General features: G+C 61.0%; 52 protein-coding genes, 1 tRNA gene and 2 pseudogenes. 21 read left to right on the top strand and 34 right to left on the bottom strand.

All coding sequences use genetic code 11. The features are described from left to right. Positions 1–217 precede the first annotated feature (217 nt). A pseudogene (locus NDI72_RS14155) lies at positions 218–1,057 on the bottom strand (IS3 family transposase); the annotation flags it as partial. 64 nt (positions 1,058–1,121) lie between these two features. On the opposite strand from NDI72_RS14155, the gene NDI72_RS14160 reads away from it, so the two are divergent. Then, a complete protein-coding gene (locus tag NDI72_RS14160) occupies positions 1,122–2,174 on the top strand; it encodes an IS110 family RNA-guided transposase (protein WP_283800764.1) in 1,053 nt (350 codons plus the stop codon). Positions 2,175–2,412: 238 nt separating this feature from the next. Here the strand turns inward: NDI72_RS14160 and NDI72_RS14165 are convergent. Then, positions 2,413–2,676: pseudogene (locus NDI72_RS14165) on the bottom strand (transposase); the annotation flags it as partial. A gap of 295 nt (positions 2,677–2,971) precedes the next feature. Between NDI72_RS14165 and NDI72_RS14170 the strand changes: the two are divergent. Then, positions 2,972–3,604 (top strand): hypothetical protein, encoded by a 633-nt coding sequence (locus tag NDI72_RS14170; RefSeq protein ID WP_283800765.1) that lies wholly within the window; start codon positions 2,972–2,974, stop codon positions 3,602–3,604. Positions 3,605–3,670: 66 nt separating this feature from the next. Here the strand turns inward: NDI72_RS14170 and NDI72_RS14175 are convergent, their stop codons facing one another. Together NDI72_RS14175 and NDI72_RS14180 are read right to left on the bottom strand one after the other, a co-directional pair. Next, entirely contained in the window at positions 3,671–4,372 is a 702-nt protein-coding gene (locus tag NDI72_RS14175; RefSeq protein WP_283800766.1) for a retropepsin-like aspartic protease family protein, read from the bottom strand. 2 nt (positions 4,373–4,374) lie between these two features. After that, positions 4,375–4,599 (bottom strand): DUF1289 domain-containing protein, encoded by a 225-nt coding sequence (locus NDI72_RS14180; protein WP_206546393.1) that lies wholly within the window; start codon positions 4,597–4,599, stop codon positions 4,375–4,377. Between the two features lie 143 nt (positions 4,600–4,742). On the opposite strand from NDI72_RS14180, the gene NDI72_RS14185 reads away from it, so the two are divergent. Next, complete coding sequence (locus NDI72_RS14185) at positions 4,743–5,711, top strand: nicotinate-nucleotide--dimethylbenzimidazole phosphoribosyltransferase (protein ID WP_283800767.1); 969 nt, start codon at positions 4,743–4,745, stop codon at positions 5,709–5,711. A 14-nt stretch (positions 5,712–5,725) separates the two neighbouring features. On the opposite strand, the gene NDI72_RS14190 is transcribed toward NDI72_RS14185, so the two are convergent. Further along, positions 5,726–7,267: a sensor histidine kinase gene (locus NDI72_RS14190; protein ID WP_283800834.1), complete on the bottom strand. Its 1,542-nt coding sequence runs from the start codon at positions 7,265–7,267 to the stop codon at positions 5,726–5,728. Between the two features lie 68 nt (positions 7,268–7,335). Here NDI72_RS14190 and NDI72_RS14195 point away from each other — a divergent pair, with 68 nt between their 5' ends. The 4 genes from NDI72_RS14195 (at position 7,336) to NDI72_RS14210 (ending at position 9,789) form a co-directional block, all read left to right on the top strand. Beyond that, positions 7,336–7,962 (top strand): thermonuclease family protein, encoded by a 627-nt coding sequence (locus tag NDI72_RS14195; protein ID WP_283800768.1) that lies wholly within the window; start codon positions 7,336–7,338, stop codon positions 7,960–7,962. Further along, positions 7,949–8,560, top strand: a complete 612-nt coding sequence (locus tag NDI72_RS14200) for a glutathione S-transferase (RefSeq protein ID WP_206546326.1) — start codon at positions 7,949–7,951, stop codon at positions 8,558–8,560. The genes NDI72_RS14195 and NDI72_RS14200 overlap by 14 nt, the downstream gene beginning before the upstream one ends. 2 nt (positions 8,561–8,562) lie before the next feature. Beyond that, positions 8,563–9,195, top strand: a complete 633-nt coding sequence (locus tag NDI72_RS14205) for a uracil-DNA glycosylase family protein (RefSeq protein ID WP_244974844.1) — start codon at positions 8,563–8,565, stop codon at positions 9,193–9,195. 99 nt (positions 9,196–9,294) lie between these two features. Then, complete coding sequence (locus tag NDI72_RS14210; protein WP_113155415.1) at positions 9,295–9,789, top strand: Lrp/AsnC family transcriptional regulator; 495 nt, start codon at positions 9,295–9,297, stop codon at positions 9,787–9,789. Here the strand turns inward: NDI72_RS14210 and NDI72_RS14215 are convergent. The 10 genes from NDI72_RS14215 to moaA form a co-directional block, all read right to left on the bottom strand. Beyond that, entirely contained in the window at positions 9,744–10,334 is a 591-nt protein-coding gene (locus NDI72_RS14215) for a DUF3299 domain-containing protein (protein WP_283800769.1), read from the bottom strand. The two genes, NDI72_RS14210 and NDI72_RS14215, sit on opposite strands and share 46 nt — an antisense overlap. Positions 10,335–10,343: 9 nt before the next feature. Beyond that, positions 10,344–11,234, bottom strand: a complete 891-nt coding sequence (locus NDI72_RS14220; protein ID WP_224873420.1) for an NAD(P)-dependent oxidoreductase — start codon at positions 11,232–11,234, stop codon at positions 10,344–10,346. A gap of 24 nt (positions 11,235–11,258) precedes the next feature. Further along, a complete protein-coding gene (locus NDI72_RS14225) occupies positions 11,259–12,083 on the bottom strand; it encodes an ABC transporter permease (protein ID WP_113155412.1) in 825 nt (274 codons plus the stop codon). After that, positions 12,080–12,793 carry an ABC transporter permease gene (locus NDI72_RS14230; RefSeq protein ID WP_113155411.1) on the bottom strand — a complete coding sequence of 238 codons (714 nt, stop codon included), beginning with the start codon at positions 12,791–12,793 and terminating at the stop codon, positions 12,080–12,082. The genes NDI72_RS14225 and NDI72_RS14230 overlap by 4 nt, the downstream gene beginning before the upstream one ends. Positions 12,794–12,962: 169 nt before the next feature. Further along, on the bottom strand, positions 12,963–13,748 hold the full coding sequence (locus NDI72_RS14235; protein ID WP_113155410.1) for an ABC transporter substrate-binding protein: 786 nt from the start codon (positions 13,746–13,748) through the stop codon (positions 12,963–12,965). A gap of 404 nt (positions 13,749–14,152) precedes the next feature. Continuing rightward, a complete protein-coding gene (mobB, locus tag NDI72_RS14240) occupies positions 14,153–14,671 on the bottom strand; it encodes a molybdopterin-guanine dinucleotide biosynthesis protein B (protein WP_206552354.1) in 519 nt (172 codons plus the stop codon). Next, positions 14,668–15,297, bottom strand: coding sequence for a molybdenum cofactor guanylyltransferase MobA (gene mobA / locus NDI72_RS14245; RefSeq protein ID WP_222473910.1), 630 nt, complete (start codon positions 15,295–15,297; stop codon positions 14,668–14,670). Before mobA ends, mobB begins: the two co-directional genes overlap by 4 nt. Before the next feature lie 9 nt (positions 15,298–15,306). Then, positions 15,307–16,512, bottom strand: coding sequence for a multidrug effflux MFS transporter (locus tag NDI72_RS14250; RefSeq protein WP_113155408.1), 1,206 nt, complete (start codon positions 16,510–16,512; stop codon positions 15,307–15,309). Between the two features lie 100 nt (positions 16,513–16,612). Continuing rightward, positions 16,613–17,533, bottom strand: a complete 921-nt coding sequence (locus NDI72_RS14255) for a DMT family transporter (RefSeq protein WP_113155407.1) — start codon at positions 17,531–17,533, stop codon at positions 16,613–16,615. A gap of 417 nt (positions 17,534–17,950) precedes the next feature. After that, positions 17,951–18,955, bottom strand: a complete 1,005-nt coding sequence (moaA, locus tag NDI72_RS14260; RefSeq protein ID WP_206547454.1) for a GTP 3',8-cyclase MoaA — start codon at positions 18,953–18,955, stop codon at positions 17,951–17,953. 178 nt (positions 18,956–19,133) lie between these two features. On the opposite strand from moaA, the gene NDI72_RS14265 reads away from it, so the two are divergent. Both NDI72_RS14265 and NDI72_RS14270 read left to right on the top strand, forming a co-directional pair. Further along, the gene (locus tag NDI72_RS14265) at positions 19,134–19,487 is read left to right on the top strand and encodes a gamma-butyrobetaine hydroxylase family protein (RefSeq protein ID WP_283800770.1); all 354 of its coding nucleotides are present in this window, start codon (positions 19,134–19,136) and stop codon (positions 19,485–19,487) included. A 40-nt stretch (positions 19,488–19,527) separates the two neighbouring features. Beyond that, positions 19,528–20,121, top strand: a complete 594-nt coding sequence (locus tag NDI72_RS14270) for a pyridoxamine 5'-phosphate oxidase family protein (protein ID WP_206552781.1) — start codon at positions 19,528–19,530, stop codon at positions 20,119–20,121. 23 nt (positions 20,122–20,144) lie between these two features. Here the strand turns inward: NDI72_RS14270 and NDI72_RS14275 are convergent, their stop codons facing one another. Both NDI72_RS14275 and NDI72_RS14280 read right to left on the bottom strand, forming a co-directional pair. After that, positions 20,145–20,495: a VOC family protein gene (locus NDI72_RS14275; RefSeq protein ID WP_283800771.1), complete on the bottom strand. Its 351-nt coding sequence runs from the start codon at positions 20,493–20,495 to the stop codon at positions 20,145–20,147. 72 nt (positions 20,496–20,567) lie between these two features. Then, a complete protein-coding gene (locus NDI72_RS14280) occupies positions 20,568–21,770 on the bottom strand; it encodes an MFS transporter (protein ID WP_283800772.1) in 1,203 nt (400 codons plus the stop codon). Between the two features lie 136 nt (positions 21,771–21,906). On the opposite strand from NDI72_RS14280, the gene NDI72_RS14285 reads away from it, so the two are divergent. Then, complete coding sequence (locus NDI72_RS14285) at positions 21,907–22,734, top strand: AraC family transcriptional regulator (RefSeq protein ID WP_283800773.1); 828 nt, start codon at positions 21,907–21,909, stop codon at positions 22,732–22,734. Between the two features lie 118 nt (positions 22,735–22,852). Here the strand turns inward: NDI72_RS14285 and NDI72_RS14290 are convergent, their stop codons facing one another. After that, positions 22,853–23,305: a MarR family winged helix-turn-helix transcriptional regulator gene (locus NDI72_RS14290; RefSeq protein ID WP_113155403.1), complete on the bottom strand. Its 453-nt coding sequence runs from the start codon at positions 23,303–23,305 to the stop codon at positions 22,853–22,855. Between the two features lie 48 nt (positions 23,306–23,353). Here NDI72_RS14290 and NDI72_RS14295 point away from each other — a divergent pair, with 48 nt between their 5' ends. Together NDI72_RS14295 and NDI72_RS14300 are read left to right on the top strand one after the other, a co-directional pair. Continuing rightward, the gene (locus NDI72_RS14295) at positions 23,354–24,307 is read left to right on the top strand and encodes an alpha/beta fold hydrolase (protein WP_283800774.1); all 954 of its coding nucleotides are present in this window, start codon (positions 23,354–23,356) and stop codon (positions 24,305–24,307) included. A 190-nt stretch (positions 24,308–24,497) separates the two neighbouring features. Then, positions 24,498–26,381 (top strand): L,D-transpeptidase family protein, encoded by a 1,884-nt coding sequence (locus NDI72_RS14300; RefSeq protein WP_283800775.1) that lies wholly within the window; start codon positions 24,498–24,500, stop codon positions 26,379–26,381. Positions 26,382–26,490: 109 nt separating this feature from the next. Here the strand turns inward: NDI72_RS14300 and NDI72_RS14305 are convergent, their stop codons facing one another. The 12 genes from NDI72_RS14305 to NDI72_RS14360 all read right to left on the bottom strand — a co-directional run bounded on the left by NDI72_RS14305 (position 26,491) and on the right by NDI72_RS14360 (position 42,145). Continuing rightward, on the bottom strand, positions 26,491–27,945 hold the full coding sequence (locus tag NDI72_RS14305; RefSeq protein ID WP_113155400.1) for a TrkH family potassium uptake protein: 1,455 nt from the start codon (positions 27,943–27,945) through the stop codon (positions 26,491–26,493). A 133-nt stretch (positions 27,946–28,078) separates the two neighbouring features. After that, on the bottom strand, positions 28,079–28,879 hold the full coding sequence (locus NDI72_RS14310) for a methyltransferase, TIGR04325 family (protein WP_283800776.1): 801 nt from the start codon (positions 28,877–28,879) through the stop codon (positions 28,079–28,081). A gap of 139 nt (positions 28,880–29,018) precedes the next feature. After that, positions 29,019–29,513 carry a hypothetical protein gene (locus NDI72_RS14315; protein ID WP_113156324.1) on the bottom strand — a complete coding sequence of 165 codons (495 nt, stop codon included), beginning with the start codon at positions 29,511–29,513 and terminating at the stop codon, positions 29,019–29,021. A gap of 87 nt (positions 29,514–29,600) precedes the next feature. Then, the gene (locus NDI72_RS14320; protein ID WP_206547459.1) at positions 29,601–30,944 is read right to left on the bottom strand and encodes an HlyD family type I secretion periplasmic adaptor subunit; all 1,344 of its coding nucleotides are present in this window, start codon (positions 30,942–30,944) and stop codon (positions 29,601–29,603) included. Between the two features lie 14 nt (positions 30,945–30,958). Continuing rightward, positions 30,959–33,103, bottom strand: a complete 2,145-nt coding sequence (locus NDI72_RS14325; RefSeq protein ID WP_283800777.1) for a type I secretion system permease/ATPase — start codon at positions 33,101–33,103, stop codon at positions 30,959–30,961. Positions 33,104–33,123: 20 nt separating this feature from the next. Further along, complete coding sequence (locus NDI72_RS14330) at positions 33,124–35,097, bottom strand: type I secretion protein (RefSeq protein WP_283800778.1); 1,974 nt, start codon at positions 35,095–35,097, stop codon at positions 33,124–33,126. Between the two features lie 169 nt (positions 35,098–35,266). Then, positions 35,267–37,069: a hypothetical protein gene (locus NDI72_RS14335; RefSeq protein ID WP_283800779.1), complete on the bottom strand. Its 1,803-nt coding sequence runs from the start codon at positions 37,067–37,069 to the stop codon at positions 35,267–35,269. A gap of 471 nt (positions 37,070–37,540) precedes the next feature. Then, positions 37,541–38,026, bottom strand: a complete 486-nt coding sequence (locus NDI72_RS14340; protein ID WP_113155395.1) for a hypothetical protein — start codon at positions 38,024–38,026, stop codon at positions 37,541–37,543. Positions 38,027–38,140: 114 nt separating this feature from the next. Beyond that, positions 38,141–38,344, bottom strand: coding sequence for a hypothetical protein (locus NDI72_RS14345; protein WP_113155394.1), 204 nt, complete (start codon positions 38,342–38,344; stop codon positions 38,141–38,143). Between the two features lie 221 nt (positions 38,345–38,565). Then, positions 38,566–38,772, bottom strand: coding sequence for a hypothetical protein (locus tag NDI72_RS14350; RefSeq protein ID WP_113156323.1), 207 nt, complete (start codon positions 38,770–38,772; stop codon positions 38,566–38,568). Positions 38,773–39,034: 262 nt separating this feature from the next. After that, entirely contained in the window at positions 39,035–40,423 is a 1,389-nt protein-coding gene (locus NDI72_RS14355; RefSeq protein ID WP_283800780.1) for a GGDEF domain-containing protein, read from the bottom strand. Between the two features lie 243 nt (positions 40,424–40,666). Further along, positions 40,667–42,145: a pyridoxal phosphate-dependent decarboxylase family protein gene (locus NDI72_RS14360; protein ID WP_283800781.1), complete on the bottom strand. Its 1,479-nt coding sequence runs from the start codon at positions 42,143–42,145 to the stop codon at positions 40,667–40,669. A 510-nt stretch (positions 42,146–42,655) separates the two neighbouring features. Here NDI72_RS14360 and NDI72_RS14365 point away from each other — a divergent pair. The 5 genes from NDI72_RS14365 (at position 42,656) to NDI72_RS14380 (ending at position 49,509) form a co-directional block, all read left to right on the top strand. After that, entirely contained in the window at positions 42,656–43,918 is a 1,263-nt protein-coding gene (locus NDI72_RS14365; RefSeq protein ID WP_283800782.1) for a site-specific integrase, read from the top strand. Between the two features lie 240 nt (positions 43,919–44,158). Further along, positions 44,159–44,383 carry a helix-turn-helix transcriptional regulator gene (locus tag NDI72_RS22075; protein ID WP_206995090.1) on the top strand — a complete coding sequence of 75 codons (225 nt, stop codon included), beginning with the start codon at positions 44,159–44,161 and terminating at the stop codon, positions 44,381–44,383. 437 nt (positions 44,384–44,820) lie between these two features. Further along, positions 44,821–45,216: a hypothetical protein gene (locus NDI72_RS14370; RefSeq protein WP_283800783.1), complete on the top strand. Its 396-nt coding sequence runs from the start codon at positions 44,821–44,823 to the stop codon at positions 45,214–45,216. Positions 45,217–45,645: 429 nt separating this feature from the next. Further along, positions 45,646–48,315 (top strand): DUF3987 domain-containing protein, encoded by a 2,670-nt coding sequence (locus NDI72_RS14375; RefSeq protein WP_283800784.1) that lies wholly within the window; start codon positions 45,646–45,648, stop codon positions 48,313–48,315. A 408-nt stretch (positions 48,316–48,723) separates the two neighbouring features. Continuing rightward, entirely contained in the window at positions 48,724–49,509 is a 786-nt protein-coding gene (locus NDI72_RS14380; RefSeq protein ID WP_283800835.1) for an HGGxSTG domain-containing protein, read from the top strand. Positions 49,510–49,558: 49 nt separating this feature from the next. On the opposite strand, the gene NDI72_RS22080 is transcribed toward NDI72_RS14380, so the two are convergent. The 3 genes from NDI72_RS22080 to NDI72_RS14390 form a co-directional block, all read right to left on the bottom strand. Next, positions 49,559–49,828 (bottom strand): helix-turn-helix domain-containing protein, encoded by a 270-nt coding sequence (locus NDI72_RS22080; protein WP_502888408.1) that lies wholly within the window; start codon positions 49,826–49,828, stop codon positions 49,559–49,561. A 20-nt stretch (positions 49,829–49,848) separates the two neighbouring features. Then, complete coding sequence (locus tag NDI72_RS14385) at positions 49,849–50,418, bottom strand: recombinase family protein (RefSeq protein ID WP_283800785.1); 570 nt, start codon at positions 50,416–50,418, stop codon at positions 49,849–49,851. A gap of 144 nt (positions 50,419–50,562) precedes the next feature. Beyond that, positions 50,563–50,859: a hypothetical protein gene (locus NDI72_RS14390; RefSeq protein ID WP_283800786.1), complete on the bottom strand. Its 297-nt coding sequence runs from the start codon at positions 50,857–50,859 to the stop codon at positions 50,563–50,565. Positions 50,860–51,131: 272 nt separating this feature from the next. On the opposite strand from NDI72_RS14390, the gene NDI72_RS14395 reads away from it, so the two are divergent. From NDI72_RS14395 to NDI72_RS14410, 4 genes are read left to right on the top strand one after another with little or no spacing between them, the layout of a single operon-like run. Next, positions 51,132–51,596 (top strand): hypothetical protein, encoded by a 465-nt coding sequence (locus tag NDI72_RS14395; RefSeq protein ID WP_283800787.1) that lies wholly within the window; start codon positions 51,132–51,134, stop codon positions 51,594–51,596. After that, entirely contained in the window at positions 51,593–52,066 is a 474-nt protein-coding gene (locus NDI72_RS14400; RefSeq protein ID WP_283800788.1) for a hypothetical protein, read from the top strand. The genes NDI72_RS14395 and NDI72_RS14400 overlap by 4 nt, the downstream gene beginning before the upstream one ends. Positions 52,067–52,077: 11 nt before the next feature. Further along, entirely contained in the window at positions 52,078–53,610 is a 1,533-nt protein-coding gene (locus NDI72_RS14405) for a hypothetical protein (protein WP_283800789.1), read from the top strand. Next, positions 53,610–56,192 carry a hypothetical protein gene (locus tag NDI72_RS14410; protein WP_283800790.1) on the top strand — a complete coding sequence of 861 codons (2,583 nt, stop codon included), beginning with the start codon at positions 53,610–53,612 and terminating at the stop codon, positions 56,190–56,192. The genes NDI72_RS14405 and NDI72_RS14410 overlap by 1 nt, the downstream gene beginning before the upstream one ends. A 539-nt stretch (positions 56,193–56,731) precedes the next feature. Here the strand turns inward: NDI72_RS14410 and NDI72_RS14415 are convergent. Further along, positions 56,732–56,806: transfer RNA gene (locus NDI72_RS14415), tRNA-Val, on the bottom strand. Positions 56,807–56,952 lie beyond the last annotated feature (146 nt).

Here is a 56,952-nt window from a genome sequence, read left to right on the forward strand (position 1 = left end):
AGAAAATCCGTTGAGCGCTCCATGGAGAAAATCCCTGCCAAACTAAACCGCGCAGGGACTCGCAGATCATACCCTCACAAGGAAGGTGGGGTCAGAACACCGGTTACACACGATACGAAAAGCACGACGAGAACTATCTCGCTCTCATCAAACTCGCCTGACCTGAGACCCTAGTTCCCTCCAGTTTTCGGGAGAGTCTTGAGTTTTTAGTCTGACCTTATGCGGCCCGTTTTTCCGGAGCCATTTTTATGGCGAACTCTTTGGGCGTGATGTTGCCCAATGAGGAATGTGGCCTGTTCCGGTTGTAATCCTCCTTCCATGCGGTGATCTCGGCGCGGGCATGAGCAAGTTTCGAGAATAGGGTTTCATTCAGGCACTCGTCGCGGAAGCTGCCGTTAAAGCTTTCCACGAGACCATTCTGCATTGGCTTGCCCGGTGCGATGTAGTGCCATTTGACGTGGGTCTCCTGACACCATTTGAGGATGGCCGTGCTGGTCATTTCCGTGCCGTTGTCGGAAACAATCGTTCGGGGCTTGCCTCTTCTTATGAGGATTGCATCCAGCTCCCTGCTGAGCCGGCGACCCGACAGTGATGTATCCGCGACCAATGCCAGACACTCACGCGTGAAGTCATCCACGACTGCCAGCACACGGAACCTGCGTCCATCGGTGAAGGCGTCGCTGACAAAGTCCAGGCTCCACCGTTCGTTGGCTCGTGATGGCAATGCCAATGGACGCCTGGTGCCCAGGGCGCGCTTACGACCACCCCGCTTGCGCACCGTTAGCTTCTCTTCCCGGTAGAGCCGTCTGAGCTTCTTCAGATTCATGATCAGTCCTTGCCGTTCCAGCATGACGTGGATGCGCCGGTAGCCGAAACGGCGGCGTTCGGAAGCTACCGTCTTCATGGCCTCCCGGATATGTGCGTCATCAGGCCGGATGCTACGGTATCGCACACTCGACCGGTCAACCGACAACACAGAACACGCCCGACGCTGGCTCACCCCATGCTCTGAACAGGCATGAGCCACCGCATCCCGCTTCGCATCGGGCGTCACCATTAATGGGATGGTCCGCCTCGTCCTCCTGCCGCATCATGAGGCCGTCAAACCAAAGGAGGTTGCTATGCCTAAACGCAATGCGCCGCGTCCCGCAGCGGTCTATGGGATTGATCTTGGTAAGAACATCTTCCACGTCGTCGCGTTAGGGAGCGACGGCACGGTTGTTCAGCGGGTTAGGTTCCGACGGGACACGTTGCTTCAATTCTTCCAGCGGGCAGCACCGGCGATTGTAGGGATGGAATCCTGCGCAGGGTCTCAGTGGGTCGCGAGGAAGATCCAGACGCTCGGTCACAAGGTTCGGCTGATCCCGGCCCTATTTGTGAAGCCTTACGTAAAGTCGAACAAGAGTGACATCATCGACGCGGAGGCAATCGCCGAGGCCGCCACGCGACCAACGATGCGATTTGCTGCACTCAAGACTGAGGAGCAGGCCGACCTTCAAGCCTTGCACCGGGTGCGTGACCAAATGATCGGCACGCGAACCCGCCTGATCAACCAGATGCGCGCTTTTTGCCTCGAATACGGTGTCGCGCTACGTCAAGGTGCAGGTCTGTTCAAGCTCGACCTGCCCGAGGCTCTTAAGGATCCAGCTAACGATCTTTCTCCCGCAATGCGCAAACTGCTCAGCGAACTGTTTGCCGACCTGCATCAGTTGGAAACGCGGATTGCTGATGTGACACGCGAGATCGAAGCGATCGCTGATCGAGAGGATGCTGCACGACGGCTGATGACAATCCCCGGAATCGGAGCTCTCGGTGCGACAGCACTGCTTGCTGCTGTTGGAAACGGTAGACAGTTCCAGAAAGCTCGTGATCTGGCCGCATGGCTGGGCCTTGTGCCGCGAGAATACTCGACGGGAGGGAAGCAAAAGCTCCTCGGCATCAGCAAGCGAGGTAATCGATACGTCCGTAAACTGCTGGTCCATGGTGCGCGATCCTGCTTCAGACACCTCGACCGAACAAAGGATCGACTGGGAAGCTGGCTGGATGGTCTCCAAGCCCGAATGCACCTGAACAAAGCCATTGTCGCACTTGCCGCAAAAATGGCCCGGATCGTCTGGGTCGTCCTGACCAAGCCGGGAGCACTCTACGAGCGCAGAGATCCTGTATTCGCCTGATGCTCCTGGTTCGATTGCAAGGCTCGGGAATAGTGATGACGAAACAGTGGATCAACATGCCGTAAGCCCTGTGCAAAAAAGCGGGCTTCGTGCCCGAACCATTTATTGGGAACGGCGTGTGCGGATCTCATCATGGCCTGGCTGCAACCGCAGTCCGCTCGCGAGAGGCCGGATACATTTATGCAACTGGAATCGTCGCTCACGATGTCGCGTACCCTTGCACGGACGAGGCGGACCATACATTTTTTGAAGCGACATCCTTCAAAAGGGCAACATCCAGCATGGTCTCCGCCAACAGCTTCTTCAGCTTGGCATTCTCATCTTCCAGAGCCTTCAGCTTGCGGGCGTCGGAAACATCCATGCCACCATATTTGGCCTTGTATTTGTAGAAGGTCGCACTGCTGATCCCGTGGTTGCGGCAAACCTCAGCAGTCGGCAGACCAGCCTCCTGCTCCTTCAATATCCCGATAATCTGTTCTTCAGTGAACCGTGAACGCTTCATCCGTCCGTCTCCTTATCGTGACGGACCCTACCAAATCTTGGAGGAAGTTCAGGGTCTCAGGTCACAGTGAACATCGTCGTCATGACGCCTCCCGGGGTCACCTTCGTACTAGGAACGGCCATGCGATGGTGCCTCGATTGACACGGTCGTTGCGGGCCGGAAGCTCACTTTCGAGAAAGTTGTCATTACAAGGGACGAGGCCGTCGAGATTACGCTTGATCTTGCGGTTACAGCAGCCGCCTAGCCTGACGAATATGTGAACCGGACGTGGGTTGAAGACCCTGAGGGTAATCGAATGTCGCGTGTTGCCTCGGCCGTTGTTGAAGTCATGGCTGATCCGCTGTTTGATTGTGGCGACATCATCGGCAAGGTGTTCGATGACAAGAACCGCAACGGGTATCAGGACGATGGGGAGCGCGGTCTTGCCGGTGTTCGGGTTGCCACGGTGAAAGGGCTTTTGGTGACGGCGGATGCGGAAGGTCGCTTCCACATCGCCTGTGCGGATCTGCCCGATCGCCGTATAGGCTCGAACTATATTCTGAAGCTCGACACGCGTTCCCTGCCTTCCGGCTATCGTCTCACGACGGAGAATCCGCGTGTCGTCCGCCTGACTGCCGGCAAGGCCTCCAAGTTCCTGTTCGGTGCTTCCGTTGGTCGTGTTGTGCGGCTTGATCTGAGCGACGCGGCCTTTGACGAGGGTGTGGTGGCTCTGCGTCCTGAATGGCAGGCTGGCCTTGCCCGGATGGTCGAGCTGCTCGACAAGGAACCGTCGGTTCTAAGGCTGGTCTATACGGAAAATGGAGAAGGCAGGCGTCTGGCCCAAAAGCGTCTCAAGGTGATGCGCAAGGACATTGCCAGGGAATGGCGGAGGGTCGGCGCCCGCTATCGGCTGGAAGTCGAAGCCAAAGTCCTGTCGGGTTCTCGCTGATAAACCAGATCTCCTCCGGCGATTTGCTGGAGGAGGTCCGTGATGGGGCGGACCTTAAACGGCCTGTCAGTCCTGCAGGACGATCCGGTCGCCGCGCAGTTCGAAGCCGGAAAGGGTGTTGATGAAACTCATGCCCAGAAGGCTCTGCCCAAGGCGGCCGGGCTGGGCGATGTAGACCGGCACATCGCTGCGCGCGATTGCGCCTATGCGCACTTCCTGCGCCCGGGCGCGGGCGACCATGGCGGTGCCGTTGGCGGTCGCGACCGGGATCTGAAAACGCAGTGTGGACGGGTCGAAACCGGCCCGTTTCGCATCATCGTCGGACAGAACGATGCTGCTCGCACCTGTGTCGATGAGCATGCGCAGAGCCTGTCCGTTCACATCGGCGATCACCTCGAAATGCCCGTTGGCCGAGCGCTCCACCATGACCCGGGCATTGCCCTCGCTGCTGACCATGGAGACGGGGCTGCCGGGGATGAGGCCGGCCGTGACGCGGCTTGCGACATCCTGAAGCTCGTAGCGATACTGATAGACGGCGATGAGTGCGAGAAGCAGGAACACCCAGAAGGCGAGGGAGCGTGCGGCTTCGCCAATCCGCATGCCCGATCCCAGAATGCCGACCAGCAGGACCGCGCCCCAGAGCCCGAGATAAAGCGTTGCGGCAAAGGTGGCGTTCTCCAGCCCGAGGACACGGCCGGAATCGTGATTGGCGATCAGCAGGATCAAACCGCCGCCAAGCAGCGCCATGACAATCCAGAAAAGCCGCATGGCTATTGCTCCTGTGCGCGCGTTCGTGCGAGCCGGCTCCGCCGGGTTTCGCGTCGTGGTTTGCGTTCTATCGTCTCAAGACGCGCTGGAAGTGCGTCCATGATTGCGCCGCGCTCCTCGTCCGACATGGCGATCCAGCCGGCGATCTCCTCGCGCGTGCGCCCGCAGCCGAAGCAAAGTCCCGATGTCAGGTCGATGGAGCATACGAGGATGCAGGGCGATTTCATGTCAGGCATGGTCTTTCCAGTGTTCTGCCAAGACATGGGGCATGGCGTCCTGTGGCGCAAGTCGCCGCGCCCGTCTATTCACCATTGCACCGGGCGGCTGTGGTGGGTATCTCGTTGCCGAAACCAATCGGGAACCAGATTTCATGTCCTTCTCCGGAATGCCTTTCGACGATGTGCGCTCGCTGCTCGAGCAGATCGAAGCGCCTGACGACAATGCCGCGACAGCCATGGCGCAGGCATTCGACCGGGCGGGTTATGCGGGTGAGGCGCTGGGACGTCTCAGGACGCTGGGTGTCTGGCTTGCGCGCACGCGCCGCCGTGTGCCGCCGTTGATCGGCAAATCCGGTGTCGCGCTCTATGCCGCGACGCATGGTTTTGCGACGGAAGATGCAGGCGATCCGCTTGCCGCGCAGCGTGCGCGCGTGGATGCCGTTGCTGCCGGTGCGGCTGCGGTTTCTCATCTCTGCGTGGCGAACGATCTTTCGCTGAACGTGTTCGACCTGGCGCTCGATCTGCCCGCGGACGACATCCGCAAGGGCGCATCTCTGGATGAACGCTCCTGCGCCGCGACCATCGCGTTCGGCATGGAGGCAACGGCCGAGGGCGTTGACCTGCTTTGCGTTGGTGCTGTTGGTGCGCAGGCGAGGGCGGCTGCATCCGCACTTCTCACGGCACTGTTCGAGGGCGGAGCCGATGTGGTCGATGGCGCTGACCGGGATATCGTCGCAGGCGCGCTTTCCTGCCATGCGGGGCAGCTTGCCGATCCCCTGGAGGCCTTGCGCCGGCTTGGCGGACGCGACATCGCGGCTCTGACCGGCGCCATTCTTGCTGCCCGCGCGCAGGGCATTCCTGTGGTGCTCGACGGTGTGCCGGCGCTTGCTGCCGCCGCCGTCCTTTACCGTTTGTCGCCGGACATGATCTCGCATTGCGTTCTGGCCGGCGCCGGCTCTTCGCTTGAGATATGGGCGGCTGAAAAGCTCGAACTTGAGCCGCTTCTCGACCTGGGGTTCTCGGGCGAAGAAGGCTGCGCCGGTGCGATTGCGGTCGGTCTCGTGAAGTCGGCTGCCGCTCTTGCCGGCGGCGTGGCTGAAGTCGCCAAGCGATTAGGATAAACTGTCAGGCAGCCTCAGGCGGCTCCGCCTGAGGCGCGTTTGCGCTCTCTTGGAACGGCTGGAAGCTCTTCCATCACCCGCGAGCGGGGGAAGGCGACAATGGCGTCCGTGCCCGAGCGCAGTCTCGAATTCAGCTCGAAGACCCCGTCATGCAGCGCTGTCAGCCCCTGTACGATGGGCAGGCCAAGGCCCGTGCCCTGTTCGGCGCTCTTTATGGCGATGGAGCCCTGACCGAAGGCAGAAAGAACGACGGCCAACTCGTCGTCGGGGATGCCGGGGCCATTGTCCTTGATTGCCAGATACTGCCCGCCACCGGCCGTCCAGCCGACGCGAATGCGCACTTCGCTTCCCGTGGGGCTGAATTTCACCGCATTGGCAAGCAGGTTGAGCGTGATCTGGCGGATGGCGCGCTCGTCGGCGAAAAGGCGTAAGAGCGTCGGTTCGACTTCCAGCCTGAGGCTGATGCCCTTGCCGCGCGCCTTCATCTCCATCAGTCGGCAGCAGTCTTCCACGATGGGGCCGAGAAGGAGCGGTTCCTCGTTCAGCCGGTACCGTCCCGCCTCGATGCGCGAAAGATCGAGGATCTCGTTGATCAGGCTGAGCAGATGTTTGCCGGATGTGTGAATGTCGTTTGCGTAATCCCGGTAGGTGGGATTGTCGAGTGGACCGAGCACCTGGTTCGCCATGACCTCGGAAAAGCCGAGAATGGCGTTGAGCGGCGTTCTGAGCTCATGGCTCATGGATGCGAGAAAGCGCGACTTGGCGAGATTTGCCTCTTCGGCGCGCCGGCGCGCCTCATCCGACATGGATTTTGCGGTTTCCAGTTCTCCGATCAGCGCATTCTTTTCGCTCTCAAAGGCAAGCAGTCTCAGAGCCGCGCGATTGCGGTGATGCGCCACATAGGCGAGGAATGGCAGCGATGCGGCGAGAACCAGCGCCGTAACCATGCTCGCTGTGTCGGGCTCTGCGCTGACTGTGAAGGCGAAGAGGCAAACGGGCAGCGCGAAGGCCGCGACAAGCGCACCGCCAAGCGATGCGGTGACGATGGCCGTTCCCGCGATGACGAACAGAAGCACCGCGCCCTGAATGACGGCCGGGTCCGTCAATGCGCCTGCGGGGGCTGGTAAAATGGCGAAATAGGCCCATCCGAGGCCGCTGGCGAAATGCGCGGCATATAAGCGATAACGCGTGCGCGTGACCTCGATTTCGTTTTCCGGCAGCCGGTTGAGGCGATGCGCCAGGGCAAAGAGCGGCAGGTAGCAGGCGAGGCAGGCAAACGCCCAGGTGAAAATCCGCTGTGCGTCGAACCCCGCATAGAGACCGCCCACGCAGATTGAAACGATCAGCAGGGGCGGCTTGATGGCGTTGGAGAGGATGGCCCGCGCATGCAGTTTGAGCATGTCGCGGTTGAAATCGGGCGGGCCGAGATTTTGGGACAGCCGATCACGCGTGCGCCGCACGGCAAGCCCCACATTGCTGTTGCGATGCGGCTTGGTGCGGTCCACAATGAACTTGTCGGCGAACTTGTCGGCCGATTTTGACGCTTCCGGCACCATCACCTGTTTCGAATTCCCGCTATTCGCCACCCAGATTATTTGTGAATGATTAAGAGACCCTTCAGGAAATGAGTGGCCGTCGATACACGCGCCGCCGTGGTCGCAGGCGCATACGCCTTGCAGACCTTGCTCTGACCCTGCTGCTTCTGGGCGGGATTGCGCTTCTCGTTGACCGGCTTCAGTGGCTGAGCACCGAGACGCTCACTGGCGCCGTGATCGTCCATGACGGCGATACGCTCACCCTGTCCGGCGAACGTATCCGCCTCAAGGGTATTGATGCGCCGGAATACAACCAGTCCTGCACGCGCGATGGTCAAAACTATGCCTGCGGACGTGAGGCGCTTCGCGCCCTGCAGCGGCTGGTGGCGCGGGCGGAGGTGATTTGCGAGGGATATGAGCGCGATCGCTATGAGCGGCTTCTCGCCCGCTGTATGGTGGATGGAGAGGATATTGGCCATGCGCTCGTGGAGGCTGGCTGGGCGATGGCCTATGGCGATTACGATGCAGTCGAGGCGCAGGCGCGCCGCGCGCGCCGGGGCATCTGGGCCGGCGGCTTCGATGCGCCGCGGGACTGGCGCGCCGCGCATCAGGGCGAGGTTCCGTCGCAGGATGATGACCTGCTCGGCGGCCTCTGGGAACGTGTAAGACAGTGGTTTTCAGGCGAAGGACAGGGAACGCAAGTTGAAGCTTTATGACGGGGGCAGGGCGCCGAATCCACGGCGTGTGCGCATATTCCTGGCCGAGAAAGGCATTGAAGTGCCGATTGTCCCCGTGGACATGGGGGCGCTTGAGCACAAGTCGGAAACGCTGACGCGGCTGAACCCGCTGCAGCGCCTGCCGGTGCTGGAGCTTGATGATGGCACGGTTCTCACCGAGACGGTGGCGATCTGTCGGTATTTCGAGGCGCTGCACCCGGAGCCTGCCCTGTTCGGCAAGGGGGCGCTCGGCATGGCGCAGGTGGAGATGTGGCAGCGCCGCGTGGAAATGCACCTGTTCTTTCCCGTCGCACAGGCGTTTCGCCATCTGCACCCGGCCATGAAAGACTGGGAAGTGCCGCAGGTGGGCGAATGGGGTGAGGCGAACAAGCCCAAGGCGCTGGAATTTCTCACCTATCTCAATGCTGAACTCGCTGACCGGCCTTTCATCGCCGGTGATGATTACAGCATCGCCGACATTACCGGGCTCTCAAGCGTTGATTTCATGAAGCTGGCGCGGATTTCCATTCCCGATGGGCTCGATCATGTGATGCGCTGGTATCATACGGTGGCCGGAAGGCCGAGCGCGCAGGCCTGAGCATGGACATGCAGGACGGAGCGCTGGCAGCCCTTCTGGAGCAGGTCCGCGCCTGCCGTCTCTGCGTGGAAGATCCCGAGGGCAAACCCCTCCCGCATGAACCGCGCCCCGTGGTGGTGGGTTCCTCGACCGCGCGTGTTCTGATCGCGGGGCAGGCGCCGGGCACGCGGGTTCACGCGTCCGGCCTGCCATTCGATGATCGCTCGGGAGACCGGCTGCGGGACTGGCTTCAGGTGGACCGCCCGACATTCTACGATCCGTCGCGTTTTGCCATCGTCCCGATGGGGTTCTGTTTTCCGGGCCTTGATGCGAAAGGCGGAGATCTGCCGCCGCGCCGGGAATGCGCACCCGCCTGGCGTGGGCAGCTGATGGCGCTCATGCCGCAGATCGAACTCGTACTGGTGATCGGGCAATATGCGCAGGCCTGGCATCTGGGGGGCGAGCGTTCACGCACGCTGACAGAGACGGTTGGTGACTGGCGGCGGCTATTGGCGCTGCCTCGAAGCCCGCGCGTTCTGCCTCTGCCGCATCCCTCCTGGCGCAACACTGCCTGGCTCAGGAAGAATCCCTGGTTCGAGCGCGATCTGCTGCCGGTTCTCCGGGAGGAAATCCATCGGCTTATCTCACCGGTTTGAGAATTCTGCGGTCGCAATATCGGTTTTGTGAGCAAAAAATTTCTTGTTGAGCGGTGTTGCTCCTGTCATTTTAGGAAATCATTTTCTCCGGAGTTTGTCATGGACCGCCTTGATCGCAAGATCCTGCGCCTCTTGCAGGAAAATTCGACCCTTGCTGTTGCCGATGTTGCAAAAAAGGTGGGCCTGTCGACGACGCCCTGCTGGCGGCGCATTCAGAAACTCGAGGAAGAGGGCGTCATTCGCCGGCGGGTGGCGGTGCTTGATCCGGAAAAGATCAACGCGCGGGTCAATGTCTTCGTCTCGATCCGCACCAACATGCACAGCCATGAATGGCTGAAGCGCTTTTCCGAAGTGATCCAGCAGTTTCCCGAAGTGGTCGAATTCTACCGCATGAGTGGCGATGTGGACTATCTGCTGCGCGTGGTCGTGCCGGACATTGCGGCCTATGACGCTTTCTACAAGAAGCTCATCGGCAAGATCGAGATCCGCGATGTCTCGTCCACCTTCGCCATGGAGCAGATCAAATACACGACCGAGCTGCCGCTGGATTATCTGGTGCTCGACAAGGATTCCGGCGGCTCTAACGGCGGCTGAGCGGAAAGTTCGGCACCTCTTGTGACCCGATGCCACGGATTGTCCTGTGACGGGTCGCGCCATGCAGGCGCGTTCCGGTTCGGGCTCACTTCGGCGCGGCGCATCGTGTAGCCGGATTCGATGATGGCCGCTCCGTCCAGAATGAAAAGCTGCGTCTTTTCCAGGCCGGGGCGCAGAGCGCCCGTGATCGTGACCGGCTCATAGTTGGAACTGAGCCGGTAGGGCTCTGATGGCACCACGCGGATGACCTGATTGGCCGGCGGCTGCTGCATGTGGCTGCAAGCGCCGCGCCGCGCGACCAGCATGAAGGCGTAGACCAGTTCGCCCTCGCGATCGGCCGGCAGGAGATAACCTGACAGCCTGATCGTTTCTCCGTCCAGACCCGTTGCAAGCGCGGGCCCATCAGGATTGCCGTGGGCGGGGGAGAGTTCCGGCCAGTCGATCTCTCGTGCCTCAACTGCGCTGGCGCTGGCCGGTGCGATGAAGGCCGGTGTCACGAGAAGGCTCAGGATCGCTGCATGAAACACCCGGAACCGGCCAGCCATCGCTCGCTCCTATTTTGACAGCCGGGCGAGGAGGGATGAAGTGTCCCAGCGATTGCCGCCCATCTTCTGCACGTCCTTGTAGAACTGGTCGACCAGCGCCGTGACCGGCAGGCTCGCCCCGTTGCGATTGGCTTCGGAGAGGCAGATGCCGAGATCCTTGCGCATCCAGTCGACCGCGAAGCCAAACTCATATGCGCCTTCGTTCATCGTCTTGTGACGGTTCTCCATCTGCCAGGAACCGGCAGCGCCCTTGGAGATCACATCGACGACTTTTTCGATATCGAGACCGGCTTTCTGGCCGAAATGAATGCCTTCGGCCAGCCCCTGAACGAGGCCTGCAATGCAGATCTGATTGATCATCTTGGTGAGCTGGCCGGAGCCGGCCGGGCCCATCAGGCCGACCATGCGCGCGAAGGAGGAGATGACCGGCTTCGCTTTCTCGAAGACGGCTTCGTCACCACCGCACATGACCGTAAGCACACCGTTTTCAGCACCGGCCTGACCGCCGGAGACCGGCGCATCGATGAAGCCAAACCCGCTCTTTTGTGCTGCCTCGGCCAGTTCGCGCGCCACTTCCGCCGACGCCGTGGTGTTGTCGATGAAGATGGCGCCTTCCTTCATGCTCTGGAAAGCGCCGTCTTCGCCGAGTGTCACCGAGCGAAGGTCATCGTCATTGCCGACGCAGGAAAACACGAAGTCCTTGCCTGCGGCGGCCTCACGGGGCGTCGGGGCGCTCGCGCCGCCATGCTCTTCAACCCATTTCCGGGCCTTGGCGGCCGTGCGGTTGTAGACCGTGACCGTATGACCGCCCTTGTTTTGAAGATGCGCGGCCATCGGATATCCCATGACCCCGAGCCCGATGAATGCGACGTCTGCCATTCGGAAATTCTCTCCCTTGATATGCGTGTGCTGGCGCAGGTTGCGCTAGCGCTTCAGATGCTTTGTGATGCGGAGTTCGATCCAGTCGATCGCGTTGCGCAGCACCTCGACAATGCCAAGATAGATGATGGCGGCCCAGATGTAAGTCTGGAAGTCGAAGGTGCGGGCATAGGCGCGCCGTGTCTCGCCCATCAGGTCGTAGACCGTGATGATGGCGACGATGGCCGAACCCTTGATCATGAGGATGATCTCATTGCCATAGGGCCTCAGCGCCACGATCAGGGCCTGGGGGATGATGATCTTGCGGAGCGTCTGGAGTTTTGAAAGCCCCAGAGCCGAAGCAGCCTCCCATTGTCCGCGCCCGACGCTTTCCACCGCGCCGCGCAGGATTTCCGCCTGATAGGCAGAGGTGTTGAGCGTGAAGGCAAAGGCCGCGCAGTACCAGGCCTCGCGGAAAAAGCCCCAGAGACCGATGGCCTGAAGTTCCGGGCGAAACGAACCGAGACCGTAATAGATCAGGAAGGTCTGCGCCAGAAGCGGCGTGCCGCGGAAGAAGTAGACATAGGCATAGGCCAGTCCGGCGATCAGCTTGTTCCGCGACATGCGCCCGAGCGCGATGGGAACGGAGAGCAGTGCGCCGCAGATGACCGAAACGGCGACGAGCTGGATCGTGACCCACAGGCCCGACAGGTAGCGCGGCGCATAGCGGGCGAAGATCTCGGGATCCCATGCATTGACCATGAAGATCAGCACGCCGAGCCCAAGTGCTGCCCAGATCGTGAGCAGAACGACGCCGATGATGCGGGCGCGCGTCCAGCCCTGTTTCACCTCCGGTGGCCGTTCCACCGCAATTGTGCCGTTCGCGCTCATCGCTGCACTCCATGGCGTTTCGTCCGTCTTTCGATCGCGCCAAGAGCGATGGAGGAAAGCATGGCGAGGACGAGATAGAGGAGGCAGGCAATGCCGTAGAACAGGAACGCCTCCTTGGTGACGCGGGCCGCGATGCCGGTCTGGCGCAGGATGTCGGTGAGGCCGATGACGGACACGAGTGCGGTGTCCTTGAGGAGGATCAGCCACAGATTGGACAGGCCAGGCAGGGCGAGGCGAATGAGCTGCGGCAGGATGACGAGCCGCATGGTCTGCCCGTTGGAAAGGCCGATTGCGTGACCGCCCTCATATTGCCCGTCCGGGATCGCCCGAAACGCCGCAAGGAAAACCTCGCTGGCATAGGAGGAGAACACAGCGCCCAGCGCGACCATGCCGGCCACGAAGGCGTTGATCTCGATATTGGCGTCCGGGTTGAACAAATGCACGAGCTTCTGCAGGCCGATCTGCGCGCCGTAGAAGACGAGAAACAGCGTCAGCAGTTCAGGAAGACCGCGGAAAATCGTCGTGTAGATGTTTGCTGCAAGCCGTAAGGCCTTGTCGTTCGAGCGCTTGCCCAGCGCGACGAAGAAGCCGATGGCGAGCCCCAGAGGTAAGGTGGCCAGCGCCAGGGTTACCGTCAACAGAACGCCTTTGGCGATATTGTCGCCCCAGCCCTCAGGGCCGAAACTCAAAAGGGTCCAAACCCCTTCCATCTCCCAAAATCCTTACTCGAACCGCCTGATCCTGCACCCCCATGCGGATTGGCGATTTCATTTCTGGTAACGGTGCCCTTAAGCAAACGCCGCCCGATACGCAACAGGCGGCCGAACCTTTCGGGTCCGGCCGCCTGCGGCTATGTCAATCGACACATGATGACTGCGCTCAATCGCCGTAGACGTCGAACGAGAAATACTGGTCGTTGATTTCCTTGTATTTTCCGTTTTCCCGAATGGCGGTGATGGCAGCGTTCAGCTTCTCGCGGAGCTCATCCTCGCCCTGACGCACGGCAATGCCGATGCCGGGGCCGTAGATGGCTTCATCCGGGGTAAGCGTGCCGAGCACCTTGCAGCAGGCGCCATCTTCGCTGTCGAGGAACTCCTGAAGCACGATCACGTCATCGATCACGGCGTCCAGACGACCGTTCACCATGTCGAGCTTGTATTCCTCGGCGGTCGGATAAACCTTCACGTCGCTGTCGCTGAAGGTCGTTTCGGCGAAAGTCGCATGGGTGGTTGCGCCCTGCGCGCCGATCACCTTGCCGGCCAGATCCTCCCTGGACGTGCCGGTGATGTCGGATTCCTTCGGCACAACGAGCGCCGGCGGCGTGTTGTAATACTTGTTGGAGAAGTCGACCTGCTTCTTGCGGTCCTCGGTGATCGACATGGAAGCGATGATGGCGTCGAACTTGCCGGCCTGAAGGGCGGGAATGATGCCGTCCCAATCCTGCGTCACGAACTCGCACTCCGCCTTCATCTCGGCGCAGAGCGCCTTGGCGATGTCTACGTCGAAGCCTTCCAGAGAGCCATCGGCGGTCAGGTTGTTGAAGGGAGGATAGGCGCCTTCGGTGCCGATCTTCAGCTTCATCGTGTCCTGGGCATGGGCCGAGCCAACTGCGAGCGCCAGAGCGGCTGCGGGCAGGGCGAGCGCGATACGCCGTGAAATAAGCATTCTAGTTCCTCTCATCTTATTATGTGCCGCCTTCCATTTTGACCGGGGCGGTGCATGAAGCCGGATATTCCCACCGATTTGCCGCAAATTGCAACCGTAAAGGTGATAGCTAAGAGGCAATGCAAGGAAGGCGCAGGAACCCAGGGTCAGAACCCATTAATATGACCGCAATGGCGTTCGATAGACCAAAAGATGCAAGGAAACGCCCGCAGAGCGGGGTCTTCCCCCGGTCAGGGGGGTGACGCAGCAGGTCGCCGGTCTATCGAGCGTCTTTCGGATCGGCCTGATTTGCACGGGCTACTTTGTCGCAAACCCTTGAAAGACGTGAAGTCTTCCTGCGGTCTTGCTTCGCGTATCCGCACAAATTAGGCCGACCATTGCGGCCATATTAATGGGTTCTGACCCTAGCCGCCGCCGCGCGCGATTCCCGTATGATTGACGATAAAATCGGCAATGGCGTCTACGTCATCAAGGTCGAAGACCGGCAATGCACCGCCTTCGGTTTCGTGGTCGGCCGCCACAGCAACGATTGCCGGGTCTGATGCCGCAAGAAAGGCCTTGTCGCCGGAAGCCCGCCGGCGGCATTCGAGCTTTGGGTGGCCGGCGCGCTTGAAGCCTTCGATGAGCACCAGATCGCAGGGAGAAAGCCGTGACAGCATCTCCTCCATTGTTGGCTCTTTTTCATCAGTGAGTTCATGGATCATCGCCCAGCGCCTGCCAGACACGATGGCGATTTCGCCTGCGCCCGCGCGGCGATGGCGGAACGAATCCGTTCCTTCGTGGTCAATGTCGAAATCGTGGTGCGCATGCTTCAGCGTTGCGATCCTGAAGCCGCGTTTCGTCAGCGTCTCAACGAGCGCGACGGTCAAAGTGGTCTTGCCGGAATTTTTCCAGCCGACAATGCCGAATACGGGCTGATTCACGACTTCTCTCTTCTGCTTCTTTCACGCGCCTGTTCAAGGTCATCGGGCGTGTTGACGTTGAAGAATGGATCGCCTTCGGCGCTTTGCGGGAAATCCACGATTGCCGCCTTCTGGATATCGCAGGCATAGGCGGCGACACGGCGGCTTCCGCCTTCGGCGATATGTCGGGCGAGATCGTCGGCGATGCACACAGGCCAGAGCCCGAAAACCGGATGCAGCCTTTCGCCTGAACGCGCAAGGGCCACCGTTTTGGCGCTCCCGCCGGCTTCGGCCAGCCGGTCCACCAGATCATCCGGGAAGAAGGGCGTGTCGGCTGCTGCCGTGACGATGTGGGTGGCGCCGGGCGCATTTTGCCGTGCCCATTGCAGGCCGGCGAGGATGCCGCCCAGAGGGCCGACGCGCTCTGGCAGCGGGTCGGAGACCACATCGAGCCCCAGTGTCGCAAAGCGTTCGGGATCGCCATTGGCGTTGAGCGCCAGCCGGTCGACCTGAGGGGAAAGCCGCGCGATCACCGTTTCCATCAGCGAGGTTTCCGCAAGCGCGAGCATGCCCTTGTCGCCGCCGCCCATGCGGCTGGCTTCGCCACCGGCAAGAATGATCCCGACAATGCCCTTGCTCATGCTCATATACCTGCCTCAAACATCTCCGACCTGCCGGGCAACGTAAATCACATAGAGCGATGTGACGATGCCGAGCGACGACGAGATCAGCATGACCCAGATGAGCGGGTAGGGGCCGGTATCGGGTGAAAGGAGAGCGCCGGCGAGAACGGAAAGGGCCGCGCCGCCGCCGATCTGCAACGCTCCGCCCAGTCCCGACGCCGAGCCGGCCAGATGCGGACGCACGCTGACAATGCCTGCATTGGCGTTCGGCATGGTCATGCCATTGCCGATGCCCACGAGGAATGAGGGGCCGAACAGCGACATTGGATGGTAGAAGCCGACAAGGAACAGCGCCAGAGCCAGCAGGAGGCCCAGCGAGGCGACAATGTTGCCGGCGAGCATCATCGGGTTGATGCCGATGCGCCGCGAATAGCGACCGGACATGAAGTTGCCGATCATGTAGCCGACCGAGATGAAGATGAAATACAGGCCGTATTGTGATGGCGTCAGACCCAGGATCTCGGTGGCCACATAGGGACCGCCGCCAAGAAACGCGAAGAACGCGCCGGACGCCATCCCCGCTGTGGCGGTGTAACCCCAGAAGCGACGGGCGCGGAACAGTTCGGGGTAGGTTTTCAGCTGTTTGGTGAGGCTGGTCGAACGGTTGTGATGGGTCTCGCCGAGGTCGAGATAGACCACCACGAAAGAGATAAGCCCAAAGCCCAGAATGAGATAGAAGGTGGACTTCCATCCATAGAGCTCATCCAGAAAGCCGCCGATAACGGGGCCGAGCATGGGGGCCAGCGTCATGCCCATGGTGATGTAGCCGATGCGGCTTGCCGCTTCGTCCGCGCCGACCGTGTCGCGCACGATGGCGCGCGACAGGACCATGCCGGCGGCGGCGAAGGCCTGCATCACCCGGCAGATCAGAAAAATGGTGATGTTGGGGGCCACAAGGGCGGCGATAGTCGCCAGGATGAAGATGACGAAAGAGGTGAGCATGACCGGCCGGCGGCCAAAGCGGTCGGAGGCGGGGCCGATGCCGAGCTGCAATATGGCGGTTGCGGCCAGGTAGAGCGAAACCGCAAGCTGGACGACCCTGTAATCAGCCTGAAAATACTCCGCCATTCCGGGCAGTGAGGGAAGGAAAAGGTTCATGGAGACAGCGGCGGTGGCGCTCGCGATCACCAGCGTGACGATATGGGGAGGGGTGGCAGAGCGGGGTAAATGCTTTTCCATAACGTCTTAAGAACCTTGATTTATCAGAGACTGTGACCGGAGATGCGGTGCACAGCCTCGTTGGCAATGGTCAGGCGCTTTTGTGACTGCCTGTTGCCCCTCATGTGCCCTCCGTGGCCATGCTGGGGGTTGTGCTTTCAGCGGCAGGTTTGACCCTGTCGATGATCTGTTCGCGATAGAGCGTGTAGAGGCCGGAACCGACAACCAGCCCTGCGCCGAGGATCATGGCCCAGTCCGGCCAGTCGCCGAAAAGGACGATGCCGAGCGCAATGGCCCAGAGCAGCGCCGTGTACCGGAAGGGCGCGATGAAGGAGAGTTCCCCCACGCGAAGCGAAACCACGATGAAATGATACCCGCAGACCACGCACAGCGTCGCGCCGACAAGGATTGCGAAATCCGCATTGCTCATCGGCGACCAGCCGCCATAGGGGACGACCAGAACAGCGCCGGCAAGCGTGACCGCTGCGGCGGTGGCGGTGGAGATCAGGGATGAGGGGATATCCTCGGGGATCTTGCGTGTTGTCAGGTCGCGCATGGTCGCGAAGGCAACTGCCGCCACGCCGTAGAGCGAATAGGCGTTGAAGGCGTCAAAGCCCGGCCTGATGATGATCAGGATACCGATAAAGCCCACGGCAATCGCGCTCCAGCGACGCCAGCCAACGGGCTCACTGAGAAAGAAGGCTGCGCCCATGGTGACGGTGAGTGGCAGCACCTGCATGACCGCTGTCAGGTTGGCGATGGGCATATGGGCAAGAGCCGACAGGAAGCAGATCGTTGCGCCTGTCTCGCCGGCAACCCGCAGCGCGACCATGGGGTGCAGGATGGCTCTGGGCTGCTGCAGCGCTTTCGTGCGCCACGCGAACAGAAGCATCAGCGCGGTCGCCATGACGCCGCGCACAAGCATGACCTGTCCCATGTTCATGACTTCGGCGACAAGCTTGGTCAAAGCATCATTGATGGTGAAGCCGGCAAGGGCCACACACATGAAAAGCGCACCGCGCGCATTCGGCGAAAAGGACACGACTACCCCGCGATGCAGGCACGTGGAAACACACCGCCCGCCGGGGCGGCGCTTCCACGTCGAAGGAGTTTCAACGGTTATGCGCGAAAGCGAATCTGCTCCCCGCACATCTCGTGTTGATGCTAAGTATACCTTATTGATTTGGCAATCGTTGAGGCCGCGAAAAACGCCCCGAATCCGGCCCTGGATCCATTCTGACGCACCCTGCGAGACACACGAAGATTTTCACAACGCGCTTGGTTCGGCTGGCTCACCATGAGGGAGGGCGCTGACTGCCAATCGCGTTGAAACGTCTTTGATCAAGATGCCTTGTCACGAACTGCTTCCCTCATGGTGAGCCAGCCGAACCATGCATCGCGCGAATACGATGGAGTATGCGAAAGACCGAAGAAGCGTTCCGCCTTTCGGTCCGGGACCTTAGCCGCCAGTAACGCTCATATGGCGCGAGACCGAGGGGCGGTTGGTGCGCCGGTCGATGATGAAGTCGTGCCCCTTGGGCTTGCGGGCGATGGCCCTGTCGATGGTTTCGGCAAGCAGGTCATTGCCTTCCGAAGCCCGCAGCGCATCGCGCAGATCGGCGGAATCGTCCTGACCCAGGCACATGTAGAGCATGCCCGTGCAGGTGATGCGCACGCGGTTGCAGCTTTCGCAGAAATTATGCGTCATCGGGGTGATGAAGCCGAGCTTGCCGCCCGTTTCCGCCACCTCGACATAGCGCGCCGGTCCGCTCGTCTTGAACGGAATGTCGGTCAGCGTGAACTGCTTCTCAAGCTGTGCGCGCAGGAGCGAAAGCGGAAGATACTGGTCGGTCCGGTCGCCGTCGATCTCGCCCATGGGCATGGTCTCGATCACGGTCATGTCCATGCCGCGTCCATGCGCCCAGCGCAGCATTTCGGGTATTTCGTCTTCGTTGAAGCCCTTGAGCGCGACGGTGTTTAGCTTGATCTTGAGGCCGGCGGCCTCCGCAGCCTCGATGCCACGCATCACCTTGTCGAGCTTGCCCCAGCGGGTGATGGCGTGAAACTTGTCCGCATCAAGCGTGTCGATGGAAACGTTGATACGCCGAACGCCACAATCGGCAAGCTCGGTGGCAAAACGCTCGAGCTGGGAGCCATTGCTGGTCAGCGTGAGTTCGTCAAGCGCGCCGGACTTCAGGTGGCGCGAAAGCTGGCGCACCAGATGCATGATGTTCTTGCGCACCAGCGGCTCGCCGCCGGTCAGCCGAAGCCGCCGCACGCCCTTTTCGATGAAGACGGTGCACAGCCGGTCGAGCTCTTCCAGGCTCAGAAGGTCGCGCTTGGGCAGAAACGTCATGTCTTCCGCCATGCAGTAGACGCACCGGAAGTCGCAGCGATCAGTAACCGAAACGCGCAGATAGTCGATGGCGCGGCCAAAGGGGTCGATCATGTTGCTCTGCGTCATAGGCTCGCTTCCGCTGGCGGTTCCGATCATGTTTCCACCCTTCTCATGTCGTGGATCGGGGCAGACAATTCAAGCGCCGTGACACTAGCACCGGGCCGTTCTCGTGGGCAATCCGCATCGCGGGGCTTTTCAGTTGAACCAAAGCTGAATAGGTCTGTTGGCCGAAAGGCGGTGCACAATGAGACCACCCAAGGAATTGCGTGTTTCCAGGGATCGTTCTTTGCTGACGGTTCTGTTTCCCGATGCCGAGCCGGCGGAGCTTTCCGCCGAGATGCTGCGGGTTCTTTCTCCATCCGCTGAAGTGCAGGGCCATTCGCCCGGGCAGCGTGTCACCGTTCCCGGCAAGCGGCATGTCACCATCAGCCGGGTTGAACCCGTGGGCAATTATGCGGTGCGGATCGTGTTCAGCGATGCGCATCAGAGCGGCATTTTCACATGGGTCTACCTCCATGAGCTCGCTGCGCAGAAAGACGCCAAATGGCAGGGGTATCTGGGTGAATTGGAGGAGAAGGGGTTGAGCCGTGACGCATGACGCTGCAACGCATGAGAATGAAGAACACATCATCGCCTCCATGGAGGCGCTTGAGGCGCTTTACGGAAAGCCGGGCGCGGCCTCGCTGACCAAGGTTACCGACCGTGTCATCCCCGAATATGCGCAGCTGATCGAAGCCTCGCCCTTTGTGGCGCTGGCGACCATCGGGCCGGAAGGCATTGACTGTTCTCCGCGCGGCGACAGGCCGGGTTTCGTGCGCATCCACGGTGACCGCACCCTGATGATGCCCGACCGGCGCGGCAACAACCGGACCGATTCCCTGCGCAACATCATCCGTGATGACCGCGTGGCTTTCCTCTTCCTCATTCCCGGATCGGGCACCACACTGCGCGTCAACGGGCGTGCGAAGCTCTCGGTCGATCCCGATCTGTGTGCATCCTTTGCGGTCGATGAGGCTGCCCCGCGTTCGGTCATCGTGCTTGCGGTTGACGAGATTTATTTTCAGTGCGCGCGGGCGATTGTCCGGTCCGGTCTGTGGAACGCTGAAAACCATGTCGATCCGCAGAGCCTGCCAACGGCCGGCCAGATCCTGCAGGCGACAAGCCGCGCTGAGATCGACGGCGAGGCTTATGATCGCGATTGGCCGGAGCGTGCGCGCCAGACCATGTGGTGACGCGCTGATTGGCGGGCCGTTGCCTATTTGTGGGTGAGGATGTTGATGAGCTTGCCGAAGGGGTCGCGCGTGTAGAAACGGCGCACACCCCAGGGCTCGTCGGCAGGTCCGTATTCTATCGGAAAGCCTGCCGCCTCGACCCGCCGCAGGGCTTCGTCGAGATCATCCACCTCGATCGACAGACCGGGCACGGGCGTGCCCGATCCACCTTCGGACATGACGCTGAGCTGAGCGCTCATCTGTTCGTCTGCGCCATGGGTGACGATCCAGCCCTGATCCATCAGCGTTTCCAGTCCCAGAACATCGCCATAAAAGCGGCGTGCCGCTTCAGGCCTGTCTGCGGCGATGTTGCTGACGATGCGCTTCACCCTCATGGCGTTTCTCCTCTTGAAGCTCCGTCAATGGTTTAGATCGTCCTTTGTGCGTCCGGATGGGCGCACGGCGATCTAGCCTGCCTTTTTGAGGTTCGGCAGGAACACGGTCAACAGGCCAAGCAGCGGCAGGTAGGAACAGATCTTGTAGACGAACTCGATGCCCTGACTGTCAGCGACGATGCCGAGCACCGCTGCGCCAAGCCCGCCGAGACCAAAGGCGAAGCCGAAGAACATGCCTGCGACCATGCCCACGCGACCGGGCAGAAGCTCCTGTGCGAAAACCACGATCTGCGGAAAGGCCGATGCGAGGATCAGGCCGATGGCCACGGTCAGGACCGGCGTCCAGAAGAAATTCGCATAGGGCAGGGCCAGCGTGAAGGGCAGCACACCGAGGATCGAGAACCAGATCACCGTCTTTGAGCCGATGCGGTCGCCGACCAGCCCGCCCAGAACCGTGCCGGCCGCAACGGACCCCAGGAAGACGAAGAGCAGGATCTGCGACTGCTGCACCGTCACACCGAACTTCTCGATGAGGAAGAAGGTGTAGTAGCTGGAAATGCCGGCCATATAGACATTCTTGGCGAAGACCAGCGAGACGAGAATGGCGAGCGACATGGCCACCTTGCCTTTTGGCAGAGTGAGCGTTTTTGCTGGCGCCGGACGAGAGGCCGCGCGCTGGCGATAGGCTGCGTACCAGGCGCTGACGCGCCACAGCACGATCATGCCGAGAAGGGCTGCGAGCGAGAACCAGGCAACACTGGTCTGGCCGCGCGGCACCACGATGAAGGCGGCAAGCAGTGGCCCAATGGCCGTTCCGGCATTGCCGCCCACCTGAAATACGGCCTGTGCAAGGCCGTAGCGCCCGCCAGATGCGAGGCGCGCCACACGCGAGGATTCCGGGTGAAAGATCGCTGATCCGAGGCCGACGAACATCGCGCCGACCAGAAGCAGCGAGTAATTGGCCGCCGTCGCCAGAAGCAGAAGGCCGATAAAGGTCGAACCCATGCCGACCGGCAGCGAATAGGGCATCGGCTTCTTGTCTGTCGTCAGCCCGATGGCTGGCTGAAGCAGCGAAGCGGTGACCTGAAACGCCATGGTCAAAAGACCGATCTGCCAGAAGTCGAGTCCGTAATCCGCTTTCAGCATCGGGTAGATGGCCGCAAGCATCGACTGCATGATGTCGTTGAGCATGTGGCAGAAGCTGACGGCGATGAGTACCGCGAAAGCGGTCTTCTCGGCCTGAACGGGAACGCGATTGGCGGTGGTGTCGGTCACGTCGGAACTCCATGCGAAAAACGCCGTCGGCGAAGCGGCAACCGCTTATACGCCTGTTGCAAATGACCTTCCTTGGTGATTTGGTCTAGTTTTTTCGCAAGTGGGCCAAATGAAACCACCCGACAGAGCCAATAGAATGCCCAGTACCGTCGTCATGAACGGGGATCGCCCGGTCAATGACGAAAAGCGCCGGTCGTGGATCGAGGAGGCGGAAGGCGATCTTGTCGTTGGCGAGATCGAGCAGGCGGCGCATGTTCAGGTGGAAGCGCATCGCCACAGCCGCGGCCAGCTTCTTCATGCGCGCAGCGGCGTTGTTCTGGTCAAGACTGTGTTCGGGCACTGGATGGTGCCGACGGGGCAGGCGATCTGGATTCCTCCCGGCATCGTGCATGCCGTGGACATGGTGACCGATGTGCGCATGCAGTCTGTCTATGTGCTGCCGGAGGCGATTTCCGATCTGCCCGACAGGCCGCGTGTGGTCGGTGTGACCCCGCTGTTGCACAGTCTTCTGGAGGAGGTGGCGCCGCTGCCCCATGTGGCGCAGCCGACCGGGCGCAACGGGCTTATCTACAAGCTCATCCTGCACGAAATTCCGCGCCTGCCGGAATTGCCGCTCGGCCTGCCGTTTCCCGCTGATGCGCGGCTTGCGCGGATGTGCCGGGCCTTTCTCGATGCGCCGGCAAGCCGGGTCACCATTGATGACTGGGCGCGCGACGCGGGCATGAGCCGACGCACTTTCACGCGGCGCTTCAAGCAGGAAGCGGGTGTTAGCCTCTCGGTCTGGCGTCAGCAGGCGAGCCTCTTTGCGGCCCTGCCCAGGCTTGTGAGCGGCGAGCCGGTGACGAGCGTCGCCTATGATCTCGGCTATGACAGTGTCGCTGCCTTCACCACCATGTTCAAACGCATGCTCGGCTCTTCGCCGCGCAACTATCTGAAACTGCCCGAGAGGGAAGACGGGTCCTGACCCCGCGCGCTGCTGCTGGAGCGCCGTGGGGCCATTGGGACGCACAAAGGACGCTCTAACCTATTGAATCGACGCATCGTGCTTTCCGAAAATCGTTTCCGACTCTCGGGCCGAAGCGCTAGTCCTGCGCCAGTGTCTCGCTGATTTTGCGCATCTGCTCGCCCATGGCCTCGCACTGTTCCGGCGTGGACTGGGCCATGACGCGGTCGATAAGTTCCGTATAGACGGCGAGCGCTTCCATCAGCCGTTCCTCGCCATCGGGCGTCAGGTAGAGCCTGAGAATGCGACGGTCCTTTGCGTCGTTCTCGCGGCGCACGAGCCCCTGGGTTTCAAGCTGCGGCAAAAGCATGGTGATGTTGGAGCGGCCGACCAGAAGCCTGCGCGCCAGATCGTGCTGCGACTGACCGGGGTGGCGATACAGATTCATCAGCATGTCGAGCTGCGCGATCTTCAGGCCCAGCGGTTCGAGTGCCTTGCCAAGGGCCCTTACAATGGCCTTTTCGGCGCGCGCGACTGCAACCCATGTACGGAAGCGCGGATTGTCCCAGGGAAGTTCTTGTTTTTTGTTCATGCTTGAACTAACTTTGTTCATGATTGAACATTATCATGGATTGCCGACATGACCGCACTCAATCTGAGGATCTTACGGGGTCTTTTTGGCACAATCGATCATGTCGCGCCAAGCCTCGCAGGTCGTCTTGCCTTCCGGCTCTTCTGCCGTACGCCGAGCCCGCAGAAGCTGACGGAGAAGGAAAAACGTCTCCTGTCAAAGGCGCAGAATTTCATGAGCAGCGCCCGCAGGCACAGTCTCACGACGGAGCACGGCCGTGTTGCGGCTTACGAGTTCACAAACTGGGGCGGGCGTCGCGACGGGCCGACCGTGCTTGTGCTGCATGGCTGGCGTTCGCGCACGGAGCATATGCGCGCCATCATCGAGGCGCTTCTGGAGCGTGGGTTTCGCGTGGTGTCGCTCGATCTCCCGGGACACGGTTCGTCCGGCGGGCGGGTTTTGAACATCCCCAAGGCCGTCGCAGCCGTGCAAAGTGCGGCCCAATGGCTTGGGCCGTTCGACGCGATGGTCGGGCATTCCTTCGGTGGCGCCGTTGCCCTCAATGCGGTGGCCGGGTCCATTGATGGAATACCGCCGGTTCCGGTGCGCAGGCTTGTGATGATCGGCGCACCGAACGCGCTGCCTGATCTTTTCACGCAGTTCGGGCAGTTTCTGAAACTCAGCCCAAAGGCTCAAGACGTGTTTGAAGGGCGGGTTGAGATCATTGCCGGAACGCCGCTTTCCAGTTTCGTCGGGTGCGATCAACTGAGCGCCCTCGATATCCCGACCCTGATTGTCCACGCGCCCGATGACAAGGAGGTTCCTGCCACCGACGCCAGGGCGATGGCGGCAGCAGGGCGGCATGTTTCGGTGACATGGGCGCCGGGGCTCGGTCATCGCCGCATTCTCGCCGATCCGGGGATCGCAGCGCGTGTCGCCGCCTTTGTCGCCACGCGCAAGCTGCGGCGTGAGGATGTGCCCCTTATGCGGTCATTAGAGAATCATTTACCAATCCCCAACTGAGCGTGCATTTCCCGACAATTTTATCGATCTGCCCGCGACCGATCCTGTTTGAACTGTTATTTTGGTTGCGATTCATGTTTGGGAAGCGTTTTACGTGCAGGCGTCATCGGTTGCGGTCTCTGGCCGCCGCTGGAAGCTTGTCCGCAAATGGCGCTCCTGGAATATAGTTCGGATCTCGGCGGGGTGATCGATGATTTTGAAATCCACACGCAAGACCTGGCTGGCCTGTGCGGCCCTGGCTGTGTTTGCGGGGCATGCAGGGGCAGCACATGCCCAGGGCGACAATCTTTTCGATATGCTGTTCGGTGGCAACAACCGCTCCAGCGCCGCGCGTTCCGCGCCGCCGCCGAAGCCTGTTGAGCCCGCGCCGCAGCGTCGTGTGCCTGCGAAGGCGCCAAAGATCTCCGCGCCTTCCCATTACAATTACAAGCCGGAGAGCCTCGCCCATGTCGAGTTCTCCGAGATCACGCTTCCAGAGGCAGAGGGCGCTTTTCAGCCGACCCTCGAGGGCGTTTCCTTCCGCGAGGCATTGCCGATGCTGGAGGGGATGGAACTCTACGCCGAGAAGGATATCGCGAAGGCGCTGGTCGACTTCTATTCGAACAGGCCCGATTTCATCTGGGTTTCCGGATACCAGCCCAATGATCGTGCGCGGCAGGTTTTGCGCGTTCTTTCTGAGGCTTCCAGCTATGGGCTCTCCGACAGCGACTATACGGTCGGCGTGCCGGGTAGCGATTTTTCCTATGATGACATCGCGGCACGCCAGAAAGAACTGATCCGCTTCGAGATGATGCTTTCTGCCCGTGCATTACGCTATGCGCGTGATGCCCATGCGGGCCGCATCAATCCGAACAAGTTATCCGGCTATCACGACTTCGCCAAGAAGCCGATGAACCTGGAACAGTCGCTCGGTTTCATGGCCAATATGGCCGATGCCGATATCTATCTGGAGCGGCAGCACCCGCAGAACGACACTTATCGCAAGCTGTGCGCGGAGCTGGAGATGCTGCGCGGTGCTGCCGAGCGTGAGGTCATCGTCGACCCCAAGACGTTTGTCCGCCCGGGCGGAACCAATCCCGAACTGGCAAAGCTGCTCAAGCTCATCGAGCGCGATGCAGATGCCGCTTTTCTGGAAACCCATGGCGCGGCGCTGAAAGAGCATGCCGGCAGTGAGGTTTATGTTCAGGCGCTGGTGCCTGTGGTGAAGGCCGCGCAGGAGGAGAGAGGCCTCAAGCCGGATGGCGTCATCGGGCCGCGCACCGTCGCCGCGATTGCCGGCGTTTCCAAGGCTGCGCGCATCGACAAGGTTCTCTACACGCTGGAGCGTCTGCGCTGGCACCCCTCGGAGCTGGGCGACACGCGGGTGGTGATCAACGCCGCTTCCTTCAATGTCGATTTCTTCGACAAGGGCGAGCCGCGCATTTCCATGCGCACGGTGGTGGGCCGGTCTGCCAACCAGACCAATTTCTTCCATGACGAGCTGGAGACGGTGGAGTTCAACCCCTATTGGGGGGTGCCGCGCTCCATCATCGTCAACGAGATGCTGCCCAAGCTGTGGCGCGATCCGAGCTATCTCGACCGGAACGGCTACGAGGTGATCAACGGTCAGGGGCGCAAGGTCTCGTCGTCCGCCGTCGACTGGGGCCAGTATGGCCGCAATGTGCCCTTCAGCGTCCGTCAGAAGCCGGGCCGCCGCAACGCGCTTGGTGAGTTGAAGATCCTGTTCCCCAACCGGCACGCCATCTACATGCATGACACGCCTTCCAAGAGCCTGTTCCAGCGCGACACACGCGCATTCAGCCATGGTTGCGTGCGTCTGGCCGATCCGCGCGCCATGGCGGCGGCGCTGCTCGATGTTTCCGTCGACGACGTGGCGCGCGCCATTGAGAGCGGTGATCGCAGTCGCCCGACACGGCGCAAGATCGAGCGCAAGATCCCCGTCTATGTCGGTTATTTCACGGCATGGCCGCAGACGGATGGCGTGATCGCCTATCATGGCGATGTCTATGGGCGTGATGAGCGCCTGGGGATTGCGATCGAGAAGGTCACCGATACGCGCTCGCCCAATTCCTGATCGGGAGGATCAGGCGTCGCATTGCGGCAGGGTTTTGCGGCCATCGCTCTTGAGCGGTGGCCGTTTTTGTTTGTCTGACCCAGGGGCCTGCCCCTGGCCAGCAGGCTCGTTAGTCGCGCCAGAAAGTCGGCAGCAGCAGGACGACGACCGCAAGGATTTCCAGTCGGCCAAGCAGCATGGTCGCTGAAAGAACCCATTTCGCAAAGTCGCTGAGCGGCGCGAAATTGCCGGATGGTCCGATGGTGGTGCCAAGGCCCGGACCCACATTGGTAAGCGCCGTCAGTGAACCCGTGAGCGAGGTCAGGAAGTCGAGCCCGGTGGCGGCCAGAAGCAGCGTCGCCAGCACCCATGAGGCAAGGAAGCCGACCACGAACAGAACCACCGAACGCTGCATCTCCACATCCACGATGCGCTTGCCATAGCGCAGGGCGCGCACCGAATGCGGATGGATGAGAAGGCGCAGACCATTGCGCAGCATCGCGCCCAGTATGAGGAAGCGATACGCCTTCACGCCGCCCGAAGTGGAGCCGGAACAGCCGCCGAGGAAGGTCGCGAAGAAGGCGAGCGTCACCGCGAAAGGTCCCCACAGCGTGTAGTCCTCGCTGGCAAAACCCGTTGTGGTGATGATCGACGCGAAGTTGAACGCCGTGGAAGCAAGTATGTCATCGAAGGGCTGGCCGGTCGTGATCCTGCGTTGAACGGCCAGAACGATGACGATCACCGTCACATAGCCGAGAAAGAGCCGGATCTGCGGATCGCGCAGCGCGTCGAGCCGTCCGCGTGCGAAGAACAGGACGAGGATCGAGAAGGGCAGGGCCGCCATCAGCATGAAGAATGTGCCGACCCAGAGCACCGTATTGCCCTCGAAATAGCCGAACGAGGCATCATGGGTGGAGAACCCGCCGGTTGCGATGGTGGTCATCGCATGATTGATCGCGTCGAAATTGTCCATGCCCGCGGCCGCATAGGACAGCGCGCAGAGCCCGGTCAAAAGGCAGTAGATGCCGACCAGCGCGAACAGAAAGCTGATGAAACGGTCGAAGGGGCGGTTTTCGATGTCGGAGGATTCCACCCGGAAGTAGGAAAACCCGCCGACCTTGAGAAGTGGCAGCAGGAACAGGCCAAGCGCCACAACGCCGATGCCGCCGATCCATTGCAGGATGGAGCGCCAGAGGAGAAGGCCGGGCGGCAGTCCGTCGAGCCCGGAGATCACGGTGGAGCCGGTCGTCGTGATGGCCGAGACGGATTCGAAAACGGCCTCGGCCAGATCGAGCTTGAGCGAGGCGGTGTAGAATGGCAGCGCGCCGACCAGGCCGAGCATCAGCCAGAGAATGACCACCACGAGAAATGTGGACTGGGTGGAGCCACGGGTAAGAGGGGCGCGTGTGGCGGCTGCGATTGTCAGTGCGATTGCGCCTGTCGCCAGTGAGCAGACGACGAAAACCTGCCAGTCATCATTGCCGTAATAGAGATCGACGGCGGCGGGAAGGAGCATCGAAGCGGCCACGTAGACGGCAAAAATGGCCGCTGGATAGGTGGCTGTCCGGATTGTCGATGTTTGCAATGTCTCTACCTCGGTAGGTGCGGGCACCGTTGGTAGAGGAGAAAATGCGTGAGGAAAAGTGGTTTTGGAGAGGGTAGCCATGCATAACCGGCAGGGCTTGCCAGTGAGCAACAGCCCCTCCAAAGCCCGGCAATCATGGCATTACGCAGTAAAACCCAGCGCTTTCGCTGGCGCCGAATTCGGGGTGCGTGTCGATGGTATGGGAGAGCGAGGGAATGCTCCAGCGGTCTTCAATCCTGTAGCCAAGAGCCGCAAGCATCTCCAGAAATTCGGCTTCGTTGCGGATCTGATAGGGCACGAGAGCGGGGCCGATGCGCTCCAGCGTCACGAGCGTCTTTCCTTTGCGCAGCGCGACCTTGTTCAACAGAAGGTGCCGGGGCGGAACGCTCAGGCGTCCAAGCAGCTCCGGCAGGGGAACGTTCAGATATTGCAGCAGACCCGACCCCAGAAAGAGGTCACAGGGGCCGCCATCTTCGAGCCGGCTCGTGAAGGTGAGCGCGCTCAGGCCATCCGCCCTGGCGCGTTTCTCACCGGCTTTGACGATGGCGGGCAGGTCGTAGACGGTCCAGTTCAGCCTGTCGATGGAGGGCAGAGACCTGCGGAACGCCCTGAACTTCGTGCCCATATGACCGCCCGCATCGACCACCGTGCCGATGTGGCTCTCAAGTCGGCTGAGCCAAAACAGAAGCGGATAATCCCAGGGAACGAGCTGGCACATGCGCTCGAAGGCCACATCCGCCACCGCGTCGTGATCATAGCCCGCAAGCCCCTGACGCTGCGCGGCGGCAAGCGCTTCATCGAATGAGGCATAGGCGCCGGAAAAGCGCACGGGAAGCCCTGTTGCCATGCGCAGACGACCCGCCGCCGTCTTGAAGGGCAGGGCGACCGCGCCCCGGGCTCCTTTGATCCTCTGTTTGATCTGCTCCATCGGCATGTCTGGCCCCTGGTCCCTCTGGTCCCCCTTGTCGCCGCCGGGCCAAAGCCGGTCACGACAAGACATTACCTGCTGCAAAGGGGATGACCGATACGGCAAAACTGATGAATGCTGCGCCAAATAGGCTTAACGCCGGGCCTTACAGCGGGAATCCATACCGCTTTGCGATTGCCCAGATGTCCCGGTTGGTCTCGATCAGCCGGTTGATGGACCCGGTGATGTTGTCGATTTCCGCATCGTCGATGGCGTCCACCTTGCCATATTTCAGCCGGTCGCCGCTGTCGGAAATCCGCATGAGCAGGGTCGAGACATTTTCGCCCGTGTCGTCAAAGGAATAGATGCAGTGGTTGTATTTGTTCCTGAGCTTGGCTTCGCTCATCATCCGGCGTGTAACGCCCAGCACATCCCTGCGAACCGCCTCATCCGTGCGTGATGTCTTGGCCAGCCGCTCCACCAGATCGACCCGCGCGCGCGACGTGTTCAGCGTCAGGAAAATGATCGTGGCCGTTTCCATGTCCACCCGCGCAAGTCCCGCGATCAGGTGGATGAGAAGGCTCTCGGTGTTGGTCCACGTGTAATTGAGCTGCCCCAGCAGTGTGAGTACTTTTCGGAAACGTGGGGTAGCCTCATTCATGGCGAAACGGCTCGCGTCCACCTCGGATAGCTCATTGTCCCTCATGCTATCACCGCACGTTTCAGTCGTCTACTTTCTGTGACCTTCCTAGTTCTCGCGAAACGCCCGGTTCATGCTGTCCATGATGGGCTTCGAGAGATATTCGAAGAAGGTGCGTTCGGCCGTCTGGATAAGGACTTCGGCCGGCATGCCCGGTGTCGGCAGGAAGCCGTGAACCCGCGCCAGTTCGCTCGGCGGCAGCCGCACCCGCGCCAGATAGATTTCGCGTTTCTCATCGACCGAGCCGTCGCGCAGCGCGTCGGCCGAAACATAGAACACTTCGCCCGTCAGGACCGGCGTGGTGCGCTGGTTGAGCGCGGTCAAACGCACGGTTGCTTCCTGTCCCACCCGCACGCTGTCGATCTTTGTGCGCGGGATCTGCGTTTCGATGATCAGCGGCACGTCCGAGGGCAAAATCTCTGCAATGCTCTTGCCGCTTTCGATCACGCCGCCGGGCGTGTGGTAGTAGAGCCGCACGACGGTGCCTGCGACAGGCGTGTTGATCGTGGCGCGACGCAGGATGTTTTCTGCTGCGCGCGACTGCTCGCGAACCGCGTCGAGCTCCGCCTCGATGCTCTGCAGCTCATCAAGGGCCGCCTGCCGATAGGCGGCGAGCGTCTGGTTGGCCTGCTCTCGATAGCGCTTCATCTGGGCATGTGTTTCATCGACTTCGGCCGAAAGACGCCCGAGCTGGCCATCCGCCTCGGCCATGGCCCGCCGGATGGCGGAGATTTCGGGTTTGCGCATCAGCCCCTGCTCATAGAGCTTCTGCTTGCCGGAATACTCGTCTGTCAGGAAGGCGAGCTGCCGCGTCAGGGCCTCGTGCTGGGCCGTGTAGCCGCGTCCGCGAATTTCCAGCGCGGCGATGTTGTTGTTCAACAGCTCCAGTTCACTGTGGAGCTTGCGCTGCGAGGATTCGAAATTGAGCCGCTGGCTCGCCAGTATTTCCGCAATCTCCGGGTCTGCCATCCGCTCCGTCAGATCGGCGGGGAAGTCGATGCTGGTCTTTTCCTCATATTCAGAAGACAACCGCGCGACGATCGCCACAAGCCGCGCCCGCCGCAGGAAAAGCTGGCGTTCATTGGCAAGTGCGGAAGTTTCGTCCAGCTGCACCAGCGGCTGGCCGGCGGTCACATGATCGCCTTCGGACACCAGGATGTCCTTGATCACGCCGCCTTCCAGATGCTGCACGATCTTGTTTTGACCGGTGGCGACGAAACTGCCCTGTGAGATGACGGCGGCTGCAAGCGGCGCGAAGGCGGCCCATATGCCGAACCCGCCGAAACAGAGAATGAGCAGGATGATGCCGGCAATGCTCTGCTTGCGGATCGAACGCGGCACCTCCGCGTACCACGTCATGTCTTGAAGCTTGGCGATTTCGGTGGAGCTCATGATGGACCTGCCCTTCAGGGAAGCTGGTTGGCGAAGGGACCGTTTTCGAGTTGTCCGGCCTGGTGGGCGGCAAGGGCGCGCAGCACGTCCTCGCGCCGGCCGAACATCGAGATGGTTCCGTTGGTCATCAGCAGGATCTTGTCGACATAGCGCAGCAGCGATGGCCGCTGCGTGATGACGATCATGGTGATCCGGTTTTCCTTGGCGTGTTTGAGTGCGCGGGCAAGCGCGGCGTCGCCGGCGCTGTCGAGATTGGAGTTCGGCTCATCCAGAACGATCATGCGTGGATTTCCGAAGAATGCGCGCGCCAGCGCAATGCGCTGCTTCTGCCCGCCCGACAGCGGTGAGCCATCGGCGGCCACGATGGTTTCATAGCCCTGCGGGAAGGTGGCGATCATCTCATGCACGTCGGCGAGGATCGCCGCCTGATAGATTTCCCTGTCGTCCACATCGTCGCGCATGCGCGCGATATTGGCCTTGATCGAGCCGGGGAAGAGCTGAACGTCCTGCGGCAGGTAACCGATATTGTCGCCGAACTGGCGCTGGTCCCAGTTGCGCAGATCCATCAGATCGAGCCGCACACTGCCCGATGTGGGCAGGATGGAGCCGACCAGCATTTTGCCGAGCGTGGTCTTGCCGGCCCCGGAATTGCCGATGATTGCGAGCGAATCCCCCGGGCGCAGCGAGAAATTGATGCCGTTGAGCACGACCCGTTTTGTTCCCTGCGGCACGTAGAGAACGCGCTCCACATCGAGCCTTCCCTCGGGTTTCGGCAGCACGAGCCGTTCCAGATTGAGCGGAGATGCCTGCAGGAGCGCCTTGATGCGCCGGTATGCGCCGCGTGAAAGGATGAACTGGTTCCAGCCCTCGATGGAGCCTTCTATGGGCGCGAGCGCGCGACCGGCGATGATCGACGCGGCAATCACCATGCCGCCGGTAATGTATCCCTGGATCGCCAGATAAGCGCCCCAGCCGAGCAGGGCCACCTGCGTCAGGAGGCGGATGGCGCGCGAAGTGGCGGCCGACATGATGTTGCGGTCCTGCGCCTTGACCTGCGCCTTCAGTGATCCGGCCGTGTCCTGCCCCCAGATCTTCACCGCTTCGGGGATCATCGCCAGCGCGTTGATGATCTGCGAGTTCCGCGCCATGGAATCCAGATGCATATTGGCCTTGCTCTGATAGACATTGGCCTCGCCGAACGGGGCAGCGGTCGCGCGCTGGTTGATGAAGGCGACGATCATGAGCAGGAAGGCCGACAGCACCACGATGCTGCCGAGATGCGGGTGAACCAGAAAAACGGCGAGAACGAAGATCGGCGCGAACGGGATGTCGAGGAACGACAGAAGCGTGCCCGAAACCAGGAAGGAGCGCAGCTGTTGCAGGTCGCCCAGCGTCTGGTATTCGCGGCCCGTGCCATGCAGCGAAGCGCGCGCTGCCGCGCTGAGAATAGGCGCGCCCAGCTGTGCCGCCACCTCAACGGCCGTGCGCATCAGGATGAAGCGCCGGATCGCGTCGAAAATCGCCTGCAGCAACACCGCCCCGATGATCACAATGGTCAGCATGATGAGCGTATCGGTGGATCGGCTGGTCAGAACGCGGTCCGAAATCTGGAAGAGATAGACAGGGATCGCGAGCACCAGAATGTTGCTGGCATTGGTGAAAAGCAGAACCATCAGCAGGTTCTTGCGCACCGCGCCCAGCCCGGCGGACAGGCTCTTTGAGAAGTCGACCGGCCCCAGACGGCGATGGAATTTTTCCTTCGTGTCGCCGGACTGTTTGATCTGAGGCGCTTCCTCAGCCGACCGTTGCCTTTGCTCGGCAGGAGCTGTTTTCGCCGCGCTCTTCCTGTCTTCCCGGGGCTTGTTCTGCGGCGCTGCCGCTTCCCGCCGGGCAGTCTTTGCCTGCGGTGTTTCGGAAGCTTTGGGGGCGGCATTATCCGTTGCCCGGTCCTGCTGCGCCTCCCGTTTGGCTGCTTCCTGTGCCATCCGCGCCGCGCGCGCATCGACTTCCCTGAAAATCCGGGAAATCTCCTGATCCACCGAGAGCGTCTGTGGTTTGCTGCGCGGTTCTGCGCGTTGTTCTCTCGGCCGCGCTTCTTCGATCACCCAGGATGATGCATCCTTCGCGTGGGCAGGTTGCTTTGTTGGTTTGTCCAGCATGCGTTTCCCCCCGGTATCCGCTAACCCAGCATGGTCTGCATGACGTCTGCCGAACCCGCATCCGGTGTTGCCGCATCCGGAGCGGAGTGCTCGCCATCCTGTTCGGGAGCCATCAGGTCATCGCTGAGAAATGCCACCGCCTCGTTCACCAGCGCATCGCCGCTTTGCGTGTAGAGACCGGTATCGTCTGAAATGAGCTCGGCCTGGATCAGCAATTCGTCCGAATAGACGTTGCCGCCCGCATAGGTCGTCGCATTGACGCCGCCATCGGTGATCGCAGCCTGGTTGACCAGCGCATTCCCTCCGGTCGACACACTCCAGTCGCCATCGGCGTTGGCTTCTGCGCCCGCCTTTGCAAGCGCCACCTGATCGGCATCGCCCAAAACGTTGGTCTGGCTGATATATTGCAGGTCCACCACGTCGCCTGAAATGTAGAGAACCTTGAGGTTCGTCATTCCCGAAAAGTCATCGCTGGCGAGCAGGGCGCCCGGAGCTGCGCCCGGGCCAGCTGCCAGCTGGTTTGCCGCCTCCAGATAGGACGGCGGCAGCGCCTCGAACGACATGGTGCCGTATTGGGTGATCGAGGCCTCGTTCCAGAGCAGATTCCCACTGGTGGAAAGCGAGGCCGGGCCGCTGGTCTCGAACCCTTCGAGCGTTCCCACCAGATCATCATCCAGCAGGATGTTCGTCTGGCTGATGATGTTGGCGTTGTAGATGTTCCCGCCGATGATGATCAGGTCGTAATAGATGCCCAGTTCGGCCAGTGAGGCGACGTTGACGGTCAGATTGCCGCCGAGTTCAATCACGGTGCCGCCGCCGGTTGCCGACATGACCGTAATATCGTTGTCTTCGACGAAACTGACCTGCTTGACCCAGTTTGCAAGAACAAGGTCGCCATCGATCCGCGACACCAGCCAGTGGGAAGGGAAGTCGGGTTCGCCCTCGCCATTGCCGGCCGTTTCGGGGCGCGGATTGTCGATGGTCTGCATCGTCGCGATGTTGAAGGCGTTTGTCGGCTGCGCCGTGAGCGATTGCCAGCCTTCGAGCGCGCCGCCGATGGCGTCGCTATCGCTCCAGACATTCAACTGGCTGATGGTGTTGAAATGAACATAGTCGCCGGCAACCGCCAGCACCGGCGCGCCATACCAGTCGTTCACGAGGATGGCTTCGTTGACCAGAAGATTGCCGCCGGCTTCAACCTCGATCTTCGCATGGAGCGAGAAGTCGGTTTCTGCATCGTCATCTTCGCCGCCGTTGGCCTTCACGCCATCGGGCAGGTGGTCTTCAAGAAGCGGCGTTTCCTCAACGGCCTCGCCATTCACATACTGCCCCTCGAGAGCCTCGCTGCGGGCGATGAATATGTCTGCGCCATCGGGCAAATCATCTGCAAAGGCGTCCGCCAGATGCGGCGCGTGCATGATGAAATCGCCGATCTCTTCCGCCGAGCCGGGTTCGTCCAGATGGCTGAAGGGCTGGAATTCGGATGCAGCGCCTATCAGTACTGCAAGGGCTGCGCCGGGATCGCCGACCTGGCTCATGACCAGACCATGATCACCGATGCTGAGATAATCGTTGTCTTCGAGCCGCGCTTCCTGCTTCACATACCATGCGAGAGAGCCAAGCGGCTGGTATTCGGGAAAGGCGGGAGCTTCGGCACCGGTTCTGAAGGCGATCGCGTCAGTAGACGGGCCCGCGCCGCCAAAGCCACCGCTCTGGGCGTCGAGCGCCATCGGATTGTGCGCGACCGCTGAAACCACCTTCTCCCTGAACTGATCTGTCGGAGGCGGCGTGTATTCCACCCGCGGGCTGTAGTCCTTCAGAAGGTAGGGGCTGATGATGTTGATGTTTATGTTGAGGAGTTCGTCCTGCTCCGGCGCTCGCTCTTCAAGCGGATCGAACTCCACATAATCCATCCGCATGCGCACCTCTTCGACCGTTTGCGAGAACAGTCCTATGAAGTGGGCGATTGCTTCCGTGGTGGAGTCCAGATGCATGGAGCATTACCTTGCTGCGGGTTTGGCGAGTAACCTCGTGTTCTGCCATCGCCGGTCGACAGCCCCGAAAAAAGGATCGGAGGTTTGCGGGTGTCAGGCGAAGGGTGAAAGGCGCAAACCTCCGGTTCCGGCGCCCAGGGGGACAGGGCGCCGGAATTCTCGTTTGCCGTCAGGCGTCGTCTTCGCCGACAACCGTGCTGTTGAGATCGCCGCCGACCACTGTCGTGTCCACGGAGTTTCCAAGCACGTTGGCGCCCATGACGATCTGCTGATTGAAGGCGCTCGTATCCACGATGGCATCGGCAGATGCCTCGGAGATTCCGGTCACATAGCCGTCATCTCCATTGTTGGAGCCCCACATGCCGCCAGCGCCGCCTGCGCCGCCAGCACCTGTGGTTGCGATGCCGCCCATGCCGCCGGCGCCGCCGTTGCCGCCTGAGACCGGTCCGGCCCATGCATCACCGGCGTTTCCGCCGACTGCAGAAGCCCAACCGCCTGCGCCGTCGCCTCCATCACCTCCATTGCCGCCACGGGCAGCGCCGAGGCCCATACCCATGCCCTGACCTGCGCCGAAACCAAGGCCGCCGCCGCCGTCGGCTGCGCCACCGGTGCCACCCATGCCACCCATGCCGCCCATGCCGCCGTCGCCGCCGGTTCCGGTTCCGCCATTGCCGCCGGAGCCTTCAGCACCTGCCGCACCTGTTCCGGTGCCGCCCATGCCGCCAGCGCCTGCTGCGCCGCCATCGCCACCAGGGGCTGCTGCGGCTGCTGCGGCTGCATCTGCTGCTGCGTCTGCAAAGCCCAGAGCCGCTGCAGCGTCTGCTGCCGCCGCTGCGGAGGCCGCTGCTGCGCCATCGCCGCCATCGCCGGCTTCACCGCCGGTGCCGCCGTCGCCGCCGTCGCCGTCACCGCCGTCGCCGCCGGTGCCTTCACCGCCTTCACCGCCGGTTGCCGTGCCGCCAAGGCCGCCCATGCCGCCAGCACCGCCAGCGCCACCGGCACCACCGGAGCCGCCTTCACCGCCGAGACCGACGCCGACGCCCAGACCACCGAGGCCAAGGCCGGTACCGGTCGCCGTGCCGCCGGAACCGCCGGCTGCGCCATTGCTGTTGCCGCCATAGGCCTTTGCGTCATCGGTCGCGCCGCCATTGGCATTGCCGCCATCGGCCCAGCCATGAGCGCCAGCACCGCCGTCGGCGTCTGCATCGCCGCCGCCTTCGCCACCGCCGCCGCCGGCCACGATGCCTTCTTCGGCATAGGCGTCACCGCCCGATGCGTCGCCGTTCTGGTTGAAGTCGGCATTGTTGGAGACGGTCGGGTTCTCAAGCGTGTCATTGTCGACGAGATCGTTCACCTGACCGATCACGAAGGCATTGTCATTGCCGCCGCCATTGAGCGAGTCGTTGAGGATGTCCTCGAACGTCATGTCGTCGCCCGGATCGTAGGAAATCTCGCCATCGCGATTGATGAACAGCTGGTCGACCGAACCGCCGTCATAGACATCCACATCTGCAAAGTCGTCATCACTCGGGATGAACCCGTCGAGGCCGACATTCACGGACGTGTTGACGGATGTGGCCACGGCAGTCGCCACATCGGTGTTGTTCGTGGCGTTGTTGGTGGCCGAGTTCTGCGCCGCATTGCTCGCGGCGTTGGCCGCCTCGTTGGCGGCTTCATTGCCAGCGGCATTTTCTGCCTGATTGCTCGCACCGTTCTGCGCGGCGTTGCCAGCGGTGTTGTTGGCGGTGTTCGTGCCGGTATTGTTGCTGGTGTTGTTCGCATCATTGTCGGCGTTGTTGTCGGCATCATTGCCGGCCGTGTTTTCCGCCGTGTTCAGGGCGTTCTGTTCCTGGCCCTGATGCTGCCATTCACCCTGATGTTGATGCTGGTCCTGATCCTGGTCTTGATCCTGCGACTGGCTGTTCCCAGGCCAACCAGGAAAGAAAACGCCGAAACCGTTTTGTTTGGGCATGATCGTGTCCTCATCCTCAAAATGAGAACCGTGTGGACACGATCACTGTTCATCTCTCAGGTGATATTGTGCTCACACGGTTCTGCTGTTTTGCGGCCATCCGGCCGCCTTTGAAGTGCGGAAACACGTTCGGATGTCGAACGAGATGCACTCCTCCCTCATTCGGACGACCCTGTGTGTCTGAAGCGAATCCCCACCGCCCGCGTCTTTGATGCGACCCGAGATCAGTTCTCGCGGCAGACCTTTCGGAGTTATCCGACGGGAGGGATTGTCGTGCGTGAACCGGCGACTAAAAACCCGCAAATTCGGTGGAGCAGGGCCATTTAAGGCCTCACCATAGGTTCAGCCCCCACCTAAAAATGATTAGAGGCGGGGTAGTAATCTTTGGGGGAAACGCGTCGATTGTGATGCTGAGACGCTGCTTCTGGCGCCGACGCGGCGCGCAAGACCGGGCGGCGATTCGCGGCGGTTCTAGAAGCGGAACGTCCAGTAGAGGCAGGCGAGGGTGGCGATCGTGAAGCCGATGAATGCCAGCGTCCGCAGAAGGACGTTGCGGCGCAGCGTATCGAGCGACAGATGCGCGACGATGATGCCGGCGGCAAAGATGAACTGCCAGTCAATCAGCGTCCACAGCGCTGAATTATTGCCGAAGGCGAAGCGCGCGACCTGTACGCCCACAATGGTTGCCAGAAGCACCAGCGCCGTTGAGTAGACCGGTGTCGTGCCATTGGCGTGAACCACGGCTGCTGCGCGGATGGGGAGGATTGTCACGAGCATGGCTGCGAACGCGTAAAGCGCTGCCAGCGGGATGAAGCTGGCGGCATTGGCCAGACCGTCGAGGCGCTCGATGCCGAGCGTGCCGAAACCGTATCCCTTGATCCGCAGCGCGAAGCTGAGCGCGACAAGAAGGCCCGTCAGTACGGCGACAAGCAGAAAGGCGGATGCGGTGCGGTTCATGATGTTCCTCTCCGGGAATCGGATCGTTCCGTTCCCGAATAGGACGATATTCTGAAGCAGGAAAGCCCGGATGTGGCGCAATCTGCGGCACGTGCGGCTGTCTCAGTGAATGTTTCAGGAATTCGCGGCGTGCCTGCGCTCTTCTCTGCTGCGCCGCCGTTTCTCCACTTCGTTGAGAACATAGCAGGCGTCCTCGGCCTCGGACTGGGTGATGCCGGCAACGATGGTCATGCCGATCACCGCCGGCTCGTTGGTTAAGTTGTCCCAGACGGTCCAGAGGTTTGAAGGGTCGAGGATGATCTCGTAGCGGTCTTTCAAGTCCCGTCTCCTTCATCGGGTTAAGTCACAATGCTCACCGGCAGAGGCATCGTTGATTCTGATGAAAGAGAGATGAGTAAAAACAATAGGATAATAGTAAAATTTTAAATAGCTGAACGACCTTGGTTCGTTTTCGAAACATCCCGGACTGCCATGGTGCGGTCCGGGACGCCTGTAGCGCGGACCAGCGCCGCCAGTGATGGCGACGCCGGCCCCATGGCTTAGATCGAGGCCCCGTCAAGGTTCCTGAGCAGGATGTCCCGGTCGGCGACGGAACTGACGCGCACGGTCAGCGACGTGCTTTTCGAGGGCACCTGCGGGGGCAGGGAAACGGCGACGCCGGGCGCGTTCTTCTCGAGCCAGCTCTTGAACCGCGAGAGTTTGTTGGGGCCTTCGATGGGAAAGGTGAAACTGTATTTGAAGCTCACTTTGCATTCCTTCAATTCGCAAAGGATCGCAGACGCGCGCAGCGGGGCTGCGGCATCGTGCTGTGTCCAGATCGTGTTTTGGGTGGAATAATCCTGACGCCGCTCTTGCCTTCGCAGGTAGTGGCGTCAGGCAACTAGCCGGGTTTGCGGCTGCCCTTTGGAAAACGCGGTCTATGACGGTCGTGGGTGAGCATGACTGACATGTCGGACACTGGCGCACGGAAGTCAAACCCGTGCGCCTTTTTGCCTCAAGCTGGACGGATCACCTTTGGCCGGACGCAGAAAGTGCGGACGTGCCGCTTTCGTCTCCGGCGACCACGACGCAGTCGCGGCCATTCTGCTTTGCCGCATAGAGGGCGGCGTCTGCAGCATTGATCAGATATTCGTAGTCCGGATGGCCCTCATAGGCGGCAACGCCGATGGAAGCCGTGACCTTGATGCTTTCGGTTTCGGCCACGGATATGGGCGTTTTCGTCAGCTCCGTGCGGATGCGCTCCGCCAGTGCATGGGCCTGGCTCTCCGCCGTCTCGACCAGCACGATCAGAAACTCTTCGCCGCCATAGCGAAAGACGAAGTCGGTCGCGCGGACATTGTTGAGGATCGTTTCCGCCGTCTGGCTCAGAACCGCGTCACCGGCCGGATGACCGAAGCGATCATTGACCGTCTTGAAGTGGTCCAGGTCGACCATAAGCACGCTCAGTGGCGTGCCTGCCTTCTTCGACAGGCTGATTTCGCGCCCGAGAACCGTTGGCAGGAAGCGCCGGTTCAGCGTCTGCGTCAGCGGATCGCGCCCGTTCTCAACGCCGGCTGCGAGCTTGAACAGATCGTTCAGCAGAAACTTGATTTCGTCGATGCGCCGTTGAAACATCACCAGTGATGCCGGCTGACTGCTCGAAATGTTCGGGAGGATCTCGGTATCCACTTCGCGGATGAGATGCTGGATCTTGTCGAGCAGTGGCGATCCCTGAAACAGCACTGCCGCACGGTGGCGGATCCAGAGGCCGAATGGCGAGGCCGCAAAACTGTTGTGAGACGGCTCGCCCTCATTGCCGAGCATGGACAAGAGCACAGAATGGCTCCATTCCATGAGCGCGGCGCGCTGGGTTTCGCGTTCCAGGTTGATGTCCTGACCGAGCGAGAAGATGCGAAAGGCCTCTTCCGTCTTGGTTCGCCGGTTCGCGCCCGACATGTAGGCCGTGCTCATGAGCCTGATTGCGTAATCCACGACCTCGTTGAACAGGATGATCGCATGGAAGGCGGACGGGCTGTGATTGCCGGCGGTGGCAATCTTGTCTGCGACCTTCGTTTTGATGAGCGTCGTGCCCTCCATAACGAGATTGTTGGGGATGTTCAGGCGGGCGTGCACTTCGCCGATCTCGATCTGCCGGCGCTCAAAAGCCTCAATGTCGGCCAGCGGATCGAACTCCACCAGTGCGAGAAGCCATTTGCGCAGCGAGTGGCGCAGCCTGTCCTGCACGACATTGTGGCTGAGAAACTGGGCGCTCTGGGTGTCGCCAAGGAAGACTTCGTAGAAGGCGGCCACCAGCGCGTCGGCCTCCTGATGAACGATACGAACAATCGTGCTGCGAGCCGCCTCGCGTTCGTCTTCACTGGAGGAAAGCCATCCCAGCACTCCGGCCCGACCGTTCATCGCTCAAACCCCCGTCGAATCTTTCGTCGGCTCCCCTTTACGTTGCACCCTGAAGGAATCAAGCGATGATGGGGAGGTGGGACAATCTTGCCCACGCACAGGCCCAATTCCCGTGTTGCCCGACATGCGCATGCAGGTGCTCTGGCAGGACGGTGCGTAAGGTGGCCGCGAGGGGCGCGGAGCCGCTGCTAGTCGGTCCCAGAAGGCCATTCACTCAAGCAGCTGTCTTCTTGTCCGAAAACGCTACGAACCAGATTTTTGAAGACCAACAAGCTCACCAAGCTCGATGACCTGCTGCAAAAACATCTCCAGATCCCCGGTCATCGTCCTGTGATTGCAGATCGCCACACGCAGACAATGCTTGCCGGAGACTGTCGTGTCCGAAATGGCAGCGATGCCTGCTTCCTGCAGGCGCAGCATGATCTCGACGTTCAGATCTCGCAGCGCGGCCTCCGTCATCCCGCCCGGATCGTAGCGGAAGCAGACGATATTAACGGTCGGCGCCACAATGAGGTCGAGCTTCGCGGCCTCTTCTATGCGTCGCGCCAGATATGCCGCCTGCGCGATGTTCTGATCGATAAGACGGCCGAATTTTTCACTGCCGTGCTCCTTCAGTGTCAGCCAGACCTTCAGGGCGCGGAAGCCGCGGGAGGTTTGTAAATTATAGTCGTGCAGGAACTCACTGGCCGCGATGCCGCGTGTTTTCTCCTCGAGATATTCCGGGTGCAACGCGAAGGTGCCGCGATGGACCGATGCATCCCGGATGATCGCGCAGCCGGCTTCGAAGGGCACATGCAGCCATTTGTGGGGATCGAGAGCAAGTGAATCTGCTTCTCCGATCCCGTCCACGAGCCCGTGGTTTTGCGGAGCAATCGCGATGAGCGCGCCGATACACCCGTCAACATGCAGCCAAAGACCCTCGCGCGTGCAAAGTGTCCTGAGGCCGTTTACGTCGTCTATCGCCCCCGTATTGACCGTGCCGGCGGTGGCGATGACGCAGGCCGGGAGAAAGCCTGCCGCGCGGTCCCGGGCGATACAGTCCGCCAGCGCGTCCAGATTGATCCGGTAGTCGGGACCGGTTGGCACCCGGCACAGGGCGTTGTTGCCGAGACCAAGCAGTTCGACGGCTTTCTGGTGACAGCTATGGACTTGGTCTGAGGCATAGAACCTCAGCGGTTTTTCAAGTTGGGCAACGCCGTTCGCCCGGACATTGCCGCCCGCCATAGCGTTTCTGGCAGCGGTCAGGCCGATGATGTTGGCCATTGACCCGCCACTCACCAGCGTGCCGCTCGCATCGGCGGGGAAGCCCATCAGTGTCTTGAGCCATCCCACCACCTGCCGATCCATCAGGGCCGCCGCGTTGTTGCCACCCCCGAGGTTCGAACCGTCGACTGCAGCGAGGAATTCGGCAAGCGCACCGGTCAGGCTGCCCGAACCCATGAACCACATCCAGAATCGGGGGTGGATGTTGCCCATCGGGTAGGGCATCAGGATTTCCTGCAGCTCCTGATAGAGTTCTGCCGCAGGAGCGGGGTCTTTCGGGAGAGGGGAGGCAAAGGCTTCTCGAACGGCAGGGGGCATTTCCTGCCAGAGCGGGCGGTCACGCACGTTCCTGATATGCGCCACTGCGTAGTCTATCATCTGGTGGCCCAGCTGACGCAGCGCCTCCCAGTCGTTCGGATCCAGAGTTTCTTCGCGGATTTGGCTATTGGCTTGGTCCATTGTGAACACTCCTCGTCGAAGTCACTGACCGTTTTCCGTACCCAACGTCAGGCAGGAGCTTACCACGGTTTTCGGTATGCGTGACTTGCAAGATCCCGGCGTTTGCGGGCTGGGCACGAACGCAGTCGCTGAGTGAACGGATCTTCGGAATCGGGAGCGTGTCGGCTTCAAGGAGCCTGGCAGGGAGAATGCGTTCCACGAGCAGGGAAGTCGTGTTTCGCTCTCATGCTTTGCTATGCTGAAACGTGATGTTTGTCGTGCATTCGCTTCAATGCAATTCCATCAACAAAACCAAGACATCGTCTGGAGTGTTGATGGTGGGCGCGGCAGGGATTGAACCTGCGACCCCACCCGTGTGAAGGACGGAACTTTACGAATCATAGAAAATCACCGCGTATCATTCTCAAAAATAAATATCTGAAATCATTGACAATTTTGGATCAATTTGGCTCAAGCTGTTTTGAAGGGAAGCGCAAACGGTGCTTCCCCGGTGCTTCCCCAGAGGGCCATATGACTGCATCCGAAAAGGTAAAATTGACCGACGCACTTGTCAGCCGAGCGGCCGCGCCAGCGGACCGAGCAGAGCTCATGATTTGGGATTCAGAGGTCGCGGGCTTTGGTCTGCGCGTTCGCGGTGACAGCAAATCCTTCATCATCGTCTATCGACCCGTAGGGGCTGGTCGATCCGCAAACATGAAGCGATTGAAGATCGGTACACCCGGAACGCTCGGGGGCGTCAAAGAGGCACGGCGTATCGCGCTTTCCTATCGAGGTAAGATCGCTGATGGCGAAGATCCCGCCGCGGAGCGAGCAGAGGAAAAACGCCGCGCTCATTCAACCGTGGCCGAACTGCTGGACCGGTACGAAAAGAGATTGGAACGGCGCGGCTATGTGAACCGCAAAGACGTTATGAGCCTTCTACGCCGAAGGCTTCGGCCGTTCCTGGCGCGGGACATTGCAGGGGTGAAGGGGTGGGAGCTCGCGGAACTGATTGAACGCCTCGACACAGCAAGCAACGGGCGCGGCGGTTCGGATTTTCGCTCCCGCTGCAATCCTTTCCTGAATTGGTGCGTCTTTGATGCGCGGGTTCTCGACGTAAACCCGCTGGCCGGCTACCGGCGCGGGCGCGATACGCGACAGGAACGGGTATCGAGAGCTGAAAGCGGGAGAGCGCTTGCCGACGCAGAGATTGTCGCCGTTTGGAACACTTCCGCTCTGGATCGCGCTTTCTATCGACTTGTCCGGTTCCTCCTTTTGACGGGATGCAGAAGGAGCGAAGGCGCAAAGCTGCTATGGGACATGGTCGATGTCGGGGGGCGTCGCATCGACTTGCCGGCAACCTTCACCAAGCAGGCGCGAGGCCACACCATCTACATGGGTGACGAGCTTTTGAAGCTTCTCGACGAATGCAAGGTTAGGTCAGGAACTTCGGATTTTGTTTTCGCCTCGCCCAGAACCGGTGGCCCTATCTCAGGGTGGAGCAAGCTAATGAAACCCAATTCCGGCAAGCAGCGCGGCCGCAGGCCGGGATTCACAGACGTAAGCGGAGTGGACTTCACGCTGCACGATTTGCGGCGCACCTTTCGAACAGGTCTGTCAAAGCTTGGAATAGAAACCGACATTGCGGAGTTAGCATTGGGGCACGCTCGATCGGACCTTGAAGCTCGTTACAATCGCGATGATTGTGAAGCCGCGCTGCGTGAGGCTTTTGACAAATGGGAGCAGCACCTTGTCGGCCTAACCAGAACAGTTGGAGGTGATGTCTTTTCGTGAGCGGCATCAACTGTTTCCATAGATATTAACGCCGTACATTTGCCGTACACTCATTCAATTTCAATGGCTTGTAGTAAATATCTATTGCAATGCGCCATTATCTAACGCTATGCTTTGATTCATCAATAAGCCTCGCCCAGCCGCGCAAAAATGGGTGAATCGGTCGAAACGGATGGGGAGCGGTTACGGGGTCTCACTTAACACTCTCGCTCGAGAAGCGAGGGGGACAGGAGACCTGCAATGCATCCTCTTTCGAACGGCGCACAACTTGCACCCGTTGACCTCGAAACGCTCCCGCCGACAACCTTTCTGACATACGATCAGCTTGCGCCGATTATCGGCATTTCAGTCCCAACATTGAAGCGCTGGGCTGCGAACGGACAGGGGCCAAAGCGCACATATCTCGAATCTCGCCCGCGCTATCGCGTCTCGGACATCCTTGCATGGATTGAGGGGCGGTCATGACCAATTCGCCTCATCCGCGGTCGTTCTTGGCGTTTGCCTGCTTTGTGAAGGAGCAGTTTGATCGCCTCGACGCCCTTTCCTTCGCACCAGTGCCCGTCCCGGAGGCACAGCGTGCCGGATACTAGCCCTGGGCTTCGGACTGCCTCTGGCAGGCGTACCGGGAACGAGTTGCCGAGCGCTTCGCCGCGGCTCTGCCGACCGACTGGCAGCATACTCCTGCAGCGGGAGCATTGGTGGATCATCAAGCGGCCCTAGAGCTTCGCGCAGCGAGGCTTTTATCTGAACCCGACGCAGCCGGAATTGAGGGCGTCACACCTGTGAATGGGTGGGAGCCCGCCCGTGAGACGGTTAGAGCGGTGGCGGTGGGCGTGTTCTTGACAGATGGTCGAGCCCTTACGACCGACACAGCGCATTTCCTGAACAGGGGTATACCGCGAATGGATAAGAAAGGCGGCTACACCGGCAGCAATGTCCGGGATGCTATCGACGGATATGTCCGGACCCATATTCGCCTGTTGGCAGGCTTGTTCCCGAAGACGTCGGGACACGTGACGCCTGATACGATCGAGGCGGCGCGGCGCGCCTTGTTCAACGTCCCGGCTTATGACGTGCGCCTGTACGGCCGGCTCTGGTCGAAGGCGATCGAGAGCGGGTGCTCTCAGCTATCAGTTGAAGACGCGGAATGCCTCTTGCAGAGCGGTGAGCTTCTCCAATGGAGACTAGATTACGAAGCCGAGCCGGATCTTTCCAGCCTTTCCGAAAACGCTGTTTCTAACCTGCACAACCGGGCAGCCAAACTGCTGAAAGGCCGATTAGAGCGGCTGGCGGCATAGTCCCGCGGTTGCGTTTTCTATCTCCATAGGCGGGGTGTTTTCGCAGTGCCGAACAGGGGACTCTCTGGCCTCCGATGATGCAGGAGAGGGTCGTGGCTATCCAAAAAGCACAACAGAATGGCGGGGAGATGCTCCTAATCGCTGACGCGGCGCGACTGGCTGGCCGGTCGGAGTCTTGGATTCGGGGGCATCGCAGTTTCGGCCCGCTCGAGCCCGTCTATGTGGACGGCAAACAGGCCGTGAGGGTCCGGGATCTAATCCAATTAGTCCAACGCACCCGAGCACGTGACGCGAGATGGCGGACGGCCCGTCTTGAGCGGGAGCGGAAGCAGCGCCGGCATTTGCGCCTTGTTGTCAGCAATATGTAGGCAAAAAGATGCCGGCCGCGATGATTGGGAATCGGCGACCGGCGAAAACGGGACAGTAATAATGCAGACCGAAGATACTGATTTTGGAAGGGAAACGCAACGATCATGCGTTGCCTCCGGGCAGGCCGTAGAATTCTTGCAATTGCTTGATTTTAAGGGGCGGCACAACCTCGTATCCATCCACCCCGAAACGGGAGCGGTCCGGGGCCAGACGTTCGAGCCCGGCGCATGGGCCGAAATGGCAGAGTGGATCGACAGCCAAAATGGAAGCGAGAACCTCTATTTCTCTCTGAACGAGCCGAAGCCTGAAACGGGCGGGAAGCTTTCAAAGCGGGACATAGCGCGCCTGCGCGCCGTCTGTGCCGATATCGACCCCAAGGGCGGCGCCGAGCAATTCGCCAGCGAGCGCCAACGGCTCCAAGGTATCCTCCGGGATTTGAGCGAAAGCGCTACCCCGCCGTCATTGGCCGTTGATTCTGGAAACGGTCTGCAGCTCTTCTGGTTACTCGATAAGCCGCTGTCAGCCGAAGAGCACGGGGCGGACATTGAGAACATTGGTCAAGCCATAGCCCATGAGCTCGGCGGCGACGCCGTTCATAATATCGATCGGGTTATGCGCCTGCCCGGAACGATCAACCTCCCGACACAAGCCAAAAGAGCAAAGGGGAGGAAAGCGGCACGGGCATCATTCAAAGCGCTCGGCAAGGGCCGTTACTCAATCGACGAGTTGTCGCGTCGCTTTCCGCCACCGAAGAGCGCCGCTGCCGTCGATGGCGTCGGAAATGCCGACCGGGTGGCGCGGGCACGGCGGCAGATCGACATGGAGCTCGTTACGGGTGCCGCCTCCTTTGACGACCTGGCCCCGGAATTGTCCCGGAAGTTCAGGAAGGCCCTGGCCGCAGATCCAGCGTTGCGTGACCTTTGGCAATCCGGAAACCATGCCGGCGAAGACCAGACAGCCTCTGGCCGCCGATTTGCCTTGGCTGGCAGGCTCAAATGCTGGATTCCGCGTGAGGCCATGCGCTTCGACGTGAATGAATACGGGGCGTTGCTCTGGGTCTGGGAGCACGCCGTGAATCCGAACGAAGATGCTTCCGACAAGATAACCGAGAGGGAAGTCGCACGGAGTTGGGGGAAGGCAGATCCGGCCGACTCGATCCCGGAGGCGTGGTTTGACCCGCGGCCAGAGTCAGAGAGGGCAGGCGCTGCGGGCACCTTCCAGTGGCCGGAGCCTTTGGACATCTTCGGAGACGAACCTCCGGAGGCGCTGGCGACGCCGCCCGCCGGGGCCCTGCCTGATGTGATCGAACGCTGGTCTCGCAGCGAGGCGCGCCGGAAGGGAGTGCCGCAAGCTTTCAACGCGACGGCCGCTATCACGGTTTGCGCCGCGGCGATCGGCAGCTCTTTGAAGATCCGGCCCCGGTTGCATGACGACGGATGGACCGAGCCGGCTTGCCTCTGGGCTGTTCTCGTTGCGGAACCGGGTTCTGCCAAATCGCCCACGATCTCCGCGGCCGTGAAGCCGCTGCGTGAGATTGACACGGCGTGGCGGAAAAAAGGGGAGGCCGAGCGCGCTGCATGGTTGGCGAGGGAGAATCTCAGGAAGCCCAGAGAGCGTGGGCGCGAAGCTGAACCCAGAATGCGTCGGCTGGTTGTCGACGACGCGACCATGGAGAAACAGGCCCGGATTCACGCAGACAACCCCCATGGACTTCTGCGGGATACGGATGAGCTCAAGTCGCTATTGGGCTCCTTGGGCGCGTATAAGAAAAACGCCGACGCTGATCAGGGGCAGCTACTCAAGCTGTATGACGGGAGCCCGTTGACGATAGATCGTGTTGGAAGCGGGACAATTTCCGCAGACACAGCGCTCATGTCCCTGATCGCTGGGACGCAACCTGCCGTAATCGCGAAACTCGCTCCGGCTCTCGGGGAAGATGGCGCTTTGCAGCGTTGCCTGTTCATCCTTGACGATGGCAAGGAACGCCGGGGCGTTGATGAGCAGCCAGACCGGGAGGCGGTCGAAGCTTATGGGGATCTGGTGCGCGGTTTGGCCGATGCGGCCGGCCTGCGGTCAGGGACGGTCCATCTATCGGCGGGCGCGTACAACGTCCTGCAGCGCATCGGCGAAGATATAGCGGCATTGAAGCACGTGCCAGGCGCTTCGGTGGCTTGGAAAGGTCATGTGGCAAAATGGGGCAAGATATTGCCGCGCCTTGCGCTCACGTTCCATGCAATCGAGTGCTGGCATTCGTTCGGCGACGTGGGCGTTATCTCTCGAATCCCTGTCGAGCAGAGCACAGCGGAGATGGCGGCCCGTTTCTCTGGCTTTCTGCTGGCCCATCAGCTCCGCTTCTATCAGACCTATTACGAGGCTGACGAGCACTCTTCGTTTGCTCGCTGGATCGCCGGCCATATCCTAGCGCATCCAGAAAAGGCGAAGCTCACCCGAAGGGATGTTGGCGGTGCAAAGAAGGATCTCAGGGAACCGGGAGCGATGCTGGCCGCAATGGGAGAGCTGGAGAATTTCGGCTGGCTTCGGGTGTCGAAGCGCAACGGGCAAGGCCCGCAGCATTGGGAAATCAATCCGGCTGTCCACTCTCGATTCAAAGAACGAGCCCAAAGGGAGAGGCAAATTAGGGAGCAACGTAGAAGCGATATCCGGACGGCCGCGAAAGCTAGAAAGAAGATAGACGCGGACGGATTGTCCGAGAGGTACGCGAATGAGTAGCGTCTCATATCATTTTGCGGACTTTGCGGCTTGCGTGCGCGAAAGGTATATTGCTTTTTTCTTCTCTCTCTTTCTCTCCCCTTATTTTATCAAAAATTTTTCTGTCTCACACGCGCACAAGCCGCAAAGTCCGCAGTTCTTCCTCGGTGTGGGAAAGTGGAACCGCAGGGCCCGTAACCGCTCTTTTGACCCGGTTCGGGCAAAGCGTCCGGTTTTGGATGGGAGCGGAGAGGCGAGCGCGGCAAGACGGGCGAAGCGTCCGGTCCGGGCTTGTCGGTCGTTTCGGCTCCGAAACCCTATGGGTGCCTTACCTCAGAGCCAGAAATGAAAAGAACGCGAAATCGAAGTGCCGAAGGCCGAGAGAAGTCTCGAAAGGTAATTTCCGAATGGAACGCCCGACGGGCAGAGATGCCGCGGTGTGGAGCGAGGCGGAAGAGTGACGGCGAGCCATGTCAGAATATTGGGATGGCAAACGGCCGTTGCCGGCTCCACGGCGGCAAGACCCCGAAAGGTGAAGGCTGGCGAAAACCTCAATGGCCCGCGACCGGATCGGTTGAGCGTCGGGAAGCGAAACTGCGTGGCAAGCTCGCCATGCTGGAAGAGCGCCGGAAGGAACGCGAGCGCAAGCTTGCCCGGATGAGCCCCGAAGAGCGGCAGCGCTGGCAAGAGCGATGGGGCGGGGACGTAATGCGGCCCGGTTCGGCAGAAGAGCGCCAGGCAGCGAAGGCAGCACGAAAAGCGGGAAAGGAGACGCGGGGTTTGCTGCAGGGACTGCTGCGCGATCGGCCAGCAATAGCCCCGCAGGAGCCAAACGAGCTCACGCCAAACGAAACGGAGCGGCCCGCCGCTCAGCAGCAGGAAGGACTGAACATGGCCCGCATGGAAAGCGAAATAGACGATATAGGTTTTCAGGAAGATGAGTTTATGCGGCGAGTGCGCACGGAAGGGGTGCAAGCCGCTTATCAGGCAGCTTTGTCAATCTGTCTCGATCCCAAGTCCCCGGCGCCGGCTAAATCATCCGCCGCGACGACCATTTTCAGGGTCGCGGGGCTATACGACAGAAAAGACGACGGCACCCCAAAGGATTTGCACGAAATGACCCCGGAGCAAATTGCCCGCGAGCTGAGGCGACTTGAAGGGTTGACCCGCTCCAAAACGGTCGGCGAAGACAAGGGAGGCGGCGTCTTTGACTGAGTCGAGCCCCCAAGGGCGCGAAAAGGGGCAGGGAGGGGCGGTGAGCGCTCTAGACCGGCTTCCGGTACCTTCGCACCAGAGAAGCCCTGCGGGCTCGCTGGCGCGCGTCCTGGGGCGGTTCCTGGCGTTCTTGTGCCGCCGCATCTTGTCGTGTGCGTTGTTCAGAAAGATACCGCTCCACTTCTCCCTTTGGGATACGAACGGGCGCCCCGGGCAAATATCCTAGTGCGCCGCTAAGCCGAAGCCGCTTTACCGTGGTTTCGGAGCAGCAAAGCATTTCCGCGGCTTCGCGCTGTGTCAGTAATTGGAGATCCGCCATGCTCGCCTCCCTTGGGGGAATTACCGGGCATCCCGCAGGATGCGGAATACGCTGGCCCGGCCAATACCAAGCTGCGACGCGATGGCGTCGCCGGTCAAGCCTTCTGCTTTCAGCCGGATGACGCTATCTGTTTTTGCGCGCGCGGTGGGCGCTCGGCCTTTGTATTTCCCGTCCGCCTTTGCTTTGGCGATACCTTCTCTCTGGCGTTCCAGCATTAAATCCCGCTCGAACTCCGCGATGCCGCCGAGCATTGTCAGCATGAGCTTTCCTGTAGGCGTCGACGTGTCTACGTTCATCGAGAGAATGCGGAGCGTCACGCCTTTGGTGTCCAGCGTCGTGGCGATCTGCAACAGGTCAGCCGTAGAGCGAGCCAGTCGGTCAGGCTTGGCGACGACCAGCGTATCCCCTTCGCGTAGATAGTCCAGTGCCCTGTCCAGTTCCGGCCTTTTGGTTGCGACGGCCGACAGCTCCTCGTGAAAGACCTTGGTGCATCCTGCGGCGCTCAGGTCGCGCTTTTGCGCCTCGAGCCCCGCTTTCTGGTCTGTGGTCGATGTCCTTGCGTATCCGATAATCTGTCCCTGAATTGGCATCTCCGGCCCTCCGCATTGGTTGAGTATCATTGGACTTAAAGACACTGTGGTACGATAGTCTCAAAATGTCAATAAGTATGTATATGATACTGAAACGGGAGAGCCGGCGAGCGGCTCACAGGGGCTTGCCCTATTGATACAGCATTACCGTCCATGATCGTTGATGCGTCGGAATGCGATCACGTTTGCGCCGAGTTCTTCCCGGATAACGTCTGGGGAATGCAGTTCTGGATAGAGCGGGACGCGGCCGTTACTCTTCCAGTTTGTGGGGTCCAGATAATCTACAAGGGCTTCGGCGCGCTCTCTGGCTCGCTCAGCCATACGGGCAATGCTCTCTGGTGAGACGCCGGCCCGCGCGGCGGCAGCTATCGTTTCGAGCGCTGTGGCGATGGCATGAGCCTGCATGTCTTCTGGCAGCGTTTCGAGGTCGTGAGTATGCATGTCGGTTTCTCCCTTGAGTGGTGTAACGGTGGATAGAAGGCCGGAGCGAAGCCGCGTCTGTCAATCGGGTAGCTGTCGGCCACCAAGCCGGACAAGACCCGACCCCACCCCCCTGGGTATAGATCGGCAGAGGCCGCAAAACTGACGCCGAGCCTTCGTAGAAAATCGCGGCTGGCTGGAACTTTTAAGGAGCGTTTTCGAGCCCGGATTGGCGTCTAATTTCGCAGTGCTTGCCCGCACATACTGCCTGCGAAACGGCAGAGAGCGCGGCAATGGAACCTATCGGCATCGGCATCTACGACACGGCAGCATATGCCGCAGACGAAATTCAAAAGGCCGCTGGCGGCCGTGATGTCGCATGGCACATGTCCAATGGTATCGAAGCACTGCAGCGAGGCGTTAAGGAGCGTCAGCTCATCTCGGCACCGCAGCGCGATAGCATCGTACGCGCCGCCCTCAACGCCCGGGATGAAGTTCTGTCTCTGTTCTCAAACCCGGAGGACAGGCGATTGGCTTCCAAGGGCGTCGACGCGGTAATCGGTCTCGCGATCCTCTGGGGCGAGCCTCCCGCTCGCCGTGCACTCCGTCACCCGCATGTGAGGCCGGATCTCGAAGCGTATGCGCGTGTTCTGCGGAACCGGTGTCATGACCTGGCCTTACTCGAAGAGGTGAAAAGTCGAGCCGATGACCGACGGGCCGGACTGGTGCAGAAGATGCTGCGGGGGGCAAGCGCATGACGCAGAGCCCCAACGGCCACGGCAACGCCTCGCAGCTACTCGACAGAGCCTTTCAGGAGCTGGTCCCGCTTGTACGGTCTCCGGACCCGCTGCGCTCGCTCATAAGCGGTCTTGATGCGCTTGTTCGGGCGTCCAGCCTGCACCCTGATCTAGCAACACTTGATCCTTTTCGGTCCCGAACCCTGAACGAAATGCTGGTGGGGCACGCGCCGTTGGTTTATATTTCGACAAATTTCGAAATAAGCGAGGCGGTCGCGGCCTTGGGTCTTGAAGCGGCTTCCGGGCTATTGACCGAACAGGCCGACGACCTGCGCACGGAGCGGCTCTTGCACACGATGCTTTTGGTTACGGAACTCCGCAAATGCCTTGCCAGAAAAGAGCTGGAGCGGCGCGGCAACCACTTCGTTAAATCGTCAAATGCCTGGAAGCTTCACGCCGCTCAGAAGCCAGATGGCGATTACCTGCAATAAAGGAGCGCTCAATGGCGACCCGCAGAAACCCTCTTTCCGGCCGATACTTCAACAGCCCCGGCATCGCCTCGGCCATGTCCAATCTGGCGTCCGCGTTCGCTCCCCCCGGAGCTGACGAGGTTCTGGGATGGGCGAAGGCCAACGCAGCGCGCGACGAGGCGTCCCGCCTGTCCGCCTTGTGGGACGCTGCGGGAGATGACTTTGACCGCATGGGCGTCGCCGTTGGTCAGTGGAACCCGAACCAGTCCTATTACGCCGTCGACCAGTCCAACGCTACGACGCGGCGCGGGCAGGACATCGACGCGACCGTTGCGCGCGAAAAGTTCGCTGCGGACAACGAACGGGCCTTGGCCACGAATACTGCAGATAACCAGCGTGCGCTGGCGACAAACGCTGCGGATAACGAGCGGGCCTTGGCTACGAACGCTGCGGACAACCAGCGACAGGCTATCACGTCTATGTACGGCGCGCTGAACCCCGGACAGGTTGCGCCGGCGGTTCCTGCTGAGATTATGGAGCACCTCGGGCTTCCTGCTATCGAAGAGCGCGCAGGTGCTCCCAAGCTTATCAGCGAGTCAGAGCAGAAAGCATTGGAGCGCCAACGCCTGCTCGAAAGCGGCCTACTGACCGACGACGAGCTCGCAGAACACATATTTGCAGCGGGGCCGCTTGAGACGATCGCCACGCCGGACGGGCCGCGATTTGTGACCCGGCGAGACGCTGTCGGGCAGGAGCCGGCAGCGGGCGCAGAGGGAACCGCCGCTACGCAGCGCATTGACCGGCTTGCCGAAAATCTTATGGCGACCGGCGACATCCTCGACCCTTATGAGGCCCGGAACGTAGCGACGGCCATCGCCGATGGGCGGTACAAGGTTGACCGACATCCTGTCACGAAGGAAATGCAGGTTGTGGACCTGGCCACGGGCGAAGTTCTGTACGGTAGCGGCAAGACCTCGGCGGACGCACCCGGAGTCACGAGCCCGACAGCGGCACCACAGGACAGCAGGTTCGGAGCTCAGTATCCCGGCTCACAGGAGGCATTTGGGATCGAAGGCGCATTGAAGGGCGCGATTAACACGGCGGGCGACGTTGCAGGCGTTGGCGCGCCGTACCCGGACGCGCAGCAGACGCAAGGCGATTTCGCCGTGCTGCGCGAAAATCTTCTGAACGATGCCGTGTCGGCATATAATGGCCGCGTTCCCTCGTGGTTACTGCAGAATATCAGGGATCTGACACCGGCGGCTGGCTCGGTGTTCGAAGGCCCGACCGGTGCGCAGTCCAAGCTGCGAGCACTAGGTAGGAGTTTCGAGCAGGCATTGCAGGGGGTAGAGCAGCAGCTCGGAAGCGAGCTCAGCCCTCAGCGTCGACAGGAGCTCGAAGCGCGGGCCGTCGCGCTACAGGAAGGCATTGGGCGCGTATCGGGCGCTCTCAACTCATTCGAAAACCCGCAACCGACGCCAGCCGACGGGCAGGCAGCACAACCCGCCGATGCGGACGGATGGACTGTTATGCCGAACGGCGTTCGCATCAGGGAGATCCGCTAATGCCACGCTTTGAAATCGAGCACGACGGGAAGCGCTTCGAGATTGAGGCCCCCGACCAGCAATCGGCCGTCGAAGCGCTGCAGGGCATGACTGGCACGGCAGCCGCGCCAGAGCCCCCGAAAGGGCAGGAAGACCCCGGCGTGTTGGGCTTCTTGAATCAGGGCATTGCTTCCGCACTCGGGGCACCCGTGGATGCCATGGCGCACGTGGTGAATAATGCCTTTGGGAACGTGGCGGAGGCCGCAGGGCAGGATTATGAGCCGGTCGAGCCGATCGGCGGTGCGTCGAGCATCTCTAAGTTGATGTCCGGTCTCGGTGTGGAAGTTGCTGACCCCGACGAGGCACCCGACGAATTGATGGAGCATATTTTCTCAGGGGCGGGCGGTGCCGCGGGCGGTATTGTTCCGTTCTTCGGCGCGGGGCGCTTGCTCCAGGGCGCGAAGGGCCTTGCGGGCGCGGCCGGCGATGCGATCATGCGGCCGTTCGTAAATGCTCCCGCTCGGGCTTTGACGTCAGAGGTAGCAGCAGGCGCAGGAGCCGGGGTCGGGATCGATGTCGCGGAGCGTGTCGCTCCCGATAGCGCGCTTGCGCCTCTGGTCGGCGCGCTGGCCGGTGGAACCGCCGCGGGCGTTGGGCCTTATGCGGTCGGCAAGGCGATGCCCGGAACAAAGGTTGCGGGGCGGATGATCCAAAGTGAGATTGCACCCTTCACAGAGGCGGGCGCCATGGAACGCGCGCGAAACCGCGTTCGGGGTCTCGCCGAAGATCCTGCCTCCGCAATCGACTCGCTGAACGCACCCACCATCGGCGGGCTCTCGCCGGCAACGTCGACGGGCGATCGACGCCTCATGGCTCTTGAGCAATCCGTTCGTGATACTGACCCGGTGGCCGACCGCGCCATGCGACAGGCCGAGGTGGAAAGTGACGAGGCGCTTATGGCGGCTCTCGCCGAGCCGGCTCAGGGTGTGGAGCCTGAACTGGCCCGAGACTTTCTAGAGCAGGAACTCCGCAGAGATATAGAGGGCGTGGGGCAGATGCTCGACGACTCGTTTGGGAAACCTGCTGGCGTGAGGCGCACAGAGACCGCGTTGCGGGAAGGCAGCGCGCCTGCGCGTCACGAAGCATATGAGAAGGCCTATTCTCAGCCGATCGACTATGCGTCGGAGGCGGGGCGGAGCCTCGAAAGCCTGATTGCGCGTGTTGAGAAAGCCGCACCCGGTACCATCTCGCTTGCCAATCGATTGATGGCCGGCGAGGGCGTGAACTCCAAACAGATCCTTGCGAGCATCGGTGATGACGGTTCGGTTACTTTCAGGCAGATGCCTGACACCCGGCAGATCGACTATATCACCCGCGCTTTGAATCAGATGGCGTCCAGCGGTGACGGCGCGGGGGCGCTCGGCGGTCAGACGGACGTCGGCCGCGTCATGGGGAATCTGGCGCGCGACATCCGAAACACGCTGCGGACGGCGAATCCCGCCTATGGCGATGCGCTGGCAACAGCGGCAACACCGATCCGGCAGCGAGAGGCTTTGCTGTTGGGGCAGGATCTCCTGAATCAGAAAATGCCGCGCGATGTCGCGGCCGACCAGATCGCCGGCATGACCGAAGCGGAGTTGCAACACGTCCGCCAGGGCGTCCGGTCCCATCTCGACGAGACGCTTGCCAATGCGCGGTCCACCGTGACGAGCCCGGACGCACAGGCAAACGAGGCAAGGCGGGCGCTCACAAACCTTTCGAGCCGGGCCGTGCGAGACAAAATCGCCCTCATTCTTCCCGACGAAGAGGCGCGGTCCTTCTTTGAGAAGATCGACGGCGCAGCCGCGACGTTTGACCCCAAGCGCTCCGGGCTGGCCGTCTATGCCGGCGCCAAGCCAGATGAAGAGATCCGCGCGCTCCTGAAAACGGCGGACCCAGAGAGCGCCGTGGCGGAGCTGGTGACGCGGGCGAAAAGCGATCCGAACGGCAAGGCCTTGTCGGGACTTAAAGGGGCGTTCATCAATGAGCTGATGGGGAAGGCCACCACGGGGTCGTTTAACGACGCGGGCAAGCCGGTCTTGTCCGGGCGCGCCATGCAGAACGCGTTGGCGGACAAGCGAACCGGCGCGGTGGCGTCCGGTCTCTTGTCACCCGACGAGCGCGCCCGCCTTGATACGATCGTCGAAGAGCTTGGCCGTATGGAGACCGCGCAGGGGCGATTGCCGAGCGTTGGGAGCGTGATGGAGGGAGAGCCCAATTCGATAATCAGCTTCATTGCTCGATCATTCGCGGCGCGACAGGGCGCGAAGGCGGGTAGGGGCACAAGCGGAGCCTCCCTGCTGACAGCGAACTTTGCCTCGAAACGGATGCAGCGCCTTTTGGAGAGGCTCACGCTGGACAAGGCAGAGGCGCTGATCCGTCAGGCTGTCACGGGCGACAAAGAGTTGTTCGAGGCTTTGCTAACGCCGTCAGGGGAAATCTCTCGCCGGCAAGAGCGGCGTCTGGTTGATGTCTTGACCGGTGCCGCCATTGGCGGCGTATCGGGCGCAAACGCGGTGGCCGGAGAGGACGACGAGCTTATCGAGAAGATTATGGCTGATTAGCCTTGGCAGCAGCGAGGGCTATGCGCGAACCAAAGAGCGCCCTATCCTTAGAACAGGGAAGTAGTCCGACCTGGGGAGGGGGCGGGAAATGAAACGCTCTTACGTCACGAAAAGCATAGAAGAGCTTATCACCCTGGCGATCATCGCTATCGGGTTCCACGTCGGCATTGAATGGTTGACGGGCGTCAGTATCTGGGATCGAGCGAAGGCAGATTTCCTGCATAGGCCAGTCCCCATGTGGACATGGCCGACTTGGCTACTTTTCTCAGTTGCAGCGTTGGTTCTGATTATCGAGGCGCTTTACCGCACTGGCCTCCGACGCATTCGTTCGTTTTCCGGACAGCGGTAGTTGATTCTCAAATTTTCGGATCGGCGGGACGGCGATTGGCGCAGACGAATCGTGGATTCGCGGAAACCCCTCGATAAAACAGGAAAAATCCGTGCGCCTAACTGTGCTTCCCCGGTGCTTCCCGAAGAAGCTTCTAAAACGGCTTTCAGGGATGGGGCTTCTTGTAAGTTGTTGATTTTACTTAAAATTATGGTGGGCGCGGCAGGGATTGAACCTGCGACCCCACCCGTGTGAAGGGTGTGCTCTCCCGCTGAGCTACGCGCCCGTTGACGAAAGCTTCGTCAAGCGAGCCGGGATATAAGGGGCGGGGTGGCCGGGTGTCAAGCGGGCTTTCGANGTGTGCTCTCCCGCTGAGCTACGCGCCCGTTGACGAAAGCTTCGTCAAGCGAGCCGGGATATAAGGGGCGGGGT

The organism is Nitratireductor sp. GZWM139, assembly GCF_030068685.1.
Taxonomy (GTDB): Bacteria; Pseudomonadota; Alphaproteobacteria; order Rhizobiales; family Rhizobiaceae; genus Nitratireductor; species Nitratireductor aquimarinus.

Coding starts and splice junctions, on each gene's coding strand:
- NDI72_RS14400 (WP_283800788.1), top strand. CDS start 51,593: ATGACGCAGAGCCCCAACGGCCACGGCAACGCCTCGCAGCTACTCGAC.
- NDI72_RS14250 (WP_113155408.1), bottom strand. CDS start 16,512: ATGGAAAAGCATTTACCCCGCTCTGCCACCCCTCCCCATATCGTCACG.
- NDI72_RS14390 (WP_283800786.1), bottom strand. CDS start 50,859: ATGCATACTCACGACCTCGAAACGCTGCCAGAAGACATGCAGGCTCAT.
- NDI72_RS14310 (WP_283800776.1), bottom strand. CDS start 28,879: ATGCCGATGGAGCAGATCAAACAGAGGATCAAAGGAGCCCGGGGCGCG.
- NDI72_RS14175 (WP_283800766.1), bottom strand. CDS start 4,372: ATGCGGCTTTTCTGGATTGTCATGGCGCTGCTTGGCGGCGGTTTGATC.
- NDI72_RS14320 (WP_206547459.1), bottom strand. CDS start 30,944: ATGAGCTCCACCGAAATCGCCAAGCTTCAAGACATGACGTGGTACGCG.
- NDI72_RS14285 (WP_283800773.1), top strand. CDS start 21,907: ATGCCCAGTACCGTCGTCATGAACGGGGATCGCCCGGTCAATGACGAA.
- NDI72_RS14270 (WP_206552781.1), top strand. CDS start 19,528: ATGGAGGCGCTTGAGGCGCTTTACGGAAAGCCGGGCGCGGCCTCGCTG.
- NDI72_RS14385 (WP_283800785.1), bottom strand. CDS start 50,418: ATGCCAATTCAGGGACAGATTATCGGATACGCAAGGACATCGACCACA.
- NDI72_RS14300 (WP_283800775.1), top strand. CDS start 24,498: ATGATTTTGAAATCCACACGCAAGACCTGGCTGGCCTGTGCGGCCCTG.
- NDI72_RS14215 (WP_283800769.1), bottom strand. CDS start 10,334: ATGGCTGGCCGGTTCCGGGTGTTTCATGCAGCGATCCTGAGCCTTCTC.
- NDI72_RS14405 (WP_283800789.1), top strand. CDS start 52,078: ATGGCGACCCGCAGAAACCCTCTTTCCGGCCGATACTTCAACAGCCCC.
- NDI72_RS14265 (WP_283800770.1), top strand. CDS start 19,134: ATGAGACCACCCAAGGAATTGCGTGTTTCCAGGGATCGTTCTTTGCTG.
- NDI72_RS14315 (WP_113156324.1), bottom strand. CDS start 29,513: ATGAATGAGGCTACCCCACGTTTCCGAAAAGTACTCACACTGCTGGGG.
- NDI72_RS14290 (WP_113155403.1), bottom strand. CDS start 23,305: ATGAACAAAAAACAAGAACTTCCCTGGGACAATCCGCGCTTCCGTACA.
- NDI72_RS14185 (WP_283800767.1), top strand. CDS start 4,743: ATGTCCTTCTCCGGAATGCCTTTCGACGATGTGCGCTCGCTGCTCGAG.
- NDI72_RS14360 (WP_283800781.1), bottom strand. CDS start 42,145: ATGGACCAAGCCAATAGCCAAATCCGCGAAGAAACTCTGGATCCGAAC.
- NDI72_RS22080 (WP_502888408.1), bottom strand. CDS start 49,828: ATGGCGGATCTCCAATTACTGACACAGCGCGAAGCCGCGGAAATGCTT.
- NDI72_RS14235 (WP_113155410.1), bottom strand. CDS start 13,748: ATGCTTATTTCACGGCGTATCGCGCTCGCCCTGCCCGCAGCCGCTCTG.
- NDI72_RS22075 (WP_206995090.1), top strand. CDS start 44,159: ATGCATCCTCTTTCGAACGGCGCACAACTTGCACCCGTTGACCTCGAA.
- NDI72_RS14225 (WP_113155412.1), bottom strand. CDS start 12,083: ATGAGCGCGAACGGCACAATTGCGGTGGAACGGCCACCGGAGGTGAAA.
- NDI72_RS14170 (WP_283800765.1), top strand. CDS start 2,972: ATGTCGCGTGTTGCCTCGGCCGTTGTTGAAGTCATGGCTGATCCGCTG.
- NDI72_RS14410 (WP_283800790.1), top strand. CDS start 53,610: ATGCCACGCTTTGAAATCGAGCACGACGGGAAGCGCTTCGAGATTGAG.
- NDI72_RS14355 (WP_283800780.1), bottom strand. CDS start 40,423: ATGAACGGTCGGGCCGGAGTGCTGGGATGGCTTTCCTCCAGTGAAGAC.
- NDI72_RS14180 (WP_206546393.1), bottom strand. CDS start 4,599: ATGAAATCGCCCTGCATCCTCGTATGCTCCATCGACCTGACATCGGGA.
- NDI72_RS14370 (WP_283800783.1), top strand. CDS start 44,821: ATGGATAAGAAAGGCGGCTACACCGGCAGCAATGTCCGGGATGCTATC.
- NDI72_RS14205 (WP_244974844.1), top strand. CDS start 8,563: ATGGACATGCAGGACGGAGCGCTGGCAGCCCTTCTGGAGCAGGTCCGC.
- NDI72_RS14195 (WP_283800768.1), top strand. CDS start 7,336: ATGAGTGGCCGTCGATACACGCGCCGCCGTGGTCGCAGGCGCATACGC.
- mobA (WP_222473910.1), bottom strand. CDS start 15,297: ATGAGCATGAGCAAGGGCATTGTCGGGATCATTCTTGCCGGTGGCGAA.
- NDI72_RS14230 (WP_113155411.1), bottom strand. CDS start 12,793: ATGGAAGGGGTTTGGACCCTTTTGAGTTTCGGCCCTGAGGGCTGGGGC.
- NDI72_RS14395 (WP_283800787.1), top strand. CDS start 51,132: ATGGAACCTATCGGCATCGGCATCTACGACACGGCAGCATATGCCGCA.
- NDI72_RS14375 (WP_283800784.1), top strand. CDS start 45,646: ATGCAGACCGAAGATACTGATTTTGGAAGGGAAACGCAACGATCATGC.
- NDI72_RS14330 (WP_283800778.1), bottom strand. CDS start 35,097: ATGCATCTGGACTCCACCACGGAAGCAATCGCCCACTTCATAGGACTG.
- NDI72_RS14335 (WP_283800779.1), bottom strand. CDS start 37,069: ATGCCCAAACAAAACGGTTTCGGCGTTTTCTTTCCTGGTTGGCCTGGG.
- NDI72_RS14160 (WP_283800764.1), top strand. CDS start 1,122: ATGCCTAAACGCAATGCGCCGCGTCCCGCAGCGGTCTATGGGATTGAT.
- moaA (WP_206547454.1), bottom strand. CDS start 18,955: ATGACGCAGAGCAACATGATCGACCCCTTTGGCCGCGCCATCGACTAT.
- NDI72_RS14210 (WP_113155415.1), top strand. CDS start 9,295: ATGGACCGCCTTGATCGCAAGATCCTGCGCCTCTTGCAGGAAAATTCG.
- NDI72_RS14190 (WP_283800834.1), bottom strand. CDS start 7,267: ATGGTGCCGGAAGCGTCAAAATCGGCCGACAAGTTCGCCGACAAGTTC.
- NDI72_RS14295 (WP_283800774.1), top strand. CDS start 23,354: ATGACCGCACTCAATCTGAGGATCTTACGGGGTCTTTTTGGCACAATC.
- NDI72_RS14365 (WP_283800782.1), top strand. CDS start 42,656: ATGACTGCATCCGAAAAGGTAAAATTGACCGACGCACTTGTCAGCCGA.
- NDI72_RS14275 (WP_283800771.1), bottom strand. CDS start 20,495: ATGAGGGTGAAGCGCATCGTCAGCAACATCGCCGCAGACAGGCCTGAA.
- NDI72_RS14380 (WP_283800835.1), top strand. CDS start 48,724: ATGCCGCGGTGTGGAGCGAGGCGGAAGAGTGACGGCGAGCCATGTCAG.
- NDI72_RS14340 (WP_113155395.1), bottom strand. CDS start 38,026: ATGAACCGCACCGCATCCGCCTTTCTGCTTGTCGCCGTACTGACGGGC.
- NDI72_RS14325 (WP_283800777.1), bottom strand. CDS start 33,103: ATGCTGGACAAACCAACAAAGCAACCTGCCCACGCGAAGGATGCATCA.